Source organism: Aquitalea pelogenes, assembly GCF_001515305.1.
GTDB classification, from domain to species: domain Bacteria; phylum Pseudomonadota; class Gammaproteobacteria; order Burkholderiales; family Chromobacteriaceae; genus Aquitalea; species Aquitalea pelogenes.
Map to the genome: position 1 here is coordinate 1 of NZ_LNQV01000006.1, position 56,197 is coordinate 56,197.

Below are 56,197 nucleotides of genomic sequence, written 5' to 3' on the forward strand. Positions count from 1 at the left end.
GGGTGGGCCCGGGTTGGGCCCAGCAGCCCGTTTCGGGTGAGCGAGCCCGGGCTCGGTGACAAAAACCCGAGCAGGGCCGGGGGGAGGGCGGGTGGCTGCGGCAGCCAGTGTGAATCCTCGATCATGGCGCGCATTATGCCAAAGCCGGGCGATGCTTGTCCTGTTTGTCGCCTGTAATACGACAATACGCTTGCCTGTTTATTTCACCGCCGGGCTGCGACAGGTATGATGAAAGCCCCTGTTCTTGCCCTTTGCCGGACTTGTGTCAGCCATGTTGCCGCAAGCGGAATGACGATCATGATAGAAACCCTGTTGTGGCTGGTAGGCTACCAGCTGGCTGGAGAACTGATCAGCCGCACTTTTTCCCTGCCCTTGCCTGGCCCGGTGCTGGGCATGCTGTTGCTGTTTGCCACGCTGGCCTTGCGCAAATCCGTACCGGAAAGCATGAAGCTGAATGTGCCGCGCTTTCTGTCGCATCTGTCTCTATTGTTCATTCCGGCCGGGGCTGCGGTGCTGGCTTACCGTGATTTGCTGGCCGGTTTTGGCTGGCAGCTGATTGTGGTGCTGGTGCTGTCCACCACCCTGACCCTGCTGCTGCCCGGCCTGTTGCTCAAGCTGCTGTTGGCGCGCCATCGACACCAGGAGGGCGCATGAATACCGATGCTGCCCTCAGCGTGATCCGCACCTCTCCCTTGACCGGGGTGTTTGTCACCTTGCTGGCCTACAAGCTGGCGGTGTTGTTCAACCGCCGCTGCAAGGGGCATCCCTTGTCCAATCCGGTGCTGATCGGTGTGTTGCTGTTGCTGGCCTGGTTGCTGGCCACCGGCACCAGCTATCGCGATTACATGAAGGGCGGGGTGATGGTGCAGATGCTGCTGGGCCCGGCCACGGTGGCACTGGCCGTGCCGTTGTATGGCAATCTGTCGCGGTTGAAGCGTGCCGCCGGCCCCTGGCCATCACCATCGGGTTTGGTGGGCTGGTAGGGATTGTCAGTGCGGTAGGAGTGGGCTGGCTGCTGCAATTGCCGCAGCAGGTACTGCTGTCGCTCACCACCCGTGCCGTTACCACGCCCATTGCCATGAGCGTGTCGCAGGGCATTGGCGGCATTCCGGAGTTGTCCGCCATGTTCGTGATTTTGTCCGGCATATTCGGTGCGGTCATCGTCAAACCCTTGTTCAATCTGCTGGGCTTGCGCGATGACATGGTGCTGGGGACGGCAACCGGGATTTCCGCCCACGGCATCGGCACGGCCAGGGTGTTTCAGTTGTCGGAAACGGCGGGGGCCTTTGCTGGCCTCGCCATGGGGCTGAATGGTGTGGTGACGGCCATTCTGGTGCCCTTGCTGGCACCTTTGCTGCACTAGGCCGGGCTGGCTAGGTGTTTGTCCGACATGCAGCTGACACAAGGCTGGTGTAGGCTGCCGGTCTGCTGTCATGCTCTGGGATACAGGCATGTCGTGCGGCACCACAAGGCGGGTTTACCTTGCCGTGATGCCGCACCAACAACAATAACGGAGGTGAATGATGGATCTGATTCTATGGCGCCACGCCGAGGCAGAAGAGGGCTCGGATGATCTGGCGCGCGCACTGACGCGCCGTGGTCAGCAACAGGCCAGCCAGATGGCCGCTTGGCTGCGCGACCGTCTGCCGCGCGATTTTATCTTGCTGGCATCGGAAGCCAAACGCTCGCAGCAAACCGCAGCGCTGCTGAGCAAGCGTTACACCGTGTTGCCAGAACTGAACCCGGATGCTCGATCGAGGCGGTGATGCAGGCCGTTAACTGGCCTGAGGCAGGCAAGACCATCGTGCTGGTGGGGCATCAGCCTTATATCGGGCGCCTGTCTGCCCAGCTGCTGGGCGAGCAGCCCTTGCTGTGGAGTGTGAAGAAAGGGGCGGTGTGGTGGTTGAGCCACCGCGTACGCCACGATCTGGAGCAAGTGCGGCTGAAGGTGATGATGACGCCGGGCATGCTGACGCCCAATGAGTGAGGCAGTCACCGCCTTGTGAAAAAAACCGCCTGTATGGCGGTTTTTTCATGCTGTCGCAGATAAAAAGAGGGCTCCCGAAGGAGCCCTTGATCAGCGGGTACCAAGCGGGCCGGGGGTAGCCCTGAGAGAGAGTCTTGGTAAGCAAATACTAGAAATAGTTTTTACAAATTGCAATAGATGACGGTCAGTCTGCCGTTGCTGCCAGCTGTTGGCGCAGGTTTTTTGCCACAGCCACCATGCGTTGCAGCGCGGCTTCCACTTCCGGCCAGCTGCGGGTTTTCAAGCCGCAATCCGGGTTCACCCACAAGCGCCTGGCCGGTATCACCTGCAAGGCCTGTTCCAGCAATGCCGTCATTTCGTCGGCGCGCGGTGTGCGCGGGCTGTGGATGTCGTAAACACCGGGGCCGATCTGGTTGGGATAATGGAAACGGGCAAAGTCCTGCAACAGCGCCATGTCCGAACGCGAAGTTTCAATGGTGATCACGTCGGCATCCAGGGCGGCAATCTGCGGCAGGATGTCGCCAAAGGCCGAGTAGCACATGTGGGTGTGAATCTGCGTGCTGTCATCCAGCCGCCAGCTACATAGCCGGAAGGCTTCGCCCGCCCAGCGCAGGTAGTCTGCCTGATCGGCCTTTTTCAGCGGCAGGCCTTCCCGGATGGCTGGTTCATCAATCTGGATGATGCGGATGCCGGCATTTTCCAGTTCCAGTACTTCATCGTTCAAGGCCAGGGCAATTTGCTTGCACACCGTACTGCGCGGCAGGTCGTCCCGGACAAAGCTCCATTGCAGCAAGGTGACCGGCCCGGTAAGCATGCCTTTGACCGGGCGCTGTGTCAGGCTTTGGGCGTAGACGGCCCAGCTGACGGTCATGGCCTGCGGCCGTGCCACATCGCCCACGATGATGGGCGGCTTGACGCAGCGGCTGCCATAGCTCTGCACCCAACCCAGCCGGGTAAACACAAAGCCGTCCAGTTGTTCGCCAAAGTATTCCACCATGTCGTTACGCTGGGCCTCGCCATGCACCAGCACGTCCAGGCCCAGCGCTTCCTGACGGCGGATGGCCAGCGCGATGTCCTGCTGCATGGCCTGTTGATAGTCGCTTGCAGACAGTTCCCCGCGCTTGAAGGCGGCGCGGGCGCTGCGGATGCTGGCGGTTTGCGGAAAGGAACCGATGGTGGTGGTGGGCAGCAGGGGCAGCTGCAGCCAGTCCTGTTGCTGTGCCTCCCGGCTGGCGAAGGGGCTGCGGCGTTGGTCGGCACCGGGCGGCAATGTGGCCAGCCTGTCCTGCACTGCCGGGCGATGAGTCAGCGGGCTGTTGCGGCGCAGTGTTTGCACATGGTCGCTGGCCTGCAGTTCATGCACGATGCTGTTGCGGCCTTGTTCCAGAGCACGCTGCAGCAGCTTCAGCTCATTCAGCTTTTGTACGGCAAAAGCAAGCCAGCTGCGGATGTCGGCATCCATGGTGGTTTCGGCGGCGGCATCTACCGGGCAGTGCAGTAGCGAGCAGCTGGGGGCCAGCCATAGCCGGTCGCCCAGTTGCTCGGCCAGTGGCTCCAGCAGCGCCAGCTGGGCCGACAGATTGCTGCGCCAGATATTGCGTCCATCCACGATGCCGGCGGAAAGAATCTTGTCTGCCGGCCAATGGGCGGCGAAGGCTGCCAGCTGCTCTGGTGCGCGCACCAGGTCCAGATGCAGGCCGGCTACCGGCAGTGTGCTGAGCAGGGCGGTGTGCTCCGCCACGCTGCCAAAATAAGTGGCCAGCAGGAGGTTCAGCGGAGTGCTGCCCAATTGCTGATAGGCAGTGGCGATGGCTTGCAGCCAGTCGGCGGGCAAGTCCAGTGCCAGGATGGGTTCGTCCAGTTGTACCCAGCTCACGCCGGCAGCGGACAGCTGTTGCAGGATCTGTTCATAGCAGGCCAGCAGTGCGGGCAGCAGTTGCAGCCGGTCAAACTCGCCGCCCTTGCACTTGCCCAGCCACAACAGGCTGACCGGGCCGATCAGCACCGGCTTGGTACGGATGCCCAGTGCCCGTGCCTCGGCCAATTGGCTTAGCAAGACCGCCGGGTTGGCGGCAAAGCGGGTGTCGGCATGCCATTCCGGCACCAGGTAGTGGTAGTTGGTATCGAACCATTTGGTCATTTCCAGCGCGGGCTGTTGCTGGTTGCCACGTGCCAGCTGGAAATACTGTTCAGGACTGATGCTGGCCGCATCAAAGCCGAAGCGGGGCGGGATGGCACCCACCAGAATCTGCGCATCCAGCACGTGGTCGTACAAGGAGAAGTCGCCCAGCGGTGACAGGGTGATGCCGGCACCCTTTTGCAGCAGCCAGTGGCGCTGGCGCAGTTCGCGTGCGCCTTGCTGTAGTGCTTGCTCGTCTATCTGGCCCTGCCAGTAGTTTTCCAGCAGGAATTTCAGTTCGCGTTTGGCGCCGATGCGGGGGAAACCGGCCAGGTGCAGTGTGGTCATGCGGGGCTCCTTGTTGTCAGTGGCTCCAGCATGGTGGTTTTTGCTGTATGATTCAAACGCATAATTTTGTCGATTTGAATTAATTATTTTCATGATTGGACGGTGCGACTGTGCTGGAACTGCGTCATTTGCGAACCCTGATTGCCTTGCAGGAAACCGGCAGCGTGTCGCTGGCGGCAGAGCGGGTGTTTCTCACCCAGTCCGCCTTGTCGCATCAGCTAAAGCAGCTGGAGGCCTACTATCAGCAGCCCTTGTTCGAACGCAAGACCCAGCCGCTACGCTTTACCCTGGCGGGGGAACGCCTGCTGACGCTGGCGCATGAGCTGCTGGGCCGTGTGGCTGCGGCCGAGCGCGATGTGGCGCGCATTCGCGAAGGAGATGCCGGTGAATTGCGCGTGGCGGTGGAGTGTCACACCTGTTTTGACTGGCTGATGCCGGCCATGGACAGCTACCGCCAGCACTGGCCTGCGGTAGAGCTGGACATCGTGTCCGGCTTTCATGCCGACCCGGTCAGCCTGCTGCTGACCCAAAGGGCGGATCTGGCCATCGTGTCGGAAATGGAAGCGCAAGCCGGTGTGGTGCACCATCCTTTGTTTGCTTACGAGATGGTGGGCATCGTGGCGCGGGATCATCCACTGGCAGAAAAGAAAATCTGGCAGGCGGCGGATTTCGCCGGTGAAACGCTGATCCAGTACCCGGTGCCGGATGACATGCTGGATTTGTGGCGCAAGGTATTGTTGCCTGCCGGGGTGAACCCGCCACGGCGCAGCAGCGAGCTGACGGTGGCCATCATCCAGCTGGTGGCCAGCCGGCGCGGTGTGGCGGCCTTGCCGTACTGGGCGGTGCGGCCTTATCTGGAAAAGGGCTATGTGGTGGCGCGTACCATTGGCGATGGCGGCCTGCGCAGCGAGTTGTATGCCGCGGTGCGCAGCGAGGATGCACCGCTTGCCTTCATGCAGGATTTTCTGGCCACGGTACGGGAGCGCAGCTTCGCCACGCTCCCCGGCCTTACCGTACTGGCAGGCTGATCAGTCAGCGCCTAGACATGGTCGGCATGTTCGTCATGCCCTTCCATGCCCAGTTCCTGAATCTTGCGGGTCAGGGTGTTGCGGCCCCAGCCCAGCAGATGGGCGGCTTCCACCTTGCGGCCACCGGTGTGGGCCAGCCCGGTGCGGATGCAGCTTTCTTCAAAGCGGCGGGTCAGGTCGTCGATGATGCCCACTTCACCGGCGCGCAGCCGACGGGCCACTTCTTCGGCCAGCCCCAGCGTCCAGTCCACCACGTGCACGGCGCTGCTGACTACCGGGCTGCCATCGCTTTCCGTCGCCAGTGCAATGGCTTCCGGTTCGCGCAGTTCGGAGGGCAAGTCGCCCACTTCCACCTGCTGGCCCGGTGCCATCACGGTAATCCACTGACACAGGTTTTCCAGTTCGCGCACATTACCGGTAAAGCTGTGGAACTTGATCACTTCCATCGCCGCTTCGGTCAGGCGCTTGGGCTCAACGCCCAGACTGCTGGCGCTCTTGGCCAGGAAATGGCGGGTCAGCAGCGGGATGTCCTCGCGCCGTTCGCGCAAGGGCGGCAGACGCAGGCGGATCACATTCAGGCGGTGGAACAGGTCCTCCCGGAACAGGCCGCGTTTGACCCGGTCTTCCAGATTCTGGTGGGTGGCGGCAATCACCCGCACATTGGCCTTGATCGGCACATGGCCGCCCACGCGGTAAAAGTGTCCGTCCGACAGCACGCGCAGCAAGCGGGTTTGCAGCTCGGTGGGCATGTCGCCGATTTCATCCAGAAACAGCGTGCCGCCTTCCGCCTCTTCAAAGCGGCCGCGACGGGTGGCCAGCGCGCCGGTAAAAGCGCCTTTTTCATGGCCGAACAGTTCGGACTCCAGCAAATCCTTGGGAATGGCTGCGGTATTCAAGGCAATGAAAGGCTTGCTGGAGCGCACCGAATGGCGGTGCAGCGCTTCGGCCACCCGCTCCTTGCCGGTACCGGACTCGCCGGTAATCAGCACGGTGACATGGGATTGCGACAAGCGGCCAATGGCGCGGAATACGTCCTGCATGGCAGGGGCCTGGCCTAGCAGCACCGGCATGGCTTCCACGCCGCCGGTGGCTTCGATCTGGCTATTGCTCTCGGCCAGTGCGCGCTCGATCAGCTGCACAGCCTGGTCGACATCAAAGGGCTTGGGCAGGTATTCGAATGCACCACCCTGGAAGGCGGCCACTGCCGAATCCAGGTCGGAGTGCGCGGTCATGATGATGACCGGCAGCTGCGGATGATCGGCCTTTACCCGGGAGAGAAATTTCAAACCATCGGTGCCGGGCATGCGGATGTCGGAAATGATGACGCGCGGTGTATTGTCGTACAGGGCATTCAGCGCATCGTCGGCGCTGGAAAAGCTGTCAAAGCCGATGCCACTGCGGCCGAGTGCCTTTTCCAGGACCCAGCGGATGGCCTTGTCGTCATCAATGATCCACACCGGGTTATTCATAGCAGCCCTCGTTTCTGTAATTGGTTTCAGTCCGTGTTGCTGAAGGGCAGCATCACGGTAAAGCAGGTCTGGCCCGGGCGGGATTCAAATTCGATGCTGCCGCCGTGCTGGTGTACATAAGCCTGGGCCAGTGTCAGCCCCAGGCCGGTGCCTTCGGCGCGTCCGGTGACCAGGGGATAAAAAATGTGATCCCTGATTTCTTCCGGAATACCGGGACCGTTGTCGACAATCTGCAATTTTAATGCCAGCACGTGACGCTTCCGTGCCAGGGTGACCTGCCGGGCGACGCGCGTGCGCAAAATCACCTCGCCCTTGGCCTTCATGGCCTGCACCGCGTTCTTGACGATATTGAGCACCACCTGGATCAGCTGCTCCTTGTCCGCCACCATGTGCGGCAGGCTGGTGTCGTAGTCGCGGCGGATGACGAGGCCCTGTGGGTACTCGGCCAGCGCAATGCTGCGCACCCGTTCCAGCACTTCGTGGATATTGATTTCGCTGCGCACATGGCGGCGATGCGGGGCCAGCAGGCGGTCTACCAGCGATTGCAGGCGCAGGGCTTCTTCCTGGATGACTTCGGTGTATTCCTTCAGCTCCGGCCGGTCTGACAGTTCATGCTCCAGCAACTGGGCCGCACCGCGGATTCCCCCCAAGGGGTTCTTGATTTCATGCGCCAGGTTACGAATCAGCTCGCGATTAGCCTGTTGTTGCAGCAAAAGCCGCTCTTCGTTGGCAATTTTCAGTTGCTGATCCAGTGGCCGCAGCTCGACCAGCGCCAGCCGACCCTCCGCATCAATCGGTGTCACCGACAGGGCGATATGCAAGGGCTGCTCGCCATGCGGTGTGCGCAGTTCGAGGTCGTGCTCGATATAACTGGAGTTGTGTTGTAAGGCGGTGGCCAATGCCTGGCGCAGGGCGGGGCTGTCTTGCAGCAACTCGAACAGCGAGTGGCGCAGCAACTCTCGCCGGCCTATGGCCAGCAGGTTTTCACAGGCGGGATTGGCAAATTCGAGTTTGCCATCGGCATGCGTGATCAGGACCGGGGTGTCGAGTAAATCCAGGCCGGCAAAGCTGGGCGAGTTCATGGTGCTCCGAATCGGATGAGGCTGTGCATCTGGCTATTAGCAATAAGCACGCCAAGCCGGAGCACCGCATATGCACGAAATCGGCCTTAATTATGCACCATTATTGTGCATTGGATGCAGCTTGCCCCAGTTCGCGGCGTAATGCGTCCACATTCTTCTGGCGCTCGGTGACGGCGTCCTTCAGTTTTTGTACCCGGTCCAGGTATTTCTGGTAGTTACGGGTTTCATCGCCGTTGCGGGTAGCCGCGCCGTCGGTGTAAGCCTTTTGTGCATCAGCCAAGGCTTTTTGCTCATTGGCCAGCTCGTTTTCCAGAATCTTGCGGCGGCCTTCGTCGCGCTTGGACTGGGTACCGTTGTCCACACTGGGGTAGCCATCCGGTGTGGAGGCAGATTTGCCGCTGGCGGCCGCTTTGCCCTTGCCGCTGCCACTGCCGCCATAGGTGGACAGCGGTGCCAGGTGCATGGGCTTGGCGCCCTTGATCGGCACATTGGTGAAGGTGACATTGCCATTGGCGTCGATGTATTTGTACACCTCGGCATGGGCCAGGCCACAAGTCAGCAGCAGGCAGAAAGCAAGGGTTTTCATGGTGTCGGGCGTCTGCGGTGAAAACGGGAGGATGTGACGCTATGATAAGCAAAAGGTGGTCTCGCGTCACATCTGCATGACAACAAGGCGGCGGCCAGCATGCCGAACATCTGCGGAATGTGTCATCATGCGCCCGGGCATCACCTTGTGCCAATGGCATGGCGTGTGCCTGTATTTGATGTCCGGTCTCCATGCAGAAGGTAATGAGGAAATGTTTGCAGTCATCCGTTCAGCCCATCGTCCTGGCACTTTACAGAAAGCCGGCCCATGCTGATTCAGTTGCTTTATTCCAGCAAGGCCACCACAGCACTGTCTCCTGCCGATTTGACGGCAATCCTGGACAAGTCGGTGGCCAATAACCAGGCCCGGCAGATCACCGGCCTGTTGCTGTACCGCGATGGCTGCTTCTTGCAACTGCTGGAGGGGGAGGAGGCTGTGGTTGAGGCTGCGTTCAGCAAAATCAGCCAGGATTCGCGCCATCATCAGGTGGAGTCCCTGTTTTGCAGCGAATGCAAACAGCGTGAGTTTGGCCAGTGGTATATGGGTTTCCATGTGCCGCAGCCCGAAGCACTGGCGCGCTTCCCCCAGTTTGCCCCGGTGTTCGATCCGGCATTTGATGTCAGCCAGCTGGTTGTTGCGCCACAGGATGGCCTGGCCATGCTCAAGGCTTTTGCCGAGTTGCCGGGCTGAGTGTTCCTGGCGGTAGCCGGCAGGCATGAAAAAACCCGCACAAGCAGTGCTTGCGCGGGGTTTTCTGTATCCGGCAAGGCACCCGAAGGTGCCATCGCCCGATTACAGGGAGTAGTACATTGCAAATTCTACCGGGTGGGTAGTCATGCGGGTCAGGTTCACTTCCTGCATCTTCAGTTCGATGTAGGCGTCGATCCATTCGTTGGAGAACACACCGCCACGGGTCAGGAAGTCGCGGTCTGCGTCCAGAGCAGCCAGGGCTTCGTCCAGGCTTGCGCACACGGTCGGGATCAGCTTGTCTTCTTCCGGCGGCAGGTCGTACAGGTTCTTGTCAGCAGCATCGCCCGGGTGGATCTTGTTCTGGATACCATCCAGACCGGCCATCAGCAGAGCGGAGAAGCACAGGTACGGGTTAGCCAGCGGATCCGGGAAGCGCGCTTCGATACGGCGAGCCTTCGGGTTTGCCACGTGCGGGATACGGATGGAAGCGGAACGGTTCTTGGCGGAGTAAGCCAGTTTTACCGGAGCTTCGTAATGCGGAACCAGACGCTTGTAGGAGTTGGTACCCGGGTTGGTGATGGCGTTCAGTGCCTTGGCGTGCTTGATGATACCGCCGATGTAGTACAGGGCGGTGTCGGACAGGCCGGCATAGCCGTCGCCAGCAAACAGGTTCTTGCCGTCTTTCCAGATGGACTGGTGAACGTGCATGCCGGAACCGTTGTCACCAACGATGGGCTTGGGCATGAAGGTAGCGGTCTTGCCGTAGCTGTGTGCCACGTTCTGAACCACGTATTTCAGGATCTGGGTCCAGTCGGCACGCTGGGTCAGGGTGCTGAACTTGGTACCGATTTCCATCTGGCCGGCAGTGGCCACTTCGTGGTGGTGCACTTCAACCGGAACACCCAGTTCTTCCAGCAGCAGAACCATGGCGGAACGCAGGTCTTGTGCGGAGTCAACCGGCGGTACCGGGAAGTAGCCACCCTTCACGCCCGGACGGTGACCGGTGTTGCCACCTTCGAATTCTTCAGCGGAGGCCCAGGCAGCTTCTTCGGACTTGATCTTCACGAAGCAACCGGACATGTCGGTGCCCCAGGTGATGCTGTCGAATACGAAGAATTCCGGTTCCGGACCGAAGTAGGCGGTGTCGCCCAGGCCGGATGCCTTCAGGTACGCTTCAGCGCGCTTGGCGATGGAGCGCGGGTCGCGGTCGTAGCCCTTGCCGTCGGCCGGGTCAATCACGTCACAAGACATGAATACGGTCGGTTCGTCAAAGAAGGGGTCAATCTTGGCGGTAGCCGGGTCAGCCATCAGCAGCATGTCGGAGGCTTGAATGCCTTTCCAGCCGGCAATGGAGGAGCCATCAAAAGCGTGGCCGCGCTCGAACCACTCGTCAGCATCTTCCAGCAGCACGTGTGCCGGAATGGTAACGTGTTGTTCTTTACCACGGGTATCAGTAAAACGCAGGTCTACGAACTTGACGTCGTTTTCTTGAATCAGCTTGACTACGTCTGCAACCGCCATGAATGTTCTCCTAAAGGCAACGTGCATCGAAAGCAATATTGCTTGATAAAGATGGTACGCTTCGCTTGAAGCATGAAGCGTGCCAGGCTAAGAACGCTAATTCAATCATTGTGTCACAGGGTGTTCGGTCCTGCCAGTCGCAAGTTGTGCACCAAAATGATGCTTTGCCAAGTGCAAATGATCGATATTGGTGCATTGCCTGGTGCTGACAGCCGCTCCGCACTGGCAGGCCCTGCGCACCATAGTGTGGCACGGCCCCGTTACAAAGAAAGGTAGCCCATGGAACAAACCGTCAAGATCCTGCAAACCGCTGCAGAGCGTGCCGCCAGTCAGCAATTGTCCTATCAGGGCGCGCTGACACCGACAGAAGCCTATTGCCTCATTCAGCAAGTGGAAGGCGCCGTACTGGTGGACGTCCGCAGTGCGGCGGAATGGCAATTTGTCGGCGTGGTTCCCGGTGCATTGCGTATCGAGCTGCGCAGTTTTCCCGGCATGCAGCCCAATCCGCAGTTTCTTGCGCAATTGCAGGGCGCGGTCGACAAGCAGGCTTTGCTGCTGCTGATGTGCCGCAGCGGCGTGCGCTCGCATGAAGCGGCCGTACAGGCAGCGGCAGCCGGATATGCCCGTGTATACAACGTGATGGAGGGCTTTGAGGGCGACAAGGATGCCCATGAGCATCGCGGCGTAGTGAATGGCTGGAAAGCCCATGGCTTGCCGTGGGTGCAAGGCTGAAGCAGGCCTGAATTGTTGGGACAGGGGTATTGACCGGTTGATGTTTATGACGTTACACGGCAAAGTGCTACCTCAGCAGATGAACCGCACGATGCGGTAGCACCACAGGAATCCAAGAAAGCTGATCATGACCAACCGTTACGCCGTCATCGGTAACCCCGTTTCCCATAGCCAGTCGCCGTTCATTCACAGTGAGTTTGCCCGAGCCACCGGCGAAGCCGTGCAATATGAAAAGCTGTTTGCCGAGCTGGACAAATTCAACGAAGTGGTTGGCCAGTTTGTAAAAGAAGGTGGCCTGGGCCTGAATGTCACCCTGCCGTTCAAGGGCGATGCCTTCCGTATGGCGCAGGAAGTGACCGAGCGCGCCCGCGCAGCCGAGGCCGTCAATACCCTGACTTTCCGCGATGGCAAAGTGTATGGCGACAACACTGACGGCATCGGCCTGGTGCGCGATATCGTGGAAAACCTCGATTTCCCGATGGAAGGCAAGAGCATTCTGATTCTGGGTGCCGGTGGTGCCGTACGCGGTGTGCTGGAACCGATTCTGGAACAGAAGCCGGCCAAGGTGACCATTGCCAACCGTACCCTGATCAAGGCGGAATCCATTGCCCATCATTTCGCGCCCTGGGGTGAGGTGGTGGCCAGTGGCTACGAGGCACTGGAAGGCAAAACCTTCGACATCATCATCAACGGTACTTCCACCAGCCTGCATAATGAAATTCCGCCGCTGCCGGCCAATATCTTCACCGCCCGCACCCTGGCTTACGACATGGTGTACAGCAAGGGTCTGACGCCTTTCCTGAAACGTGCCCAAAGCGAAAATGCCGGCATGCTGGCCGATGGCCTGGGCATGCTGGTGGAGCAGGCGGCCGAGTCCTTCCATATCTGGCGAGGTGTCAAACCGGACACACGCAAGGTCACCAATATGTTGCGAGAAGTGCTGGCCTGATTTGATGCGGCTCATTTTCAAGATCATGGCGGTCCTGGTGGCCGCCATTGTGTTGTACAACCTGTGGATTTTCGGCCATATCGTCTACTGGCGCAGTCATAACCCGGCGGCTAGTGCCTTCATGAACGAGCAGTTGGCCAAATTGCAGGAAGACGACCCAGAGGCTGAGTTACGGCAGAAATGGGTGCCATATGCCCAGATTTCTCCCAACCTGAAACGGGCCCTGATTGCGGCGGAAGATGCCAAGTTTGCCGATCACGAAGGTTTTGACTGGGATGGCATCGAGGCTGCTTTCGAGAAGAATCTGAAGCAGGGGCGCATCGTGGCGGGTGGTTCCACCATCAGCCAGCAATTGGCGAAGAACCTGTTTCTGTCCAGCAAGAAGACACCATGGCGCAAGCTGGAAGAAGCGGCCATTACCGTGATGCTGGAAAAGGTGCTGGATAAACGCCGTATTTTCGAGATCTACCTCAATGTCATCGAGTGGGGGAATGGTGTGTTCGGTGCAGAAGCTGCCGCCCGCTACTACTTCCATACCAGTGCCTCCCGGCTGTCTGCCGGACAGGCTGCCAAACTGGCGGCTATGGTGCCCAATCCGCGTTATTACGATGAACATCGCAATGCCACTGGCCTGATGAAGAAAACCCGCATCATCCAGCGACGCATGGCCTTTGCCGACCTGCCTTGAGATCCCCCCCCCCCTTTGCTGGAAGGCAAAGGGGGCTTCATGTTACAATTCTGCTTCTGTTTATACGTTCTGCCGTACCGAAAAGGTGCGGTATTGCACATGGACTTACCCAATTATCCCATAGCCCCTGGCTCCCCCGTTTTTCCTTGTTGATTCCCGCCATTACGACCGTGTAGCCCCGTCTCCGTCGCCATGGCGGAAGGAGTTGTGCTTGTCGGTTATTGAAAAAAAACAAACTGCTGAACGATTGAGCGAAAGCCTGGCGGAGGTGCAAAGGCTGATCGCGCTGCATGTCGAAGAGGATGGCATTGTCCCTGCCGCCTCACCGGCACTGGACGAGCTGCAACAAAGGCTGCAAAACCTGCATCCGGCCGATATCGCCTACATTCTGGAATCCTTGCCGCTGGATGAACGTCTGCTGGTTTGGGACCGCGTCAAGGCACAGCAGGATGGTGAGATCCTGCTGGAGGTTTCCGATGCCGTTCGGGAAACCCTGATCGAATCCATGGCCCCGGCGGAGCTGCTGGCGGCTGCTCGCCAGCTGGATACCGACGAGCTGGCTGATCTTGCCGGCGACCTGCCACGGCAGGTGGTTTATGAAGTCATGGGCGAACTGGACGAGGCCGAGCGCCAGCAATTGCAATCGGCCCTGTCCTATCCGGAAGGCAGTATCGGCGCGCTGATGGATTTTGAACTGGTGAAAATCCGGGCCGATGTCAGCTGCGAGGTGGTCTTGCGCTACCTGCGCCGTTTTGACGAGCTGCCACACCAGACCGACAAGATTTTCGTACTGGATGCCAACGAGGCACTCTGTGGCGTGCTGCCCTTGCGCAGCCTGCTGGTGGCAGACCCGGAAGCCATGGTGGCCGACGTGATGGCTACCGAAGTGGTGTCCTTTCACCCGGAGGACGAAGCGCGCGATGCCGCGCTGGCCTTCGAGCGTTACGACCTGGTGTCCGCTCCGGTAGTGGATGAACGCGGAGCCTTGATCGGACGGCTGACCGTGGATGAGATGGTGGACGTGCTGCGGGAAGAGTCGGACAGTGAGGTGCTGAACCTGGCTGGTCTGAAAGAAGAAGAAGACCTGTTTGCTCCGGTTATTGATTCAGTGAAAAACCGCTGGTCCTGGCTGGCCATCAATCTGTGCACTGCCTTTGTCGCCTCGCGGGTGATTGGCGCATTCGAACACTCCATCAACCAGCTGGTGGCGCTGGCCGCCCTGATGCCCATTGTGGCTGGTATTGGCGGTAACTCCGGTAATCAGACCATCACCATGATCGTACGCGCCCTGGCCATGGGGCAGATGCAGGTGAATCAGGCCTGGCGCTTGTGGCGCAAGGAACTGGGCGTCAGCATCTTCAATGGCCTGATCTGGGGCGGCGCAATTGGCCTCATCGCCTGGATGCTGTATGGCCGCCTGTCCCTGGGACTGGTCATGCTGGCTGCCATGACGCTCAACCTGATGCTGGCCGCCACCATGGGCGTGCTGATTCCCTCGCTGATGCAAAAGCTGGGACGTGACCCGGCGCTGGGCTCCAGCGTGCTGATCACCGCATGTACCGACTCTGGTGGCTTTTTCATTTTCCTTGGCCTTGCCACCCTTTTCCTGCTTTGATGATGAATCATGCTGACACTTGAACAGGCACTGCGCTGCCATACCCTGCCACGTCTTGAAGCACGCATGCTGTTGCAGCATGTCCGCCCAGGCCTGACCCATGCCCGCATGATTGCAGACCCGGACTTGCCGCTCACGGAAGACGAAGCCGCGCGTTTCGAGCAGTTGGCACAGCGCCGCCTGCAAGGTGAGCCGATGGCCTATTTGCTGGGCGAGCGCGAATTTTATGGCCGCCCGTTTCGTGTCAGCCCTGCGGTGTTGATTCCCCGGCCGGAAACCGAGCATCTGGTAGAAGCCGCCTTGCAGCGCGTGGCCACCCTTGAACCAAAGCGTGTGCTGGACCTGGGCTGCGGCAGTGGTGCCATCGCCATCACCCTGGCGCTGGAAGCGCCGGCATGGCAGGTACAGGCGGTGGATTTGTCTCCGGCCGCGCTTGAGGTTGCCAGTGGCAATGCCCAGCAGCTGGGTGCCGAGGTCCAGTTCCACCTGGGAAGCTGGTATCAGCCATTGGCAGGGCAGGGGGAGTTTGACCTGATTGTTTCCAACCCGCCGTATATCGAGCAGCACGATCACCATCTGGATGAGGGCGATGTCCGTTTCGAACCGCGCATGGCCCTGACTGATGAGGCTGACGGGTTGATGTGCCTGCGCGCCATTATTGACGGTGCGCCGTCCCGGCTGAAGGCTGGAGCATGGATCATGCTGGAACATGGTTATGATCAGGGCCCGGCAGTGCGGGACTTGCTGCGGCAAGCAGGATTGCAGCAAGTTGAAACCCTGGCAGACCTGGCCGGTCTGGAGCGTGTCACGCTGGGGCAGATGCCTGCACCCTAAGCCGATGTCGTTCAGCGTGCATGTGCAGGAGTGCCATGACGCAGCCGGATGGACGTTTTATCCGTCATCGACATCCTTTGCCCTGTATCAAGTGACAAATGCGATTCTGACGGCATGCTGTTGCCCGTCAACCAGCAGACCGACAGTGCCGTATTCGCGCGATCGGCAAGGCCGATGGCATTGAAAATGAAACTGACGCCTCGCCAGTCCGTTACCAGACAGGGAAGCGCCAGTGTCGGTCAGGCAATACGAAACGATTGCCTGTTTATTGCTTAGTGGTGATGGCCGTGTGCACCGTGAACGTGGCCGTGGCTGAGTTCTTCAGCACTGGCGGCACGTACTTCGGTAACCTTGGCAACAAAGCGGATGGTCTGGCCGGCCAGCGGGTGGTTGGCATCCACGATGGCCTTGCCGTCGGCGATGTCGGTCACACGGAACAGCAGAACGTCGCCGGTTTCCGGGTCGTCAGCTTCAAACATCATGCCGACTTCCACGTCAGCCGGGAACACGTCCAGGTCTTCAACGCGAACCAGTTCTTCTTCCGGGTCGCCGAAAGCGTCATCCGGGCTCAGCTTGACGTCGACAGAGTCGCCAACATTCTTGCCGTGCAGGGCCTCTTCCACCAGCGGGAAAATGCCATCATAGCCACCGTGCAGGTAAGCAATCGGCTCTTCGGTCTTGTCGAGGAGGTTGTTTTCCGCGTCGAACATCTCGTAGTGGAGGGTAACGACGGTATCTTTGGCGATTTGCATCAGAAATTGTCCGGGATGAAATGAAAAATCTTGACAGGGCAGGGAGCACAGAAATTCCCTCTCCTGCAAGGAATGGTGCGGAACAGCCGCTTGAACGTATTGTAAACCATAGAAGGGCTCACAAGCCCGTGAAACTGCCATGAAACCGATGACATTACTGGGTGGCCTTACCCCAGAAGCCTTTCTCAAAGAATACTGGCAAAAAAAGCCCTTGCTGATTCGTGGTGCGCTGACTGATGTCGGTCCCCATGTCGATTTCAAATGTCTGTCCGACCTGGCGATGCAGGAGGATGTCGAGTCCCGCCTGATCGAAAACCGCAATGGCCGCTGGCATCTGGAACGCGGGCCTTTCCGTCCGGCACGCTTTCGCAAGCTGGGTGAAACCGACTGGACCATACTGGTGCAGAATGTGAATCATCATTTGCCGCATATCGACAAGATTCTGTGGCAATTCGATTTCATCCCGTTTGCCAGGCTGGATGACCTGATGATCAGTTATGCACCTCCGGGTGGAACGGTCGGTCCGCATTTCGATTCTTACGATGTATTCCTGCTGCAAGTCGGTGGCAAAAAGCGCTGGCAGATTTCCTCGCAGGCTGATGACGACTTCATCCCGGATGCCCCCATCCGCGTGTTGCAGGATTTTCGTGTCGAAGAGGAGTTCGTGCTGGAGCACGGCGACATGCTGTATTTGCCGCCCAAATGCGCGCATTACGGTGTCGCACTCGAACCGGGCATGACCTATTCAATTGGTTTTCGAGCGGCACCGGCACAGGAGCTGGCCACGCAGTTCCTGGTTTATCTGCAAGACCACATCTGCCTTGATGGGCGCTATGCCGACCCGGAGTTGAAACGCAGCCCGATCCGGCCCGCATCAGTGAAGAAATGGTGGACAAAGTCAGCCAGATGCTCAGCCAGATTGTCTGGAACAAAGACACGGTGAGCGATTTCCTGGGTCACTACCTGACTGAGCCTAAGCCACATGTCTTCTACGATTCGCCTGACGACGAGCTGGATGAGGACGAATTTGCCAATGAAGTTTCCCGGCATGGCGTCGAACTGGACCGCAAGAGCCTGATCCTGTTCCATCAGGAAATGTTCTATTGCAATGGCGAAGTTCTCGAAATCGAACCGGCTGATGTTGCGGTGTGGCAACAGTTTGCCAATCAGCGCCATTTGTCGGCAGCCGACATCAGGCCGTCGTTATTGGGTGTGCTGTACGAAGGATATCTCGATGGATATTGGCATTTGTCGCCGTCTGTAGCAAAATAACCACATCAGATGTTCAAATGTACACATGGCAAGGCATCCAAGCGGCAAGCATCGGCGTTCAAACGCTCATTTTGCCGTGAATGTTGCACTGCGGAAGGTTGCCGGGCGATTGGTGGCATTTTTGCTACTCTCCCCCCCTACACAGCAATTTTTTTCGTGATACAATTTGCGCACTGAAAGATTTTCAGTCGCCCAGTCATTTCCAAATACAGCTTGGGCGATTAAATTGACGTCTTGTTAACTTATCTTTAAAGGTCAAGAAAAAATGAAACAGTCGCTCCTCGTTGCTGCCCTGCTGGCCGTTGCTCTGTCCGCTTGCGGTAAGAAGGCTGATGCTCCGGCTGAAGCTTCCGCTCCTGCTGTTGAAGCTTCCGCTCCGGCTGCTGACGCTTCCGCTCCGGCTGCTGATGCTTCCGCTCCGGCTGCTGACGCTTCTGCTGCTGCTGCTTCCGCTCCGGCTGCTTCCGCTGCTCAGTAATTCAGCGCGAAAGCACCAAAAAACCGGCTTCGGCCGGTTTTTTTATGTCCGTCATTTGCTGTTGTATGGCAGATGTGAGGCATGAAATGAAAAAAGCCCGCGGAAGCGGGCTTTTTTTTGCTGCGGCAGCAGTTGCTTACTGCAACTCGGTCTGCAATTTGGACAGGACGGATTTGGCAAAGCTGTCGGAAAGAACCTGACCTTGCTTGTTCTGTACCACCAGGGAGCTGGTACCGTTGCCTTCTTCCTTGACCACCACGCGATATTCCGGCGCGCCGGAATTTGCTTTCTGATCGGCGTCCTTGCTCTTCCAGAAGGTGAGGCCGGACCAGAAACCACCGCTGGACGATTCTTCCTTGTCCAGTTCGCCCTTGGCGGGTTTCACGAAGTAAATACCTTGTGAACGGTCGCGATCATTGACCACCAGACCAATACGATCCAGCGCCAGGCCTACACGACGCCAGGCACGGTCAAAACCGTCGTTGATGTTGAGTTTGCCATCAACAATGCTGTCTTTCGGCTTGTCGGCAACCACCTGGGTTTTCTTGATGGCTTCCTTGGCTTTCTCTTCGTTGATACCCATGCGGATCATGAAGCGGCCCAGCAGCTCGGCTTCCAGATTGGGATCAACCGGACGCGGCTGCCACATGGTGTCCGATTTGCCTTCGTTGATGAAGGTTTCGTACATGCCGCGATGCGAGAAGTAGATCTCGGTGCCGTTGGCGGTCTTTTCCAGGCGGATGCGGAATTTGTCGCGCTCCGGTGTGGACATTGCACCACCCAGGCCAACCGTTTCCATCAGCTTGCGAATACCATCGGACGGCAGCTTGGCGCGGTTTTCCGCCCAGTCGGTTTCCATGATGCCAAGGTCAGGCTCTTCGGTCTTGATGACAAAACCGTTTTCCTGCCAGAAAGCTTTCAATACCGGCCACAGTTCTGCCGGCGATTTGCCCTTCACCTCAAGCCAGCGCTGAGTGCCGGCACGTTCCATGGTGATGTTGTCGATACTGTTGACGGCAACAGTATTGCCAGTCACGGCAGCCTGAACGGCGGCGGCTTGCTGGGTGGCTGCCACGGCATTGCTGCTGGCCAGGGCAGAAGCACTGCCAGTGGCCGGAATGACATATTTGTTCTGGATTTGCGGCGCGGTCAGGTCCGGCGGCACTTCCAGGGTGTTGCCCGCTTTGGGCGGTTCAGCGGACTTGTAGTCCAGTTTCTTTTCCAGCGGGTTGGAGGTGCTGCAACCAGCGAGAATGCCGGTTGCAAGCAGAATCGCGGCGGGCGCGCTTCGTTTCATGCGGACTCCCTTGTCGTCAGGGGGTTTAAATGAGTTCAGCCTGCTTCATGGCGGCCGTCAGCTGCGGGCGCAGGCTTTCCGACATCACATGAAGGGGAAGGCGGATGCCTGCAGGAATCATGCCCAGCTCTTGCAGTACCCATTTGGCCGGAATCGGGTTGGGTTCGGCAAACAGCTGCTTGTGCAGACCTTGCAACTTGTCGTTCAGTTCGCGTGCCAAGGCCGCGTTACCGGCAATGGCGGCGTCACACATCTGGCTCATCAGCTTCGGTGCAACGTTGGAGGTGACGGAGATGACGCCATTACCACCACACAGCATGAATGCCATGCCAGTTGCATCATCGCCGGAGTACAGCGCGAAGTTTTTCGGGACACGGCTGATCAGGTCGCAAGCGCGGCCGATATCGCCTGTTGCATCCTTCAGCCCGATGATGCCGGGCACTTCGGTGAGGCGCAGTACGGTGTCATTGTTCATGTCGGCAACGGTACGACCCGGTACGTTGTACAGGATTACCGGAATGTCGACACTTTCAGCAATTGCGCGGAAATGGCGGTACATGCCTTCCTGCGTCGGCTTGTTGTAGTAGGGCACCACGGAAAGGGTCATGTCGGCACCGGCCTGCTTGGCATGGGCAGCCAGTTCGATGGCTTCGGCGGTGGAGTTTGCCCCGGTACCGGCGATAACCTTGACGCGGCCCTTGGCCTGTTTGATGACGGCTTCGACGACGGCGATGTGTTCATCAACAGCAAGGGTGGCGGATTCACCAGTGGTACCAACGGCAACGATGCCGCTGGTGCCGTTGTCGATGTGGAAATCGACCAGGCGGGAAAGGGATTCGAAGTCGACCCGACCATCTGCGGACATCGGGGTGACCAGGGCAACCAAGCTACCGGTAAGCATAGTTCTGCCTATATCTAGGGATGAGGATTCAAAGTCTTCGATTGTAGCGGAATTCCCCTACGGGTCAAAAGCATGTCATTGCATTTGGTGCCAAGCGCCGGAATGTCGTGCTGATGTGTTAGAATCCACGGTTTTTCCGATACTTACGGCTGGATTGGCTGAAGGATCCCAAGCGTGATTACGACAAGCAACATTACCATGCAGTTTGGCGTGAAGCCTTTGTTTGAAAAGGTTTCCGTCAAGTTTGGCGAAGGCAACCGTTATGGCCTGATTGGTGCCAACGGTTCCGGCAAATCGACTTTCATGAAGATTCTGGGTGGCGACCTGGAGCAGACCAGCGGTGAAGTGGCCATTGAAAACGGCCTGCGTCTGGGTAAGCTGCGTCAGGACCAGTTTGCTTACGAAGACCAGCGCGTCATCGATGTGGTGATGATGGGCCATACCGAGATGTGGGCGGCAATGAGCGAGCGTGACGCCATTTATGCCAATCTCGAAGCGACCGAAGAAGACTACATGCACGCGGCCGAGCTGGAGGCCAAGTTTGCCGAATATGACGGCTACACTGCCGAAGCACGTGCCGGCGAACTGCTGATGGGTGTGGGCATTCCGGTGGAGCAGCACTTTGGTCCGATGAGTGAAGTGGCGCCTGGCTGGAAGCTGCGTGTGCTGCTGGCGCAGGCGCTGTTCTCCAACCCGGACATCCTGTTGCTGGACGAACCGACCAACAACCTGGACATCAACACCATTCGCTGGCTGGAGCATGTGCTGAACGAGCGCAACTCCACCATGATCATCATTTCCCACGACCGCCACTTCCTGAATTCCGTGTGTACCCACATGGCGGACCTGGACTACAACACCATCCGTATCTATCCGGGTAATTATGATGACTACATGATTGCCTCGGCCCAGGCTCGCGAACGTCAGCTGTCCTCCAACAGCAAGGCCAAGGAACGTATCCAGGAACTGCAGGAATTCGTGGCCCGTTTCTCGGCCAACAAGTCCAAGGCGCGTCAGGCTACTTCCCGTCTGAAGCAGGTGGACAAGTTGAAGTCGGAAATGGTGGAGGTGAAGCCTTCCAGCCGCCAAAACCCGTTCATCCGTTTCGAGACCGACGACAAGTTCAAGCTGCATCGTCAGGCCGTTGAAGTGGAAAACCTGAGCAAGGCCTACGACAACAAGGTGTTGTTCAAGGACATGAGCTTCATCCTGGAAGCCGGTGCCCGCCTGGCTGTGATCGGCCCTAACGGCGCGGGTAAAACCTCGCTGGTCAAGCTGCTGGCTGGTGCGTTCGAACCCGCTTTTGCCGAAGGACTGACTGCGGACTACGGCAATATCAAATGGGCGGAAAAAGCCCAGATCGGCTATTTCGCGCAGGATCACGAAGCCGACTTCGACACCGACATGAACCTGACCGAGTGGATGCGCGAGTGGGGTCAGGAGGGGGACGACGAGCAGGTCATCCGTGGCACGCTCGGCCGTCTGCTGTTCGGCGGTGACGAAGTGACCAAGCCGGTACGTGTTCTCTCCGGTGGTGAAAAGGGTCGCATGCTGTATGGCAAGCTGATCCTGCAAAAGCCGAACGTGATGATCATGGACGAACCGACCAACCACATGGACATGGAGTCGATCGAATCCCTGAACATGGCGCTGGAAAAGTACAAGGGCACGCTGATTTTCGTCTCGCACGACCGTCAGTTCGTCAGCTCGCTGGCTACCCATGTGCTGGAGCTGGATGGCAAGGGTGGTTATGACTACTACACCGGCAATTACGAAGACTACCTGGCCAGCAAGGGTCTGGAATAAGCCGGAAATCGCTCTTTATTCAATGCCTTTGTCCTGTTGACAGGCGGGCTAGAGCGATTGCTTTACCGACGGGAGCAGGTGCGCTATATTGCAGTGCGACATCGTGTTGCGCTGCAAAATAGCACACGATGCTCCCGTTTTTTGTAGCAAAAACATAATAACGACAAGACCAAACAGGAACCCGATCTTGAATGGGTCGATGGTGGAGCCCGAAAGTCGACCGACACCGGGTTGCCTGCAACCTCAAGTTAATGAAGGAAGAACCATGCGATTGAAAGGGAAAGTCTCCATCATCACTGGCGCTGCCAGCGGTATCGGTAAGGCGACTGCAGAGAAGTTTGTCAAGGAAGGTGCCATTGTTGCCGTCTGTGACCTGAACATCGATGCCGTCAATGTTGTGGTGGAAGAACTCAAGGCTCTGGGCGGGGAAGCTGTCGGCTACCAGGTCAATGTAACGGACAAGGCGCAGATTGCCGATATGGTTGGCGATCTGAAAAACCGTTTTGGCCGCATCGACGTGCTGGTCAACAATGCTGGTATCGTGATGGATGCCCAGCTGATCAAGATGACCGACGACCAGTTCGACAAGGTGATCGACATCAACCTGAAGGGCGTTTACAACTGCGCCCGCGCCGTGGTGGATACCATGGTTGAACAGGGTGGCGGTGTGATCCTGAACGCCTCCTCCGTTGTTGGCGTATATGGCAACTTTGGCCAGACCAACTACGCAGCCACCAAGTTTGGCGTGATCGGCTTTGTCAAAACCTGGGCCAAGGAATTGGGCAAGAAAGGCATCCGTGCCAACGCCGTATGCCCGGGCTTTGTGGCAACGCCCATTCTGAAATCCATGCCGGAAAAAGTCATCCAGGCCATGGAAGACAAGGTGCCGATGAAGCGTATGGCGGACCCGAGCGAAATCGCCAACGTCTATGCCTTCCTGGCATCGGACGAAGCCAGCTATATCAATGGTGCCGCCATTGAAGTAACCGGCGGCCTGACTCTGTAAGCAGCAGCAGGTCGACGCAGCAAAAACGCCCCGGCATGCCGGGGCGTTTGCTTGTCGGAGCGTTGAGCCTGCTGTGTGCAGTGGCTAATAAAATAGTACTGCGCCCCTGAAGCAGGAAGGCACAACGCTGGAATGGAGGGGTGTTTCGGGTCTTAGTCGTCCAGATCGCTGTCATGGGCAAGCAGGGCTGCTTCCACTTCGCGGCGGTGCAGATGCGGCGCAAACAGTTCGACAAAGGTATAGGCAAAGCCGCGCAGGTAGGCGTCCTTGCGAATGCCGATCTTGGTAGTGGACGGCTCGAACAGATGTCCTGCGTCGATAATGCGCAAGCCGGCATCACGATTGGGCTCGAATGCCATGCTGGCGATGATGCCGATGCCCAGGCCCAGGGCAACATAGGTCTTGATCACATCAGTATCGATGGCGGTCAGCACGACATTGGGGCTGAGGCCCTGGTCGGCAAAGGCTTTGTTGATCTTGGAACGGCCGGCAAAGGCAAAGTCGTAGGTGACAATCGGATAGCTGGCGATGTCAGCCAGGGTGAGTGGACGATCCAGCTGCAACAAGGGGTGATCTTGCGGGACAACCACCGAGCGGTTCCACTCGTAGCAAGGCAGCATGGCCAGCTCTTTATAAAGAGCGATGCCCTCGGTGGCGACAGCCAGGTCTGCCTCGCCAGAAACAACCATCTCGCAAATCTGGGTGGGGCTGCCTTGCTTGATCGACAGCTTGACCTTGGGATAGCGTTGCACGAAAGCGGCAATGGTGGGAGGCAGGGCGTAGCGTGCCTGGGTGTGGGTGGTGGCAATGGTGAGCGCACCTTCCGATTCGCGCGAGAATTCATCCCCGACGCGCTTCAGGTTCTGCGCTTCGCGCAGGATGCGCTCGGAAATGCGCAACACTTCCTTGCCCGGTTCGGATACCGAAACCACGCGCTTGCCATTGCGGATGAACACCTGGATGCCCAGCTCGTCTTCCAGCAAGCGGATTTGTTTGGAAATGCCCGGTTGCGAAGTGTGCAGTTTCTCTGCCGCTTCGGACACGTTCAGACCCTGTTTGGCCACTTCGACCAGATAGCGCAGCTGTTGCAGTTTCATAAGACGGGCATATTCCATAAAACCTGTAGGCATTAAATACTAACACAATATTCTTTTAGGTTTATATAGGGCTTGGGTAGGATGATGCCCTAGCCAGACTTTACCTATTCGTGGAGCGCTCGATGAGCCTGGATGTAAAACTTGCAGCAACTCAAGCCCTGTTGACCGAAATTGCCGCCAAACACCCTGACGCAGTGCTGGCCAACAGCTATGGTGCCGAAGACATGGTGCTGACCGACCTGATCGCCCGCCTGTCCCTGCCGCTGCAGGTGTTCAGCCTGGACACCGGTCGCCTGCCTGCCGAAACCTATACCCTGATGCAGCAGGTTGCCGAGCGTTATCCTGCGGTAGCGGTCAAGGTTTACTTCCCGGAAACCGCTGCAACCGAAAGTTATGTCAACACGCATGGCATCAACGGTTTCTATCAAAGCGTTGAATTGCGCAAGTCCTGTTGCCAGATCCGCAAGATCGAGCCGCTGAAGCGCGCCCTGGCAGGCAAGTCGGCATGGATTACCGGCCTGCGACGCGAACAGTCGCCCACCCGGCAAGACCTGGGTAATCAGGAGTTTGACGCAGACAACGGCTTGATGAAATTCAATCCGCTGATCGAGTGGACCGAGGCCGAAGTATGGGAGTACATCCGCCGCAACGATGTACCGTACAACGCCCTGCATGATCAGCGATATCCTTCCATCGGCTGCGCTCCTTGCACTCGCGCCATCACCGTTGGCGAAGATGTGCGAGCCGGACGCTGGTGGTGGGAAAACCCGGAATCGAAAGAGTGCGGACTGCACATCAAATCCAGTCCTCTCAAGCGCCCAGCATAAGGCTGGCCGTTCCTACCAGGCCAACCTTACCCAAGGACAAGCAACCATGTACCGTTATGATGAAGTCGACCATCGCATTGTGCGCGAGAGAGTTGAACAGTTTCGCGATCAGACCCAGCGCTTTCTGAGCGGCGCGCTGACTGAAGATGAATTCCGCCCACTGCGCCTGATGAATGGCCTGTATGTGCAGCGCCATGCGCCCATGCTGCGTGTGGCCATTCCCTATGGTCACCTGTCCAGCCGTCAGCTGCGCAAGCTAGCGCACATTGCCCGCACCTACGACAGGAACTACGCACACTTCACCACGCGTCAGAACATCCAGTTCAACTGGCCGGAACTGGCGCGCGTGCCTGATATTCTGGCCGAACTGGCCGAAGTGGAAATGCATGCCATCCAGACTTCCGGCAACTGCGTGCGCAATACCACCACGGATGCCTTTGCCGGCGTCGCCCAGGACGAATTGCTCGATCCGCGTGCCTACTGCGAAATCATCCGCCAGTGGAGCACTCTGCACCCGGAATTTGCCTTCCTGCCGCGCAAGTTCAAGATTGCCGTATCCGGCAGCGTGGAAGACCGTGCCGCAACGCAAGTTCACGACATTGGCCTGCATGTCGTGCGCAATGAGGCAGGTGAAGTCGGCTTCAAGGTGATTGTCGGCGGTGGTCTGGGGCGTACCCCGATTGTTGGCGAGGTGGTGAAGGAATTCCTGCCCACCCGCCATCTGCTGACCTATCTGGATGCGGTGCTGCGCGTTTATAACCGTTTTGGTCGCCGTGACAACAAGTACAAGGCGCGGATCAAGATTCTGGTCAAAGCCATGACTGTTGAGGGCTTTGCTGCCAAGGTCGAAGACGAATGGCTGCATCTGAAAGATGGCCCATCCACCCTGCGCGATGTGGATGTGGCCCATTACGCCAGTTACTTCACCGATCCGGCCTATGAGGTGCTGCAGTCCAATCCGCCAGAACTGACAGAAAAACTGGCTGCAGAGCCTGCATTTGCCCGTTGGCTGGAGCGCAACACCCGTCCTCACAAACAGGCCGGTTATCGTTCTGTCGTACTGTCATTGAAGAAGACCGGCGTACCGCCGGGCGATATCACCGCAGAACAGATGGACGCCGCTGCCGACTGGGCTGACCGCTTTGGTTATGGTGAGCTTCGTGTGGCGCATGAGCAGAACCTGATCCTGCCGGATGTACGCGAACGGGACTTGTATGAAGTATGGCAACTGGCCAAGAGCCAGGGTTTTGCCACCCCCAATATCGGCTTGCTCACCGACATCATCTGCTGCCCTGGCGGTGACTTCTGCAGCCTGGCCAATGCGCGTTCCATTCCGGTTGCCGAAGCCATCCAGACCTGCTTTGAGGATCTGGATTACCTGTTCGACCTCGGCGAGATCGATTGCAATTTCTCCGGCTGCATGAACGCTTGCGGTCACCATCACATCGGTAATATCGGTATTCTTGGTGTGGATAAGAATGGTGAGGAGTGGTATCAGATCACGCTGGGCGGCAGTCAGGGAAGTCATACCACCATCGGCAAGGTAATCGGCCCCTCCTTTGCCCAGGCGGATGTGCCACTGGCTTTTGAAAAAATCATGACGGTCTATCTGGAGCAGCGCACAAACGGAGAGCGCTTTATTGAAACCGTACGCCGTATCGGCCTCGACCCCTTCAAGGAGCGCGTGTATGCGAAGCATCATTAAGGATGGACAAATTACGCAGGACAGCTGGCAGGTATTGCGTGCTGATGAGCAAGGCCAATACCCGCAAGTGGCTGCGGATGTCGATGTGATCGTTCCCCTTGCATTGTGGCTGGCGGACAAGTCTGCCTGGCAGGGCCGGGTTGGCAAAACGGCAGTGTGGCTGGCTCCGGATGCCGATCCGGCCTTGTTGGCCGCTGATTTGCCGGACTTGCCTCTGGTTGCGGTCGATTTCCCGGCCTTTACGGATGGTCGCGGTTACAGTCTCGGTCGCTTGTTGCGGGAGCGCTACAGCTATGCCGGTGAGCTAAGAGCGCTCGGCGACGTATGGGTGGATTTGCTGCACTATCTGTGGCAAGTCGGCTTCAATGCCTTCGAAATCAAGGATGGCAAGGACACTGATGGTGCGCTGGCCGGATATGACACCTTCACAGAACGTTACCAATCGACACACAGGGAACCTGTTCCGCTGTTTCGTCGGCGTGTAACATCTCAGTGATAGTGTCGTGTGAATGAGACAGAATGACGGCCTGGCTGCAGATTTATGATGCTTTTCTGCAACAATTCCGCGGCTTTTGCCGTCGTGCTGTGTTGACACCGGATAGACGCATTTCTATAGTGCCCGTTAACTGCATAAACACAGTTTGGCGCTTACCCTGTTGTTTGCAGTAGAATTGTCCGCGTGGTGTTTGCGTCAACCGCATCAATACCGATTCATAGATAAAAGAGGGAATAATATGACTAAACAGCTGAAACTGAGCGCCTTGGTTGCTGCTCTGCTGGTTTCCGCTAGCGCGTTCGCAGCTAAGCCGGGCTACACCGTTGATCAATCCACCGATGCCGTTTCCCGTAACAACTACGGCGAATGCTGGCATACCGCTTACTTCGACAAGGCCAAGGAAGGCCTGGTTGAGTGTGGTGATCGCGAAGCTGCCAAACCGGCTGCTCCGGTAGCTGAAGCTCCGAAGGCTGCCCCGGTTTCCGTGAAGGAACATGTAACCCTGTCCGCCAAGGTACTGTTCAACTTCGACAAGGCTACCCTGCGTCCGGATGCCAAGAGCGAACTGGATCCGCTGGTTGCCAAGCTGAAGGCTCACGCTGGTGAAGGTCATCTGAACGGTGTTGAAATCGACGGTTACACCGACTTCATGGGTTCCGACAAGCTGAACAACGCTCTGTCCCAGAAGCGTGCTGATGCTGTTAAGGCTTACTTCGTTGACGCTGGTGTACCGGCTGAGAAGGTTACTGCCGTAGGCAAGGGCAAGGCTGATGCCAAGATGACCGACGAGTGCAAGGCCAAGTTCCCGAAATACGCCAAGAACAAGAAGCAGAATGCTGAAATCAAGGCCTGCATCGAGCCGGATCGTCGTGTTGATGTTGTAATCGACGCCGTTAAAGTTACCACCAAGTAATTTGCGCTGGTAAACACCGAAAAGCCCCACAAACGTGGGGCTTTTTTGTTTTGTCACTTCTGATTACATGGCTGGACGCTACTGCTTGCCGGCGGCTACAATCATAAGTTTTCAGGATGCTAGGCGTCAGATGCAGGTATTTCTAGGAGATCCACGACGTTTCGGGCTCGCTGGCTGTGCATTGACCATTGGGAACTTTGATGGTGTGCATCTTGGCCATCAGCACATGCTGCGGCGTCTCAAGGACGAGGCTACCGCGCGCGCCTTGCCCACAGCCTTGCTGACATTCGAGCCGCATCCTCGTGAGTTCTTTACCCGAAGTAATCCTCCCGCCCGCTTGTCCACCTTGCGCGACAAGCTGAATGTCCTGCAAGCCTCTGGCTTGCTGGATTATGTGTTTGTCTTTCGCTTCAATCAGCGTTTTGCGAGCATGACTGCGCAGGATTTTATCCAGGATGTTCTGGTTCGGGACCTGAAAACGCGCTATCTGCTGATCGGCGATGACTTTCAGTTTGGTGCTGCGCGCCAGGGCAATTTTCAACTGTTGTCCGCCTGTCCGCATTTTGTGACTGAAGCGATGCCATCGGTTCTGGTACAGGGAGAACGCGCATCCAGCACGCTGGTGCGCGAACGACTAGCCTTGGGAGACCTGGACGCAGCCAATGCATTGCTGGGACGGCGCTACCAGATCTCCGGCAAGGTCATGCATGGGCAGAAGCTGGGGCGCACCATTGGTTTCCCCACGGTCAATGTGCATTTGCCACACCTGAAACCCGCTTTGCAAGGTGTGTTTGTGGTAGAAGTAGATACCCCGTTCGGACGCAAGGGCGGGGTGGCCAGTCTGGGGCTCAACCCTACGGTCAGCAATAGCAGTGATTACAAACTGGAAGCGCACCTGTTTGATTTTGCCGGCGATCTCTATGGCCAGCGTGTCACGGTGCATTTCCTGAAGAAGTTGCGCGATGAAGAGCGCTACGACAATTTACCGGCATTGGTAGCGCAGATAGAACGAGACGCTGCCAGTGCCCATACTTATTTGACCAGTTTGCAGCGAGAGCAGGCATGAGCATCGATTACCGTAAAACCGTCAACCTGCTGGATACCCCGTTCGCCATGCGAGGGGATCTGGCCAAACGCGAACCTGCCTGGGTCAAGCGTTGGCAGGAACAGAAGCGCTATGACAAAGTGCGCAAATTGTCTGCCGGTCGCCCGAAATTCATCCTGCATGATGGCCCGCCGTATGCCAACGGCGACATTCATATCGGTCATGCGGTCAATAAGGTATTGAAAGACATCATTGTCCGCTCCAAGACGCTGGCAGGTTTTGATGCCCCGTATGTGCCGGGCTGGGACTGCCATGGTCTGCCGATCGAGTTGATGGTGGAGAAGCTGCATGGCAAATCCATTCCTGCCGCCAAGTTTCGCGAGCTGTGCCGCGAATATGCCAAGGAGCAGATTGCCCGTCAGAAGAAGGACTTCATTCGCCTGGGCGTACTGGGTGACTGGGAGAATCCCTACCTGACCATGGATTTCAAGACCGAGGCTGACATCGTGCGCACGCTGGGCACGATTTACAGCAACGGTTATTTGTTCAAGGGCGAAAAGCCCGTGCACTGGTGCATCGAGTGCGGCTCCGCACTGGCTGAAGCCGAGGTTGAGTACGAAGACAAGAACTCCCCGGCAATCGATGTTGGTTTCCGTGTGCTGGATCAGGACAAGCTGGCGGCTGCATTCGGCCTGACTGCCGAGCAGGTGGCCGGTGCCATGGCCGTTATCTGGACCACCACACCGTGGACACTGCCGGCCAACCAGGCGGTGGCAGTCAGTGCTGCGCTGACTTACCAGTTGATTGATACCCCCAAGGGCAAGCTGATTCTGGTCAAGGAACTGGCCGAGTCTGCACTGCAGCGCTACGGTTTTGCTGATGCCAAGGTGCTGGCAGAGACTACCGGCGACAAGCTCGAAATGCTGCAATTGCAGCATCCGTTCTATGGCCGCAGCGTGCCTGTCATCTGTGGTGACCACGTCACTACCGATGCCGGTACCGGCCTGGTGCATACCGCCCCTGCACATGGCCTGGAAGACTTCCAGGTCGGTCAGCAATACGGCCTGCCGATTGATAACCCGGTTGCCGATGATGGCCGCTACAAGTCCACTACCGAACTGTTTGCCGGTCTGTCGGTATGGGAAGCCAATCCCAAAGTCATCGAAACGCTGGAACAATATGGCACCCTGATTCATCAGGCCCGTTTGCTGCATAGCTACCCGCATTGCTGGCGTCACAAGACACCCATCATCTTCCGTGCGACGGCCCAGTGGTTCATCGGCATGGACAAGCAGGGCAAGGATGGCGTGGCACTGCGCGAGCGTGCCAAGAGCGCGGTCGATGCAACCGAATTCTTCCCGGCATGGGGGCGTGCGCGCCTGGAAGCCATGATTGGTAACCGTCCGGACTGGTGTGTATCGCGCCAGCGTAACTGGGGCGTGCCGATGACCTTCTTCGTGCACAAGGAAACGGGCGAGCTGCATCCGCGTTCACTGGCCTTGCTGGAAGAAGTGGCACTGCGCATTGAACAGCAGGGTATCGAAGCCTGGTTCAGCCTGGATGCACAGGAGCTGCTGGGTAGCGAAGCCGCCGAGTATCGCAAACTGTCCGATACCCTGGACGTGTGGTTCGACTCAGGTTCCACCCACTTTGCCGTGCTCAAGCAGCGCCCGGAACTGGCTTGGCCTGCCGACCTGTATTTGGAAGGTAGTGACCAGCACCGCGGCTGGTTCCAGTCCTCCCTGCTGACAGGTTGCGCCACCATTGGTCGCGCACCGTACAAGCAATTGCTGACCCATGGTTTCGTAGTGGATGGCAAGGGCCTGAAGATGTCCAAGTCCAAAGGTAATGTCGTAGCGCCGCAAAAGGTGAATGACAGCCTGGGTGCCGACATTCTGCGTCTGTGGGTGGCCTCCACCGATTACTCCGGTGAACTGGCGATTTCCGATGAAATCCTCAAGCGGGTGACCGAAAGCTACCGCCGCCTGCGTAATACCCTGCGCTTCCTGCTGGCCAACCTGTCGGATTTCGATCCGCTGGAAAATGCCGTGCCGTTTGGTGAAATGCTGGAGCTGGATCAATACGCCCTGCTGATGTCGCGTCAGGTTCAGGAAAAAGTGGCGGGCGAACTGTACACCCGTTATGCCTTCCACCATGCCATGCAGGAAGTGGTGAATTACTGCTCGGAAGACCTGGGTGCTTTCTATCTGGACATCATCAAGGACCGTCTGTACACCACCAAGGCGGACAGTCATGCCCGCCGCAGCGCCCAGACAGCGCTCTATCATCTGAGCCGCAGCTTGCTGTTGTTGATTGCACCGGTATTGTGCTTCACCGCAGATGAAGCCTGGGAAGTCCTCACCAAGAGTGATGAAGAGTCCACCCTGTACCACACCTGGCATGAGTTTCCTGCACTCACCGCGGCCAGCGAGCAAGCCTTGCAGCAGAAGTGGCAAGCCATTCGCAGTCTGCGCGCCCAGGTCAACAAGCAGATTGAAGAGCTGCGCAGTGCCGACCAGCTGGGTTCCTCCTTGCAAGCCGAGCTGGATATCGAGGCCGCCGGTGATTTGTACCAGCAACTGGCCAGCCTGGGTGACGACCTCAAGTTTGTGCTCATCGTATCGGCCGCGCGCGTCCGTGAGGCCGAAGAGACTCGTATCACCGTGACACCTTCTGCACACCAGAAATGTGATCGCTGCTGGCACTATCGGGCCGATGTAGGGTCTCATGCCGGTCATGGCACAGTATGTGGACGTTGCGTCGATAATATCGATGGCAAGGGTGAAGTCAGAGCGCACGCCTGATTGTTCCCGAGCATCCCCCGGACAGGTTCCGGGGGATAGACCGGTAAGGAAGTCATCAAATGGAATCTGTCATGCAGGTGCCTCACGCCAGAGTCTGGAGCAAATGGATGGGGCTGGCATTGCTGGTCATCGTTCTGGACCAGCTCTCCAAGATTTATTTCAATACGCAGTACCAGTTTGGTGAAATGCGGGATGTCATTCCTGGCTATTTCAGCTTCACCCTGATTTACAACCCGGGCGCTGCATTCAGTTTCCTGCGTGATGCAGGTGGCTGGCAGAAGTATTTGTTCACCCTGCTGGCGCTTGGTGTTTCAGCCTATCTGGGCTGGAACATCATCAGGGGGCGCTTTGGCCGTCTGATGAATATTGCTGCCAGCTTCATCATGGGCGGTGCCATCGGGAATGTGATAGATCGGCTGGCCTATGGTCATGTGGTCGATTTCATCCTCGTGCATTACCAGCACAGCTGGTATTACCCTGCTTTTAATCTGGCAGATTCCTTCATTTGTGTCGGTGCCGTGCTGATGGTGCTCGACAGCCTGAAGCAACCCAGAGCGCATTGAACCTGTTTTTGCCACCCATCGTGTGGTGGCGTTTTGCAAGGACTACAGATGACGAAGACCATTATGCTGGCCAACCCGCGTGGCTTTTGTGCCGGGGTGGATCGGGCCATCGCCATCGTCGAGCGTGCCATCGAGAAGTTTGGCGCTCCCATTTATGTCAGGCATGAAGTGGTGCACAACCGCTTTGTCGTGGAAAACCTGCGTGCCAAAGGTGCCATTTTCATCGAAGAGCTGAAAGACGTACCCGCCGGCAGCACACTGGTGTATTCCGCTCATGGTGTGCCGCTGGCTGTACGTGCCGAAGCCGAGGCCCTCGGCTTGCAAGTGTTTGACGCAACCTGTCCGCTAGTGACCAAGGTGCATGTCGAAGTGAAGCGCATGCACAAGGCCGCGATGGAAATCATCATGATTGGTCATGCCGGCCATCCTGAAGTCGAAGGAACCATGGGGCAGGTGGATAGCGGCATGTATCTGGTGGAAAGTGTTGAAGATGTTGCCCGCCTTGAAGTGCGCAATCCTTCGGCGCTGTCTTATGTCAGCCAGACCACGCTTTCCGTCGACGAGACACGGGACATCATCACAGCACTCAAGCAGCGCTTTCCCGCCATTACCAGCCCGAAAAAGGACGATATCTGCTATGCCACGCAGAATCGTCAGGATGCGGTCAAGGTACTGTCCGACCAGTGCGACATCATCGTGGTAGTTGGCTCGCCCAATAGCTCCAACTCCAATCGCCTGCGCGAAGTTGCTGCATTGCGAGGCGTGGACGCGTATATGGTGGACAATGCTTCTTTGCTCAAGCCAGAGTGGTTTGACGGCAAGCAGCGGGTTGGTGTCACTGCGGGGGCTAGCGCTCCGGAAGTGCTGGTCCAGGCGGTTATCGAACAGATTCGCAGCTATGGTGCTGAAAGTGTGTCTGAACTCAGTGGTGTGGAAGAGTCCACCGTGTTTGCCCTGCCACCGGGTTTGCGAGATCCGCAATAGTTTTGGTTCATCCAGTCAAAGAAAAGGCTCTGCATTGGCAGAGCCTTTTTTATTTGGCGGCGGCAATCAGCTGGGCTTTCTTGCTTTTCCGCCATACAAACGGGTGATTTCGCCAGCAGCCCGCATCACCAGAGAGCCCAGGTGGGTGATGCGCTCATCTGGAATGCGCGATGCAGGTCCGGAAACCGAGATAGCGGCAAACGCATTGCCAGATTCATCGTAAATGCAACTGGCAACACAGCGCAGGCCAACTGCATGCTCACCGTCATCAACAGCAAATCCCTGTTTATGGATTTGTGCCATCTCCTCTTTCAGCCTTGCCGCGGTCGTGATGGTATTCCCGGTAAACAGAGGCAGACCGGTCTTCTGCAAGATGCGGCCAATGTGCGCTTCATCCTGCGCTGCGAGAAATGCCTTGCCTGCTCCTGATGCATGCAGGGGAAGTCGTCCGCCTATCGGTGCGAGCATGCGCATCAGCTCGCGGCATTGCACTTGTCCCACCACGACGCTTTGCCAGGCGTCAGTGTCGAAAACCACCAGATTGCTGGTTTCACCCGCCGCCTCCATCACTTGTCGCAAGATCGGCATTGCCAGCGTGGACAAGTCGCGGCTGCTCAGAAAGCCACTCCCGACGGTAAAGGCGCGGACGCCTATGCTCCACAGCCCCAGCTCTCCAGTCTGTTGAACAAAACCCATTTGCTGCATGGTGGTCAGCAAGCGATGTGTCGTGGAGTTTGGCAGCCCAACCTGCATCGAAAGATCGGTCAGCATGATACCAGCCGGTGCTTCTGCAATGCGCTCAAGCAAAACCAGCCCCCGGGTTAGCGATTGCACTTGGCCTGTGTTGGCCACCTGGCCATCGGTACGCTTGCGTGTATTGCCACGGGCGGGAAGTGTATCGGCTTTGCTCATAAATCCTCGTTGTTGATTGTGGATTGGGCGCTGTGTGCTGTGCAATTTTACGCCTTAGGTACAGCTGAGTGTAATAACTGCCTGGATAGGAGGTTTTCAAGTTTGAAAAGTAATGAATTGGTCTGTTTTACCATAAATGAAAATTCACTAACTTGATGAAAATAAACGATATTTCATGTAATTTTCCAAAAATGGAAACCACTTCCATTTGCCATTGACTGAAAATTGTTGCGCAGGATAGTCTCCAAACAAATAGGCTGCAACCAGTGTGGTGAGGCCTGCTTAACCTAGGAGCTATCCAATGGCCAAAATGCGAGCAATCGAGGCTGCAGTACACGTGCTGATCAAGGAAGGGGTGACCACTGCCTTTGGTGTACCCGGTGCTGCGATCAATCCCATGTATGCCGCCATGAAGAAGATAGGTGGCATACGCCATTTTCTGGCACGCCATGTTGAAGGTGCATCGCACATGGCAGAAGGTTTTACGCGGGCACGGGCTGGCAACATCGGTGTCTGCATTGGTACCTCAGGTCCGGCAGGGACCGACATGATTACCGGCTTGTACTCGGCAGCAGCGGACTCCATTCCCATCCTGTGCATAACCGGGCAGGCACCACGCTCACGCTTGCACAAGGAAGATTTCCAGGCAGTGGATATCAAGGAAATTGCACGTCCGGTGTCCAAATGGGCGACTACCGTGATGGAAGCTGCGCAACTGCCAGGCGCATTGCAACAGGCATTTCATTTTATGCGTTCAGGGCGCCCTGGTCCGGTATTGCTGGACCTGCCTTTTGATGTGCAAATGACTGAAATTGAATTCGATCCGGAAACCTACCAACCGATGCCGGCATTCAAGCCACGTGCCACGCGTGCACAGGTTGAAAAGGCACTCGCAATGCTGTTGGACGCCGAGCGTCCGGTAATTGTCGCCGGTGGTGGCGTGATCAATGCCAATGCCTCCGCAATGCTGACCGAGTTTGCCGAAATTGTTCAGATTCCGGTGATTCCTACCCTGATGGGATGGGGCTGCATTCCTGATGACCATCCGCTGATGGCCGGTATGGTGGGACTGCAAACCTCACATCGCTATGGCAATGCCACTCTTCTGGCTGCTGATTTTGTCTTTGGTATCGGAAACCGCTGGGCCAACAGGCATACCGGCTCGGTCGAGGTCTATACCCAGGGCCGCAAATTCGTTCACATCGACATTGAACCCACCCAGATCGGACGGGTATTCGCCCCCGATTTTGGTATCACCTCTGATGCTGCCATGGCATTGGAACTAATGATTGAAGTGGCACGTGAATGGCGTTCCCAAGGGCGCTTGACCATTCGGCATGACTGGCTGCAGGCGTGCCAGCAGCGAAAGGCCAGCATGTTGCGACGTTCGGATCACGCCGACACGCCAATCAAACCGATGCGCGTGTATGAAGAGATGAATCGCCATTTTGGGCGCGATGTCCGCTATGTCAGCACCATCGGTCTGTCGCAGATTGCTGCGGCCCAGTTCCTGCATGTTTATCAGCCTCGCAACTGGATCAACTGCGGCCAGGCTGGACCACTGGGCTGGACCATTCCCGCGGCACTTGGTGCCAAGGTGGCGGATTCCACACGCGAAGTGGTCGCCATCTCCGGGGATTATGACTTCCAGTTCATGGTGGAAGAGCTCGCCGTCGGCGCGCAGTTCCGCATCCCATACATTCATGTGTTGGTTAACAACAGCTATCTGGGGCTTATTCGCCAGGCACAACGTCAGTTCGATATCGACTACTGCGTACAACTGAGTTTCGAGAACATCAACGCTCCAGAGCTTGGTAGCTATGGTGTTGATCACGTCAAGGTAGTGGAAGGGTTGGGCTGTAAAGCGGTACGAGTGACTGACCCGGAACAGCTGGCAACAGGCTTTGCCGAGGCACGCCGCTTGATGGAAGCATTTTCTGTACCGGTTGTGGTCGAGGTCATCCTTGAACGGGTCACCAATATTGCCATGGGTACTGAAATCAATGCCATCAACGAATTTGAAGATATTGTCGATTTGACCGTGTAAGTCGGCAATAACCATGTGGCCGGCAAACTTGACCGGCCGACATCCTGTGGGAGAGTCCTATGCCAAGATTTGCCGCCAACCTCACCATGCTGTTTAACGAAGTGGATTTTCTGTCACGTTTTCAAGCCGCAGCCAAAGCCGGATTTCGGGGAGTTGAGTACCTTTTTCCCTATGGTTACGACAAACAGCAACTGGCTGAGCTATTGGATAAGCACCAGCTAGAACAAGTACTACACAACCTTCCGGCAGGTAATTGGGCGGCTGGTGAGCGTGGAATCGCTTGTCTGCCTGACCGTAAAGCAGAATTTCAGGATGGCGTTGGCGAAGCAATCAGCTATGCAAAAGCGCTTGGATGCCGTCAATTAAACGTTCTGGCAGGTATACGCCCCCAAAATGCAGACCCCGATGTCGTACTGGAAACCCTGCACAACAACCTGCGATTTGCTGCAAAAGCCTTGAAAGATGAGGGGATCAAACTATTAGTCGAGCCTATCAATACATTCGATATTCCCGGTTTTGTGGTGTCCCGAACCCGACAGGTACTCGCCATGATACGGGAACTTGGCTGCGACAATCTGTATGTCCAGTACGACATTTATCACATGCAACGTATGGAAGGAGAGCTGGCCCAGACACTGCAGCTACAACTACCGCATATCGCACATATCCAGCTGGCAGATAATCCGGGCCGGCACGAGCCTGGCACGGGCGAAATCAATTATTCCTTCTTGTTCAGTTTCTTGGATCGAATTGGATATCAAGGGTGGATTGGTTGCGAATACAAACCTAAAAGTACTACCGTCGCTGGCCTGGGCTGGATGAAGCAGTACCAGTAAGTTTGATTAAAACGAGGAGACATAGATGAAAAAAATTGGATTTATCGGACTGGGCATCATGGGTGCTCCTATGGCCAAACACTTGCTAGAAGCTGGCCATTCACTATTCGTCAATTCACGCAGCGGCGTACCTCAGTCTTTGACAAGTTATCAGCTTACTGTTTGTGACAGTGCGAAACAGGTAGCGGAGCTAGCCAACATCATTATTCTGATGCTGCCAGATACCCCAGATGTGGGAGCCGTATTGTTTGGGGCCAATGGCGTGGCTGAAGCAAATCTTAGCGGCAAGGTAGTCGTGGATATGTCATCCATTTCCCCGATTGAAACCAAGAAATTTGCCAGTCGGATAGAGCAATTGGGTGGGCATTATCTAGATGCTCCAGTCTCTGGGGGGGAGGTGGGAGCACGTGCAGCCAGCTTATCTATCATGGTAGGAGGGCTACAGCCTGTCTTCGAACAAATGCTACCCGTATTGCAATTGATGGGGAAAAATATCACCAGGGTTGGTGGCAATGGAGATGGCCAAACTGCCAAGGTAGCCAATCAAATAGTAGTTGCATTGACTATCGAGGCGGTGGGTGAGGCACTACTGTTTGCCTCGCGTGCAGGAGCTAACCCTGAAAAGGTAAGGCAGGCGCTACTAGGAGGCTTTGCTTCTTCCAAAATACTGGAAGTGCATGGTGAACGTATGGTAAAGCGGACATTTGATCCAGGATTCCGAATTACATTGCATCAAAAAGACCTCAATCTGGCGCTAAGCAGCGCCCAGCAAATGGCATTGGCTTTACCTGCAACGGCACTGGCGCAACAGTTGTTTAATAGTTGTGTTGCTCAAGGTGGTGGGTCTTGGGATCATAGTGCGATGGTACGTGCGCTGGAGAAACTATCTGATTATTCTATTTCAGCACAGTAGTTTTGAAATAGCGATTTGTTGATAGTGTATTACGATCGGGGTGGATTTATCCACCCCATTTTATATTGCAAGATTGAGTGAATTTTAAATGCACTTCAATCCTGATTTATGGAAAATAGTTGAAAATAAAAAAGGTGAAACTGATAAAAGTCTCACCTGAATGAAGGAGTGCCTGTTCTTTATGGTAGCCACTGGGAAATCTGCAGTCGCTCCTCGTCACTCATTTTTGTTAGATTGGCCAAGGGCATGTATTTACTGGCTACTACTTGTTTGATTTTGGTGTGATGTCTTTGGATATCCTGATCATTATCAAGTAGTATGCCTGCCGGCGCGGCACTAAATCCGACTTGCGTGGGCCTTGCTGAATGGCACGAAACGCAGCGCTCTTGCAGGATGCGACTGACCATATGGATATTATTGCTTGTAGCAGGCAAGGATTTATTGTCATTGCTATTGCTACTCCTTGTTTCTGTCGGGACTGTTTTGATGTCAGTGGGTGCCGCTATCATTCCAATGACAAACAAGAGAATTCCACTGGCCGCTGGTAAAGTCAGCATATTCTGACCTTGGTGGCGTAGCACAAAATACTGTCTGATTAGTGCCCCGGACAGAATGAATAGCGTCATGATGAACCACGATGCCTCATTACTGTAAGCAAAGGCATAGTGGTTGCTGATCATCAGAAAAACCACAGGTAGTGTAAAGTAGGTATTGTGTACAGACCGTTGTTTTCCTCGCTTACCATCTAGTGGGTTGGGTTGTTCTCCGGAGTTAAGTGCTTTTACCATTCTTCGCTGACCTGGAATGATCCAGAAGAATACATTTGCAGACATACATGTTGCCATGACTGCTCCTGTCAGAAGGAATGCAGCACGCCCTTGAAATACATGACTGCTGAAGTACGCGACTCCTGACATCAGAATTGCAACAGCGATGCTCAAGAGACCATCTCTTTGCATTTCTGGACTTATTCGGCGGCATAACTCGTCGTAAAGCAGCCATCCAACAATAAGTAATGCAAGTGCAGCTACACCGGCTTCTCCTGGGGTCAATACTGCTGCCCAAGCCCAGGGGCTTGCCGGATTAACCAGATAGACAGAAGCATTGCTCAGGTATAACAAGCAGAACAAGGCAAAGCCTGAAAGCCAAGTAGTGTAAGACTTCCAGAATGACCAGTGTAGCTTTTCATCTAAAGGGAAAGGAGGGTGGGTCAGATATTTCTGATTGTGGTAGAAACCACCACCGTGTACCGATGACATTTCACCAATCAAATCATAGCGTGAATCCTTTTCTTCATTTGGCTTTGTCAGGCTGTTGTCTAGCATGACGAAGTAAATTGATTCACCGATCCAGGCAATGGCGGCAATGACATGCAACCAGCGTAGCAGCAGGTTGCCAAACTCCGTGAGATAGCTTTCCATAAGTTTTTTCCTGATAGAAAGAATGGTAGTCAGCTGCCGCGGTAAGTTGAGTACGTCCATGGTGTGACAATTAGTGGGACATGATAATTTTGACTGGTGTCGGCAATACCAAAGCGCAGTATTACACGGTCTATAAAACTGGGCTGAGTCAGTTTTACGCCTTGCGCAATAAAGTAATCACCTGCATAAAAGATCAGTTCGTAGATGCCGACTTTCATCTCATCACTGTTCAATAAAGCCTTGCTGCTCCGACCATTCTCATCGGTATGCTGCTGACACAGCAGGCTCCGTTTTTCTTCTGTTACACGGTATAGCTCGAAGTACATCCCCTTTGCGGCCCGACCATGCATGGTGTCCAAAACATGTGTGGAAATATGTCCCATTATTGTCTCCTGGGTAAGAAAGTCCTGTCTTTTAGTTCAGCTTGAATTCATTTTTTAGGATTGTTGTAAAGCATGAATCTGGCGATATTGTTTTGTTTTTGTGGTAATTGTCAATATTTGAATGAAGGTGCATGCCATGTTGTAGCAATTGGAAAAGTGAAACACCATCCTTTTTGATGAGTAAGTAAATTCTTCCCTTCAATGGCACTATCTCTTATCCGGTTTGGCGTAAATGCCGATAGGCTATGAGCAGCGCGCTTATCCTTGAAAGCTTGTGATGGTGTGATTTTATTCTGTGAGTTGGTCTGAAGCTGTACTTTCAGACATGTTTATCCCGTTGGGAGCTACGGTACGCTTGGGATTGATGAATCGAAACCGAGTAGATGATCAATTTGCTACATTCGGTGCGAAATCCATGCGGAGAATGCAGGGGGGAGGTCGTGGATGTGTTGACAGTGGTGTTGATAAATACGAAGTGCGTCAGCGTATCAATACTTATAGGTAGTTATAGCAACTGGTGTGGATTAATGTATTCAGAATCGGGATGATTGGATGTAAATGTTAGTATCGCGTTTGAGTGTGTCGATCCTTTTTGTTTTGTCGAGGATGTCAGTGTATGCCAAGGCGAAGGAGTTCATAGCATGAAGAGAGATTATCCACGCGATATGGTCGGCTATGGGAAACAGCGCCCACCGGTGTGTTGGCCAGGCCAGGCCAGAGTGGCAGTTCAATTTGTTCTCAATTATGAGGAAGGTGGAGAAAGTAATGTTCTTCATGGCGATGCCGTTTCAGAGCAGTTTTTATCAGAAATTGTAGGAGCTGCTGCATATGCGGCACGTCATATGTCGATGGAAAGCTTATACGAATATGGGTCACGTGTTGGAGTATGGCGTATTTTGCGTGAATTCGAGCGGCGTGAATTGCCATTGACAGTTTTTGCTGTTGGTATGGCGCTAGAGCGTAATCCGGAAGCTGCAGCTGCATTTGTGGAGCAAGGTCATGAACTGGCATGTCATGGTTATCGCTGGTTACATTACCAAGATATAGATGTAGGACTGGAGCGAGAGCATATGCAACGTTGTGTTGAAATCGTGCAGCAATATACCGGTGAGCATCCTGCAGGCTGGTATACGGGAAGAGATAGCCCCAATACGCGACGCTTGGTGGTTGAAGAGGGAGGATTTCTATACGACGCGGATAATTATGGTGACGAATTACCCTTTTGGACCGAAGTGCGTTTGCACAATGGGGAATGCAAACCTCATCTGGTGCTGCCATATACGCTGGATGCTAACGATATGCGCTTTGTTTCCCCGCAAGGGTTCAATACAAGCAAGCACTTTTATCAGTACCTCAAAGACAGTTTTGATGTGCTGTATGCCGAAGGTGAATCATCCCCGGCAATGCTGTCGATTGGTTTGCACTGCCGCTTGATCGGGCGGCCTGGTCGCTTCGCTGCGCTACAAAAATTTCTTGATTACGTTCAACAGCATCAATGGGTATGGATATGCCGCCGCGTTGATATTGCCCGCCACTGGGTACGCCATCATCCTTATTCTGCGCGGGAGGTATGCCCATGAAACCTCGCATGACACTAGAGTTATTGAACCAACTGCCGTTTGATGATTTTGTTGATGCACTTGGTGGGGTATTCGAACACTCTCCCTGGGTGGCCGAACGTACTGCTGCTTTGCGTCCGTTTCATTCGGTGATGGAACTGGCTGCAGTAATGAGCGCCGAAGTGGAAAAGGCAGGCTACGGCCCGCAGATCGCGTTGATCAGAGCACACCCGGAGTTGGCAGGCAAAGCTGCAGTTCGTGGTGAATTGACCCGGGAGTCCTCGGAAGAGCAGGTGGGAGCTGGGCTGGATCAATGTTCACCCGAAGAGTTCGCCCGGCTGCATCATCTTAATCAGGCTTATCAGGCTAAATTCGGGTTTCCTTTCATTCTTGCCGTTCGTGGATATGACCGAATGGGAATTCTCCGTGAGTTTGAACGACGTTTGGGATCTGAAGTTGAAGAAGAACGTCGTGAGTGCTTGAAGCAAATATACCGCATTGCACGTTTACGCTTGGAGGCCATGTTTCCTGAGGATGTTGCTCGATGACTGCTGAGATGTTGGTCTTGTACCTGTTAGCCATTACGGTAGTGATTGCTGTGCCGGGCCCCTTGTCTCTTTTCATGGTCGGTAACGCAGTTCAATACGGTGTATGGCGGAGTTGGCCAGGTTTTGTTGGAGGAGTTCTGGCCTCGGTCAGTTTGTTACTGTTGTCTGCACTAGGGATTGGCTCCCTGTTATTGACATCTCCTTCTATGTTTTTGCTATTGCAGCTGTTTGGGGCTTGCTATTTGTTATATCTGGGGTTGCGAACATGGCAAGGAAGAATGAAATCTATTCAGGTGGAAATGAGTGGCCCGCCGATTGGCACTGAGCTCTTTTCCAAAGCCTTTCTGCTTGGTATCAGTAATCCAAAAGATATTGTGTTTTTTTTGGCACTTTTGCCACAGTTTTTGGTATCAACGCAACCACTGTTTCCTCAACTTGTATGGATGATTGTTGGGTGGATGGTTGTGGATTTTTTTTGCAAGTTTGGCTATGGATTGTTGGCTAATTACTTGCTGTCCAAGATGGCTGGTCTTCGTAAGTTCTTTCTCGCTGTTTCAGCTTTATGTTTTTTCTCTATTGGTGTAGTCCTGCTCGTACAAACCGTAGCACATACTGTTCATTAAAATAGTTTTTTTAATATTGATAATAAAGGAGAGACATCATGAGCATTAATTCCCAGCATGAATTTACTGTGCTACATGCCGCGACTGTAGAGTTGCCCGATTATGCCCGTCACTATGTGAATCTGGCAGATGCTGATTTTGGAGCCAAGGTTGTACACTGTTCTGATGAATGGTTTGCCCCAGCTGAGCGTATGTTGCAGTCAGCATCACCTGTGTTTTTGGTAGGCAAGTTTGACGATCATGGGAAATGGATGGATGGCTGGGAGACGCAGCGTCGCCGTAATGGAGGACATGACCATGCTGTCATTCAATTGGGTTTGCCAGGCGTAATCAAAGGGATTGATATTGATACCAGTCATTTTACTGGTAATTTCCCACCCGCATCAGTGCTGGAAGCCTGCTATTCCGATGGAGTGCCCGACGAAAATACGCAATGGACAACGCTTATTCCCGCAGTATCTATACGCGGTAATGCGCACCATTTTTTTGCCATTGATGAAGCCCGTGTCTGGACTCATGTTCGTTTGAATATTTATCCTGATGGTGGTGTGGCACGACTACGTGTTTATGGAGAGGTTCATATCGACTGGAGCAGTAAGGATAAAAGTGCTTTATATGAAGTATCTGCTCTGCAACAGGGTGGGCGTGTTCTTGCATATAACGATGCTCATTTTGGTGTGCCATTTAGATTGATTATGCCGGGCAGAGGAGTAAATATGGGGGATGGGTGGGAAACCCGGCGTCGGCGAGAACCCGGAAATGACTGGTGTATTGTAAAGCTTGGACATGCGGCAGTGATCGAACGTATTGAAGTTGATACCGCTCATTTCAAGGGTAACTATCCCGATAGTGTTTCCATTCAGGCTGCATTGGTTAGACAGGGGACAGAGCAGTCTATTGTGACCCAGGCAATGTTTTGGGAAACTTTACTGCCAGAACAAAAAATGACCATGGATGCCCAGCACTTTTTTGATCGAGAATATATCCGTTCTTTAGGCCCAGTCAATCATGTACGCTTGAATATTTTTCCTGATGGAGGAGTCAGTCGTTTACGTATTTTTGGTCGTTTGGCAAGTGAGTAAAGTCAATAAAATATGAGTGAGGAGAGTTATTATGGCTTTGCTTAATTTGGAAATGCTGACCAAAGAAGCATTTGCACCATTCGGTAATGTAATTGAAATAACGGGTAGTGATTGGTTTCCTATCAATAATGGTAGTACGCGTCGTTATCACAAGCTTGGTCTGGTCGATATTTGCGGGGAGGATGGTTTGCCTGCCATCAGTATGGCACGAGGTGTCGCATTTGATTTTCCGCTTAGTATAAGTATGCTGGAGCGGCATCCTTTAGGTAGCCAGTCATTCATTCCTTGTAATGGCGTTTCATTTGTCGTGGTAGTTGCTCCCAGCTTGCCTGATGGAATGCCAGACGAGCGTGGTTTGCGTGCCTTTCATGCCAAATCCGATCAGGGTGTTAACTATTTTCGGAATTGTTGGCACCACCCATTGATCAGCTTGCAGCAAGAAGGCGATTTCATTGTGGTTGACCGTGTAGGCAGTGGTCACAACTGTGATGAAGTGATGCTCTCACAACAATACCGAATCGAAGCTTCCCTCTAATTTATTTGCCTGATTTTGCTATTTTCCTTGTTGCCGAGGCAACTGGGCGGCCCGGTCATGCTCGTATTTTGCTGGTTTCATCGGTGGACTACACAAGTCATACGGCATGAGCGATGCACAGGAGAGATCTGATGAGCGTAATAAAACCCATTCATCCGGTGGATGAAAAGCTGCCATTTCTACAGTTATTTACTCTTGGACTACAACATGTTTTGGTGATGTATGCTGGAGCAGTGGCTGTCCCGCTGATTGTTGGAGGTGCTGTCGGTCTACCCAAGGAGCAAGTCGCATTCTTGGTGAGTGCCGATTTGTTCTGTTGTGGCTTGGTTACCTTGTTGCAATGTCTGGGTATCAAGGGTTTCGGTATACGCATGCCTGTCATTATGGCAGTTACATTTGCCACGGTTGGGCCAATGATTGCGATCGGACAGAACCCTGAGTTAGGTCTTCCCGGAATTTTCGGGGCAACCATGGCCGCAGGTTTGATATCGCTGTTGCTGGTTCCACTGATCGGCCGTCTGATTCGTTTCTTTCCACCATTGGTCACCGGGGTAGTAATTACTTCAATTGGTCTTTCTATTATTGGCGTCGGTATCAATTGGTCGGCAGGTGGGCTCGGTTCTCCTGATTACGGTAGTCCCTTATATCTGGGAATTTCGTTGACCGTCCTCGTCTTCATCCTGTTGATCATCCGGTTTGCTTCGGGCTTTCTTGCCAATATTTCCATTCTGCTTGGCTTGGTACTTGGCTTTGTCATTGCTTTGTTACTGGGAAAAGTTGATTTTAATGGACTGCAGGATGCCAATTGGTTTGCCATGATTCTGCCTTTCAAGTTTGGTGCCCCAAGATTTGAACTATGGTCCATCGTCACATTGACAGTGGTGATGCTGATTGTCTTCATCGAATCCATGGGCATGTTTCTGGCACTGGGTGAAATCGTAAATCGCCCTGTCAAGCGTCAGGATCTGGTACGTGGTTTGCGTGTCGATGCTGTGGGCACCCTGTTTGGTGGCATGTTCAATACGTTCCCGCATACTTCGTTTTCGCAGAATATCGGACTGGTCAGCATTACCGGTGTGAGTAGCCGCTGGGTGTGCGTGATGTCGGGTTTTATCCTGATTGCTTTCGGGCTGGTACCTAAGATGTCCATTGTTGTTGCCTCCATTCCTCCCTTCGTACTGGGTGGTGCTGGCATCGTGATGTTTGGCATGGTGCTGGCCACTGGCATCAAGGTGTTATCACGTGTGGACTTCCATAATCGTTACAACCTCTACATTGTTGCCATCAGTCTGGGTATGGGCATGATTCCAACGGTTGCCAAGGATTTTTTTGGGCAGATGCCCGCAGGTATGGCACCGCTGTTACATAGCGGTATCTTGTTGGCAAGCTTGACTGCGGTAATCTTGAATGCCTTTTTCAATGGACTTGGGAGTAGCGATCTGACGGAAGCCAGCTCGACGGAGGTCATGTCTGTACCTGGACACTAAGTGCTTGATATGGCTCCCAGCACGATGCAGGTGGTGTTGTGTGGAGCAGGCCCTGTCGGTCGGGCGGTGATTCGTTTGCTGGGCGAACTGCCTTGCACCGTATATTGGCTGGATCATCGCCCGTCAATTTTTCCCGAGGAGTTGGCTTGCAATATTCACCCTGTGGCAGGCGGCGTCGAGCAGATGTGCAATTTGCCTGCCAATGCTTGCTGGCTGGTGATGACTGATGACGATTTGCTTGATTTCGACTGGGTCGAGCAGATTTTGCTGCGCGGAGATGCACGCTTTATCGGCTTGCTGGGATGTCGTGGCAAACTGGCCAGTTTCAATTTGCGCCTGATCAATCGAGTACCCCTTGGGTGTATCGCCAGTGTTCACTGCCCTTTGGGAATAGAAGGGATCAACAGTCAACAACCAGCGATAATGGCAATTTCCATCGTGGCGCAGCTTATGCAGCGACTGAAGCCGGACTGATTCGATATCTTGCTGCGTGAGCGTTGCCTGTCCACACAGACAATCCTGACCATTGCTGTGTTGAGGGTATTGAAATCGGCTGGCTTGTCCCTATCTGTCTGCTCACTGTTACCCAACCACTGATGAATAGAGACCATGAGCGCACAGAAAGAAACCCTGGGCTTTCAGACCGAAGTCAAACAACTGCTTCACCTGATGATCCACTCCTTGTATTCCAACAAGGAAATCTTCCTGCGAGAGCTGATCTCCAATGCATCGGATGCTGCCGACAAATTGCGTTTTGAAGGTCTGGCCAAGCCCGAGTTGTTTGAGAATGATGCCGAGCTGAAGATTACCGTCAGCTTTGACAAGGAAGCCCGCACCATCACCATTTCTGACAATGGTATCGGCATGAGTCGCGACGAGGTGATTACCAATATCGGTACCATCGCCAAGTCTGGCACCAAGGCATTCTTCGAACAACTGTCTGGTGACTCCAAGAAGGATGCCAATCTGATTGGCCAGTTTGGTGTTGGTTTTTACTCGGCCTTCATTGTTGCTGACAAGGTGAGCCTGACTACCCGTCGTGCCGGTGCTGCCGCCAGCGAAGGCGTCCGCTGGGAATCCCAGGGCGAAGGGGAGTACACGCTGGAACAGGTGGAAAAGGCTGGTCGTGGTACCGACATCGTCCTGCACCTGAAGGAAGGTGAAGACGAGTTGTTGGCCGATTGGGCACTCAAGCGCATTGTGCGTACCTACTCCGACCATATTTCCATCCCGATTCTGATGAAGAAGGGCAATAGCTACGGCGAAAATGGCGAAGTAATTGAAAGCGACGAGCTTGAAGCCGTCAATGCCGCTTCGGCCTTGTGGACCCGCAGCAAGAGCGAAATCAGCGACGAGCAGTACATCGAGTTTTACAAACATGTGGCACATGACTTCACCGACCCGCTGGCCTGGAGCCATGCCCGCGTCGAAGGTCGTCAGGAATACACCGAACTGCTATATATCCCGTCCCGCGCACCGTTCGACATGTGGGACCGCGAGCGCAAGCAGGGCATCAAGCTGTATGTACGCCGCGTGTTCATCATGGAAGACAGCGACAAGCTGATGCCGCAATACCTGCGTTTTGTGCGTGGCGTAATCGACAGCAATGATCTGCCGTTGAATGTTTCACGTGAGATCCTGCAGGAAAGCAAGGATATCGACGCGATTCGCGCCGGTTGCGTCAAGAAGGTGCTGGGCTTGCTGGAAGATCTGGCCAGCAATCAGCCGGAAAAATACGCCGCATTCTGGAAAGAGTTCGGCCAGGTGCTGAAAGAAGGCGTGGGCGAAGACCATGCCAACAAGGAGCGTATCGCCAAGCTGTTGCGTTTTGCTTCCAGCACTGTTGAAAGCGATGAACCGACTGTCAGCCTGAGCGACTATATCGGCCGTATGAAAGAAGGTCAGGACAAGATCTACTACATCACCGCCGATACGCTGGCCGCGGCGCGTAACAGCCCACATCTGGAGGTGTTCAAGAAGAAGGGCGTGGAGGTGCTGTTGCTGACCGACCGTGTGGATGAGTGGGTGGTTGGTTCGCTGTTCGAGTTCGATGGCAAGTCGCTGCAGTCGGTAGCCAAGGGCGAACTGGACCTGGGCGGGCTGGAAGACGAAGCCGACAAGGAAGCACAGAAGCAGGCTGAAGAAGCAGCGAAACCGCTGGTGGAAAAAGTGCAGAATGCTCTGGGCGACAAGGTGAAGGAAGTGCGTGCTACCGTGCGTCTGACCGACAGCCCGGCCTGCCTGGTTGCGGGTGAACACGATATGAGTGCCCACCTGGAACGTATGCTGAAGGCGCCCGGCCAAAAAGTGGAAGCGAGCAAGCCTACCTTGGAAATCAATCCGGAACACGTGCTGGTGAAACGTCTGGCTGAAGAGTCGGACGCCGGACGTGCTGCCGATCTGGCTCAGGTGCTGTACGACCAGGCCTTGTTGGCCGAGGGTGGCAAACTGGAAGACCCTGCCACCTTCGTCAAGCGTATCAACAAGCTTTTGCTGGAGTTGTCGGTCTGAGTTTGCCTCGTTGACCGCAGTACAAGACAAAACCGCCCTTCGGGGCGGTTTTGTCTTATGGACGCTACCAGTCAGGGGGCGCTGCTGTGCTTACTCAAAGGGAGTGGCCACAAAGGCTGGCAGGGCCTCGGCTTGTGTGCTCCATTGTTGCAGCAGCGGGAAGTCCATCCAGTTCAGTTGCTGTGGCAGTAGCTCTCGACTGAAGCGCCAGGCAACGGCAATACTGATACCGGCCTGATCCATGTTGTTAATATCTGGCGGTAGTGTTGCCATCGCCTGTTCCAGCGCGCTGTATGCCGCAGTCAATTGGCTTGTGACGCGTTCCTGCCAGGGCAAATGCCGTTTGTCCTCGGGGCGTAGCTGTTGCTCGTAAATCAGTTGCACACTTTTTTCCATGGCGGCTAGCGCCAGCCCCAGCAGGTACAGGCAGTGCTGACGTTGTGGCAGGGTCTTGGGCATCAGGCTGCGCTCTGGATACAGGGTGTCCAGATAATCCAGAATCAGGGTGGAGTCCATCAGCGTATTGCCATCATCCAGCATCAGGGTCGGGGCCTTCACCACCGGATTGATGGATTGGAATTCAGCCAGATGGCGAAATACCGATACGGCGCGATGGGTAAACGGAATCCCCATCAAGCGCATGCTGATGGCAACACGGCGTACATAAGGGGAGTCCAGCATGCCAATCAGTTGCATGATCTGCCTTCCTGTTCAAGCGGTTTGAAAATGGCTGGCAATGCTTAGCCAGCTGCATTGAGGGGTATTGGTGGCGGGGCGCATTTCCAGCTGGCCATGTCCTTCCAGCAGCAGCTTGCCGGCAGGGAGCTGTACCGAGTCTCCACCTTGCAGGCAGATGTCCTGGCCGTCAATTGTCAGCCAGTGTGCACCGCTAGCGGCAACGATCAGGCAGGGTCGGGATAGTTGTACTACCAGCAGTTCACCTTTTGCCAGTTCCAGCCTTAATGAGTGGGACATGGTCATCTCCTTTCGTGGGGGTGAGTTCACTATAAGTTGTGCGGTTGCCGCTGAAAATTGATATTTATTTGGAATTCATGTTAGTTTTTCTTACATGAGACCTTTACCACCCCTATCTGCACTACGCAGTTTCGAAGCACTCGCCCGACTGGGTAGTGTTACGCAGGCAGCCAGCGAGCTGCATGTGACGCATTCGGCCATCAGCCAGCAAATACGCCAGCTTGAGGAGATGCTGGGTGTGGTGTTGTTTGTCCGGGAAGGCCGGGGACTGCGCCTGACCGAGGATGGGAGACTGTATGCACTGCAAGTGCGTATCGGGCTGACCGAGTTAACCGAAGCTACACGATTGATTCAGGCGCGCCCGCGGGATGGCGAACTGGTGGTCGCCGTGCTGCCGTCCTTTGGCGCGCACTGGCTGTTGCCACGCTTACCGCGTTTTCAGGCACGTTTCCCGCAATACCGCATCAGTTTGCGTGCCAGTCTGGATATTCAGGATTTGCGCCAGGGGCTGGTGGATATCGGTGTGCGCATGGGGCAGGGCGGCTGGGAGGGTTTGCAGCAGCAACATTTGTTTGATGATGAGTTGGTGGTCGTGGCCTCACCTGGTTTCCGGCAGGGCAAACTGCCACGGACTCCAGCCGAGATTGTTGCCGGGCCGGTGGTTCGCACCGTGGAAAGCTGGATGGGCTGGTGTCAGGCCGCCGGAGTGGAAGAACCGTCACAAGCTGGGCTGTGGATTAATGATTCCAATCTGGTATTGCAGGCCGTGCAGCAGGGCATGGGAGTAGCGCTGGAGCGGCGTAGCCTGGTGGATGCTGGTCTTAAGTCCGGCATGCTGGTGCAACTGAGTGATATCGTGGTGCCTTATCCCTATCCGCACTGGCTGGTATGGCCACAGCGCGAAAGCTCCTTGCTCAAGCAGCGTGAATTTGCCAGCTGGATGGCCGAGGAGGTAGCCGTGTATCAGCAGGAACTGGCGCAGGCTGCCCGCTGATATTGGCATCCACGGCGGCGAAATGCAGTGAAGGAACGGTAGTGGAATTATTGAAATTATTGCTCTTGTTTGGCCTGACGGCATTGGCCGAGATTACCGGCTGCTATCTGCCCTGGCTGTGGCTGAAACAGCAGGGTTCAATCTATTTATTAGTTCCAGCCGCGCTTTCACTGCTGCTGTTTGTCTGGCTGCTGACCTTGCATCCGGCGGCGGCCGGGCGTGTCTATGCCGCTTACGGCGGTGTCTATGTGGTGGTGGCCTTGTTATGGCTGTGGGGGGTTGATGGCGTGCGGCCCGGCTTGTGGGATGTGCTGGGGGCTACACTGGCCTTGGCTGGAATGGCCATCATCATGCTGGCACCACGGCCGACATGAGCGCGTTGGTGTGGAAAATGAAAAAAACCGGGATTGCCCCGGTTTTTGTATGTCTTGTTTACGCTGCCGGTGGCCGGGTATCGATGAATGATTGGCGAGCGGACAACCGTTCCAGCAGGCTTGCCAGATTGGGGTGGCGTTCGCGCCAGTCAATGGCCGGGAAACGGAAATCCAGGTAGCCCAGGCAGCAGCCGACGGCAATGTCAGCCAGGCTATAACTTTCGCCATTACACCATTGCCGTTCAGCCAGATCGGCGGCCATGACTGCCAGCCCACGATCTATCTTGTCCTGTTGCCGTGCGATCCATTCCGGCATCTGCTTGTCTGCTGGCCTGCGCTGTTCCAGCACAATGGCGACGGCGGCATCGGTAATGCCATCGGCCAGTGCTTCCCAGCGACGGGTATTGATCAGGCGACGGTTTTCCTGTGGCAGCAGGCGTGCAACTGGCGAGATATTGTCCAGATATTCCACGATGACCCGCGAATCGAACAGGGTGCTGCCGTCATCCAGCTCCAGCACCGGGACTTTGCCCAGCGGGTTGTAATGCGGGACCTGGCTATCCGGATTCCACGGCATGTCCTCTTCCAGCGGGCAATCAATCTTCTTGTCGGCCAGTACGATGCGTACCTTGCGGGCATACGGACTGGTGTAGGAGGCAATCAGTTTCATGGTGGTAGAGTGCTCGGCGGGTCGTAAAAGCGGGCTGATGTATTCAGCCCGTTGTGTTGCTTACTGTAGCGCAAGGTTGCGGTGGCATAAAGGGCTAGTTGAGCTCAATCTTGCCATTGATGGTGAGTTGCAACTGGCTTTGGCCTGGTTGCCAGTCTGGCTGTGCCACATCGGCTTCCTTGGCCATGGGCGCTGCGGCAGCGCGCATCAGCATGGGGGGGCGGAAGGCCGGGGCTGCATTGCCAAACTCCAGCTCCTTGATGGTAATACGGCTTTTGCCGAGGGTTTGCGCCGTGATATTGGCTTGTGCCTGCATTTCGGCCAATGCAGCTGGAATCATGGCTTTTTCCGCAGCGCGACGGGCAGCATCGGATACGGTGAACTGCACGCCTTCCAGCAGCATGGTTTTCTGTAGCTGTGCTACCAGTTCTGCTGCCTGGGTCATGTCCCGGCTTTTCAGGCGGATTTCCGCGCGGCCTTGCCAGCCTTGAATCTTGCCGTTCTTGTCGTAGCTGGGCCAGCTGTTATAGCTGCCACTGCTGACGTCCACTTGAGGATATTTCTTGCCAAGTGCCATGCCCTGGGCAATGCCCTTGTTCAGGCGGTTGGCCAGCGTGGCGGGCTGATCGCTTTTTTCCTGCAGGTAAAGCGTGGCTTGTAGCTGGTCGTTGGCGACTTCTTGCTGGGCAGAGCCTGACAGACGCAGTTCGATGCCATCAGCTGCCTTGGCTAGGGCCGGTGTGATGAGCAGGCTGGCTGCCATCAGGGAGGGAATTAGCGTGGATTTCATGCGGACTCCTGCAAAAATTGGCGAACAGGCGTTTGAGCCGGGTTGATGCAGAAGGTTCGCATATCTGGCCAGCAATTGGCCACTGAGCGTGGCAGGCCCGTGCCGGCTGCGGTGCAGCAACCGGCACGAAGGTAGAACTCAGCCCAGCAACAACGCGTCGTCGTCCAGCTTTTCACCGCGCGTCTGCTCGAACATGGCCAACAGATCGGGCACATCCATGCGGCTGCGGCTGTCGCCGCTGACATCCAGTACCACGCGGCCTTGGTGCAGCATGACGGTGCGATGGCCATGGTCCAGTGCCTGACGCATGGAGTGAGTCACCATCAGGGCGGTCAGCTTGTTCTCGGTCACGATGCGGTCAGTCAGCTCCAGCACGAAGGCAGCCGTTTTGGGGTCGAGCGCGGCGGTGTGTTCATCCAGCAGCAGCAGGCGGGAAGGCTGCAAGGATGCCATCAGCAGGCTGACGGCCTGGCGCTGACCACCGGACAGCAGGCCCATGCGGTCTCCCAGGCGGTTTTCCAGACCCAGCTTGAGTGTGGACAGCTTGTCGCGGAAGGCTTCGCGATAGCTGGCCTTGACGGCGCGCGACAGGCCGCGTCCCTGGCCGCGCTGCATGGCCAGTGCCAGGTTTTCTTCGATAGTGAGCCCTTCACAGGTACCGGCCAGCGGGTCCTGGAACACGCGGGCCACCAGTGCTGCACGCTGCCAGGCGGACTGGCGGGTGACATCCTGCCCGTCGATGAACAGGCTGCCGGTGTCTGGACTGATGTCTCCGCTGATTGCATTCAGGAAGGTGGATTTGCCAGCACCATTGCTACCGATCACAGTGACGAACTGACCGGACTCGATGGTGAGCGACAGGCCGCGCAGCACCGGGTTTTCCAGTGGAGTGCCGGGGTTGAATGTCTTGAACAGATTGTCGGCGCGCATCATGCGGATTTCCCTCCTTGCTTGTTGCGCAGCTTGCCCTTGATTTTGGGCAGTACCAGCGCCAGGCCCACCAGCACGGCGGTAATCAGGTTCAGGTCTTGGGCTTGCAGGCCGATGAAGTCGGCATTCAGCGCCAGGGCGATCAGCAGGCGGTAGAGCAGTGCGCCCAGCACGGTGGCCAGTGTCACCAGCCATAGTGTGCGTGGCGGCAGCAGGGTTTCTCCGATGATGACGGCGGCGAGGCCCACCACAATGGTGCCGATGCCCATGGAGATGTCGGCACCACCCTGGGTTTGCACGTATAGGGCACCTGCCAGTGCAATCAGTGCATTGGACAGGGCCATGCCGGCCAGGGTCATGCGGTCGGTGGAAATGCCCTGTGCCCGTGCCATGCGCGGGTTGGCACCGGTGGCGCGCAGCGCGAGGCCGGTTTCCGAGGCGAAGAAGGCGTCCAGCAACAGCTTGGCGATGACCACAATGACCGCCAGCACAGCAGGCTGAATCAGCCAGGCGTTGTCATTCACCGTGCTGATGAAGGGGGTGAATACGGTGGGCAGGCCGATCAGCGCGATATTGGGTGCGCCCATGATGCGCAGGTTGATGGAATAGAGCGCAATCATCACCAGAATGCTGGCCAGCAATTGCAGGATGCCCAGACGCACATTGAGCCAGGCGGTCAGCCAACCGGCAGCCGCACCGGCAATGGCAGCCAGGCCGCAAGCCAGCCACGGGTCGTGGCCACCGGCAATCAGCACGGCAGCGACGGCACCGCCCAGCGGGAAACTGCCGTCAGCGGTAAGGTCGGGAAAGTTGAGCAGGCGGAAGGAAATCAGCACGCCCAGTGCGACGAGGGCAAAGATAAGGCCGATTTCCAGCGCGCCCATCAGTGAAATCAGGGACATGAACACCTCTGCGACATGCCGGCCTGTCAGGGGTGTAGCCGGCAAGCCTGACCTGGGTGAGGTCGGGCTGTTGAGACGGAAAAAGCCCGGATGGCGGTGAAACCATCCGGGCAGTCAGGCTGCTAACCGCTTACTTGACGGTGTTCTGCGCTTCTTTCAGCAGGGCGGCGGACAGCGGCGCACCTTGCTTCATGGCGGCAGACGGATTTACGGTCAGGCTCAGCTTGCTGCCTACTTCCGGAGCGATGGCACCCGGCTTTTCACCCTTCAGGATGCGAACTACGATCTTGCCGGTCTGACGGCCCATATCGTAGTAGTTCATGCCCAGGGCTGCGATGGCACCACGCTTCACCGAGTCGGTATCCGAGGCAATCAGCGGCAGTTTGGCCTGATTGGCGACGGCCACCAGCGATTCGTAAGTGGACACCACATTGTTGTCGGTGCTGGTATAGATGGCATCAACCTTGCCGATCAGGCTCTTGGCCGCCGGGGCCACATCCACGGTACGCGGTGCCGGGGCTTCCACCAGGCTCATGCCGCGCTTGGCCAGTTCTTCTTTCAGTTCCTTCACCACTATGGTGGAGTTGACCTCACCCGGGCTGAACACCATACCGACGCGTTTGGCGCCCGGTTTTACCTTCAGGATCAGGTCTACTTGCGGGCCCAGCGGCAGCATGTCGGAAACGCCGGTTACATTGCTGCCACTGGGTTTCCAGCTGCTGACCAGCTTGGCAGCCACCGGGTCGGTGACAGCAGTGAATACGATGGGCAGGGTTTTGCTGGCGGCAACCAGTGCCTGGGCGGACGGTGTGGCAATGGCCACGGCGACATCCGGCTTGTCGCCGACAAACTTGCGGGCGATCTGGCCGGCAGTAGCCGGGTTACCCTGCGCGCTTTGATACTGCACCTTGACCTTGTCCTCACCAAAACCCTCGGCTTTCAGTTGGTCAGTCACCCCTTTGCGGGCGGCATCCAGCGCCGGGTGATCGACAATGGCCGTGATGGCAACCGACTTGAGCTCGGCAGCGGAAGCAGACAGGGAGAGCACGGCTGCAGCGGCAGCCAGCAGTTGGCGATGGCGTAGGGACATGGCAATTCCTTGTGAGTCAGGATAGATTTTTTTGGAAAATGAATATTTCGCGCAATTTTATTCCAATACCAAAGATTTTTCTTGTTGCGTTGCGCAATAAAATGGCTGAGATTGGATATTGGAGACAGGAAGTTGCCCGATCGTCGGGCAGGCGAAAAAAAAGCGCCCGGATCACGGGCCGCATGAGTGTAAGCTGGCAAATTGCCAACCATTGGATCGATCGTTTAGTCGATGTAGTCGTAACCCGGCAGGGTGAGGAATTCGACAAAGTCATCCGAGGTGGTCAGATGGTCGAACATGCGGGCTGCGTCTTCGTACTGCTTGGTCCAGCGATTGCCGTATTCCGCCTTGAGCTTGGCTACTTCAGCAGCTTGCAGTTCGCGGAACAGTTCCACCGTCACCTTGCGGCCATCTTCCAGCATGCCCTTGGGGCTGCGGATCCATTGCCAGATCTGCGAGCGGGAGATTTCTGCGGTGGCGGCATCTTCCATCAGGTTGTGGATGGGCACGCAGCCGTTGCCGGAAATCCAGGAACCCAGATACTGGATGCCCACATTGATGTTCATGGACAGGCCGGCTTCGGTGATCGGCGCTTCCGGCTGGAAGTTCAGCAGGTCAGCGGCGGTGACATTCACATCCGGACGCTGCTTGGCAATCTGGTTGGGGGCATCACCCAGCACGCGGCTGAAGGCTTCGTTGGCAATCGGTACCAGGCCCGGGTGAGCCACCCAGCCGCCATCGTAGCCGTCGGTGGCATCGCGGTCCTTGTCGGCTTTCACGCCACCCAGTGCCTTGTCATTGGCCACCGGGTCGTTCTTGATCGGAATCAGTGCGGCCATGCCACCGATGGCCGGCGCGTTGCGCTGGTGGCAGGTTTTCAGCAGCAGCAGGGCATAGGCACGCATGAAGGGTACGGTCATGGTGATCTGTGCACGGTTGGCCAGGCAGAAGTCGCGATTCTGCTTGAACTTCTTGATGCAGCTGAAGATGTAGTCCCAGCGACCGGCGTTCAGGCCGGAGC

General features: G+C 55.9%; 56 protein-coding genes and 1 pseudogene (1 of these 57 cut by a window edge). 37 read left to right on the plus strand and 20 right to left on the minus strand.

Translation table 11 applies throughout. From position 1 onward, the window contains the following. The first annotated feature begins 297 nt into the window (after positions 1-297). The 4 genes and pseudogenes from AWT75_RS03635 (at position 298) to AWT75_RS22600 (ending at position 1,987) form a co-directional block, all read left to right on the plus strand. Positions 298-654, plus strand: a complete 357-nt coding sequence (locus AWT75_RS03635; RefSeq protein ID WP_045847635.1) for a CidA/LrgA family protein — start codon at positions 298-300, stop codon at positions 652-654. Continuing rightward, positions 651-1,363 (plus strand): annotated as a pseudogene (locus tag AWT75_RS03640) (LrgB family protein). Before AWT75_RS03635 ends, AWT75_RS03640 begins: the two are co-directional and overlap by 4 nt. A 157-nt stretch (positions 1,364-1,520) precedes the next feature. Then, positions 1,521-1,766, plus strand: a complete 246-nt coding sequence (locus AWT75_RS22595; RefSeq protein ID WP_239689451.1) for a SixA phosphatase family protein — start codon at positions 1,521-1,523, stop codon at positions 1,764-1,766. Continuing rightward, positions 1,766-1,987, plus strand: a complete 222-nt coding sequence (locus AWT75_RS22600) for a hypothetical protein (protein ID WP_239689452.1) — start codon at positions 1,766-1,768, stop codon at positions 1,985-1,987. The genes AWT75_RS22595 and AWT75_RS22600 overlap by 1 nt, the downstream gene beginning before the upstream one ends. A gap of 184 nt (positions 1,988-2,171) precedes the next feature. Here AWT75_RS22600 and metE read toward each other — a convergent pair whose 3' ends face one another. Continuing rightward, on the minus strand, positions 2,172-4,454 hold the full coding sequence (metE, locus tag AWT75_RS03650; RefSeq protein ID WP_062787425.1) for a 5-methyltetrahydropteroyltriglutamate--homocysteine S-methyltransferase: 2,283 nt from the start codon (positions 4,452-4,454) through the stop codon (positions 2,172-2,174). Positions 4,455-4,564: 110 nt separating this feature from the next. On the opposite strand from metE, the gene AWT75_RS03655 reads away from it, so the two are divergent. Continuing rightward, entirely contained in the window at positions 4,565-5,482 is a 918-nt protein-coding gene (locus AWT75_RS03655; protein WP_193394062.1) for a LysR family transcriptional regulator, read from the plus strand. Between the two features lie 11 nt (positions 5,483-5,493). Here AWT75_RS03655 and ntrC read toward each other — a convergent pair whose 3' ends face one another. From ntrC to AWT75_RS03670, 3 genes are all read right to left on the minus strand, one after another. After that, positions 5,494-6,951, minus strand: a complete 1,458-nt coding sequence (gene ntrC, locus AWT75_RS03660) for a nitrogen regulation protein NR(I) (RefSeq protein ID WP_062787431.1) — start codon at positions 6,949-6,951, stop codon at positions 5,494-5,496. A 26-nt stretch (positions 6,952-6,977) separates the two neighbouring features. After that, positions 6,978-8,033 (minus strand): nitrogen regulation protein NR(II), encoded by a 1,056-nt coding sequence (gene glnL, locus AWT75_RS03665; RefSeq protein WP_045847617.1) that lies wholly within the window; start codon positions 8,031-8,033, stop codon positions 6,978-6,980. A gap of 100 nt (positions 8,034-8,133) precedes the next feature. Continuing rightward, a complete protein-coding gene (locus tag AWT75_RS03670; RefSeq protein ID WP_062787434.1) occupies positions 8,134-8,619 on the minus strand; it encodes a DUF4124 domain-containing protein in 486 nt (161 codons plus the stop codon). A 267-nt stretch (positions 8,620-8,886) separates the two neighbouring features. Between AWT75_RS03670 and AWT75_RS03675 the strand changes: the two genes are divergently transcribed. Further along, entirely contained in the window at positions 8,887-9,309 is a 423-nt protein-coding gene (locus AWT75_RS03675) for a BLUF domain-containing protein (RefSeq protein WP_052694156.1), read from the plus strand. 102 nt (positions 9,310-9,411) lie between these two features. Here AWT75_RS03675 and glnA read toward each other — a convergent pair whose 3' ends face one another. Next, complete coding sequence (gene glnA, locus AWT75_RS03680; RefSeq protein WP_045847615.1) at positions 9,412-10,830, minus strand: type I glutamate--ammonia ligase; 1,419 nt, start codon at positions 10,828-10,830, stop codon at positions 9,412-9,414. Positions 10,831-11,109: 279 nt separating this feature from the next. Here glnA and AWT75_RS03685 point away from each other — a divergent pair, with 279 nt between their 5' ends. From AWT75_RS03685 to prmC, 5 genes are all read left to right on the plus strand, one after another. Further along, a complete protein-coding gene (locus AWT75_RS03685) occupies positions 11,110-11,562 on the plus strand; it encodes a rhodanese-like domain-containing protein (RefSeq protein WP_062787437.1) in 453 nt (150 codons plus the stop codon). A 127-nt stretch (positions 11,563-11,689) separates the two neighbouring features. Continuing rightward, a complete protein-coding gene (gene aroE / locus AWT75_RS03690; protein ID WP_062787440.1) occupies positions 11,690-12,511 on the plus strand; it encodes a shikimate dehydrogenase in 822 nt (273 codons plus the stop codon). A 4-nt stretch (positions 12,512-12,515) separates the two neighbouring features. Then, positions 12,516-13,199 carry a monofunctional biosynthetic peptidoglycan transglycosylase gene (gene mtgA / locus AWT75_RS03695; protein WP_062787444.1) on the plus strand — a complete coding sequence of 228 codons (684 nt, stop codon included), beginning with the start codon at positions 12,516-12,518 and terminating at the stop codon, positions 13,197-13,199. 277 nt (positions 13,200-13,476) lie between these two features. Further along, positions 13,477-14,814 (plus strand): magnesium transporter, encoded by a 1,338-nt coding sequence (mgtE, locus tag AWT75_RS03700; protein WP_420835416.1) that lies wholly within the window; start codon positions 13,477-13,479, stop codon positions 14,812-14,814. 12 nt (positions 14,815-14,826) lie between these two features. Next, the gene (prmC, locus tag AWT75_RS03705) at positions 14,827-15,648 is read left to right on the plus strand and encodes a peptide chain release factor N(5)-glutamine methyltransferase (protein ID WP_062787641.1); all 822 of its coding nucleotides are present in this window, start codon (positions 14,827-14,829) and stop codon (positions 15,646-15,648) included. A gap of 272 nt (positions 15,649-15,920) precedes the next feature. On the opposite strand, the gene AWT75_RS03715 is transcribed toward prmC, so the two are convergent. Beyond that, positions 15,921-16,400 (minus strand): FKBP-type peptidyl-prolyl cis-trans isomerase, encoded by a 480-nt coding sequence (locus tag AWT75_RS03715; protein WP_045847609.1) that lies wholly within the window; start codon positions 16,398-16,400, stop codon positions 15,921-15,923. 139 nt (positions 16,401-16,539) lie between these two features. Between AWT75_RS03715 and AWT75_RS03720 the strand changes: the two genes are divergently transcribed. From AWT75_RS03720 to AWT75_RS21975, 3 genes are all read left to right on the plus strand, one after another. Next, the gene (locus AWT75_RS03720) at positions 16,540-17,343 is read left to right on the plus strand and encodes a cupin domain-containing protein (protein WP_338021287.1); all 804 of its coding nucleotides are present in this window, start codon (positions 16,540-16,542) and stop codon (positions 17,341-17,343) included. Beyond that, positions 17,307-17,672: a winged helix domain-containing protein gene (locus AWT75_RS23660; protein WP_338021288.1), complete on the plus strand. Its 366-nt coding sequence runs from the start codon at positions 17,307-17,309 to the stop codon at positions 17,670-17,672. Before AWT75_RS03720 ends, AWT75_RS23660 begins: the two co-directional genes overlap by 37 nt. 332 nt (positions 17,673-18,004) lie before the next feature. Continuing rightward, positions 18,005-18,235: a hypothetical protein gene (locus AWT75_RS21975; RefSeq protein ID WP_062787452.1), complete on the plus strand. Its 231-nt coding sequence runs from the start codon at positions 18,005-18,007 to the stop codon at positions 18,233-18,235. Between the two features lie 51 nt (positions 18,236-18,286). Here AWT75_RS21975 and bamC read toward each other — a convergent pair whose 3' ends face one another. Then, a complete protein-coding gene (bamC, locus tag AWT75_RS03730; RefSeq protein WP_062787457.1) occupies positions 18,287-19,447 on the minus strand; it encodes an outer membrane protein assembly factor BamC in 1,161 nt (386 codons plus the stop codon). 25 nt (positions 19,448-19,472) lie between these two features. Beyond that, positions 19,473-20,348 carry a 4-hydroxy-tetrahydrodipicolinate synthase gene (dapA, locus tag AWT75_RS03735; protein WP_062787460.1) on the minus strand — a complete coding sequence of 292 codons (876 nt, stop codon included), beginning with the start codon at positions 20,346-20,348 and terminating at the stop codon, positions 19,473-19,475. Positions 20,349-20,522: 174 nt separating this feature from the next. Between dapA and AWT75_RS03740 the strand changes: the two genes are divergently transcribed. Next, positions 20,523-22,154 (plus strand): ABC-F family ATPase, encoded by a 1,632-nt coding sequence (locus AWT75_RS03740; protein ID WP_045847604.1) that lies wholly within the window; start codon positions 20,523-20,525, stop codon positions 22,152-22,154. Between the two features lie 265 nt (positions 22,155-22,419). After that, complete coding sequence (gene fabG / locus AWT75_RS03745) at positions 22,420-23,160, plus strand: 3-oxoacyl-ACP reductase FabG (protein ID WP_045847603.1); 741 nt, start codon at positions 22,420-22,422, stop codon at positions 23,158-23,160. 152 nt (positions 23,161-23,312) lie between these two features. On the opposite strand, the gene cysB is transcribed toward fabG, so the two are convergent. After that, positions 23,313-24,257 carry an HTH-type transcriptional regulator CysB gene (gene cysB / locus AWT75_RS03750; RefSeq protein ID WP_062787463.1) on the minus strand — a complete coding sequence of 315 codons (945 nt, stop codon included), beginning with the start codon at positions 24,255-24,257 and terminating at the stop codon, positions 23,313-23,315. A 122-nt stretch (positions 24,258-24,379) separates the two neighbouring features. On the opposite strand from cysB, the gene AWT75_RS03755 reads away from it, so the two are divergent. The 8 genes from AWT75_RS03755 to ispH all read left to right on the plus strand — a co-directional run bounded on the left by AWT75_RS03755 (position 24,380) and on the right by ispH (position 33,594). After that, positions 24,380-25,084 (plus strand): phosphoadenylyl-sulfate reductase, encoded by a 705-nt coding sequence (locus AWT75_RS03755; protein WP_062787466.1) that lies wholly within the window; start codon positions 24,380-24,382, stop codon positions 25,082-25,084. Positions 25,085-25,130: 46 nt separating this feature from the next. Continuing rightward, positions 25,131-26,789, plus strand: coding sequence for a nitrite/sulfite reductase (locus tag AWT75_RS03760; RefSeq protein ID WP_062787469.1), 1,659 nt, complete (start codon positions 25,131-25,133; stop codon positions 26,787-26,789). Continuing rightward, entirely contained in the window at positions 26,773-27,285 is a 513-nt protein-coding gene (locus tag AWT75_RS03765) for a DUF934 domain-containing protein (RefSeq protein ID WP_045847599.1), read from the plus strand. Before AWT75_RS03760 ends, AWT75_RS03765 begins: the two co-directional genes overlap by 17 nt. A gap of 238 nt (positions 27,286-27,523) precedes the next feature. Continuing rightward, positions 27,524-28,198, plus strand: a complete 675-nt coding sequence (locus AWT75_RS03770; RefSeq protein WP_062787473.1) for an OmpA family protein — start codon at positions 27,524-27,526, stop codon at positions 28,196-28,198. A 130-nt stretch (positions 28,199-28,328) separates the two neighbouring features. Then, positions 28,329-29,264 carry a bifunctional riboflavin kinase/FAD synthetase gene (locus AWT75_RS03775; RefSeq protein WP_062787476.1) on the plus strand — a complete coding sequence of 312 codons (936 nt, stop codon included), beginning with the start codon at positions 28,329-28,331 and terminating at the stop codon, positions 29,262-29,264. After that, a complete protein-coding gene (gene ileS / locus AWT75_RS03780; protein ID WP_062787480.1) occupies positions 29,261-32,047 on the plus strand; it encodes an isoleucine--tRNA ligase in 2,787 nt (928 codons plus the stop codon). The genes AWT75_RS03775 and ileS overlap by 4 nt, the downstream gene beginning before the upstream one ends. A 71-nt stretch (positions 32,048-32,118) precedes the next feature. Then, positions 32,119-32,610 (plus strand): signal peptidase II, encoded by a 492-nt coding sequence (gene lspA / locus AWT75_RS03785; protein WP_239689453.1) that lies wholly within the window; start codon positions 32,119-32,121, stop codon positions 32,608-32,610. Between the two features lie 48 nt (positions 32,611-32,658). Further along, a complete protein-coding gene (gene ispH / locus AWT75_RS03790; RefSeq protein WP_045847594.1) occupies positions 32,659-33,594 on the plus strand; it encodes a 4-hydroxy-3-methylbut-2-enyl diphosphate reductase in 936 nt (311 codons plus the stop codon). Positions 33,595-33,660: 66 nt separating this feature from the next. Here ispH and iclR read toward each other — a convergent pair whose 3' ends face one another. After that, positions 33,661-34,506, minus strand: coding sequence for a glyoxylate bypass operon transcriptional repressor IclR (gene iclR / locus AWT75_RS03795; RefSeq protein ID WP_062787486.1), 846 nt, complete (start codon positions 34,504-34,506; stop codon positions 33,661-33,663). Positions 34,507-34,807: 301 nt separating this feature from the next. Between iclR and gcl the strand changes: the two genes are divergently transcribed. From gcl to AWT75_RS03810, 3 genes are read left to right on the plus strand one after another with little or no spacing between them, the layout of a single operon-like run. Next, positions 34,808-36,553 (plus strand): glyoxylate carboligase, encoded by a 1,746-nt coding sequence (gcl, locus tag AWT75_RS03800; protein WP_062787489.1) that lies wholly within the window; start codon positions 34,808-34,810, stop codon positions 36,551-36,553. A 59-nt stretch (positions 36,554-36,612) separates the two neighbouring features. Next, on the plus strand, positions 36,613-37,389 hold the full coding sequence (gene hyi, locus AWT75_RS03805) for a hydroxypyruvate isomerase (protein WP_062787492.1): 777 nt from the start codon (positions 36,613-36,615) through the stop codon (positions 37,387-37,389). A gap of 25 nt (positions 37,390-37,414) precedes the next feature. After that, positions 37,415-38,302: a 2-hydroxy-3-oxopropionate reductase gene (locus tag AWT75_RS03810; RefSeq protein WP_062787495.1), complete on the plus strand. Its 888-nt coding sequence runs from the start codon at positions 37,415-37,417 to the stop codon at positions 38,300-38,302. A gap of 179 nt (positions 38,303-38,481) precedes the next feature. Here the strand turns inward: AWT75_RS03810 and AWT75_RS03815 are convergent, their stop codons facing one another. Continuing rightward, entirely contained in the window at positions 38,482-39,723 is a 1,242-nt protein-coding gene (locus tag AWT75_RS03815) for a urate hydroxylase PuuD (protein ID WP_062787498.1), read from the minus strand. 29 nt (positions 39,724-39,752) lie between these two features. After that, complete coding sequence (gene uraH, locus AWT75_RS03820) at positions 39,753-40,106, minus strand: hydroxyisourate hydrolase (protein WP_062787501.1); 354 nt, start codon at positions 40,104-40,106, stop codon at positions 39,753-39,755. A gap of 641 nt (positions 40,107-40,747) precedes the next feature. On the opposite strand from uraH, the gene puuE reads away from it, so the two are divergent. From puuE to htpG, 8 genes are all read left to right on the plus strand, one after another. Beyond that, complete coding sequence (gene puuE, locus AWT75_RS20735) at positions 40,748-41,686, plus strand: allantoinase PuuE (protein ID WP_082695931.1); 939 nt, start codon at positions 40,748-40,750, stop codon at positions 41,684-41,686. Then, complete coding sequence (gene uraD / locus AWT75_RS03835; RefSeq protein ID WP_062787511.1) at positions 41,683-42,213, plus strand: 2-oxo-4-hydroxy-4-carboxy-5-ureidoimidazoline decarboxylase; 531 nt, start codon at positions 41,683-41,685, stop codon at positions 42,211-42,213. The genes puuE and uraD overlap by 4 nt, the downstream gene beginning before the upstream one ends. Then, positions 42,210-42,836 (plus strand): LysE family translocator, encoded by a 627-nt coding sequence (locus AWT75_RS03840; RefSeq protein ID WP_062787514.1) that lies wholly within the window; start codon positions 42,210-42,212, stop codon positions 42,834-42,836. The genes uraD and AWT75_RS03840 overlap by 4 nt, the downstream gene beginning before the upstream one ends. Before the next feature lie 38 nt (positions 42,837-42,874). Further along, complete coding sequence (gene alc / locus AWT75_RS20740; protein ID WP_082695932.1) at positions 42,875-43,918, plus strand: allantoicase; 1,044 nt, start codon at positions 42,875-42,877, stop codon at positions 43,916-43,918. A 31-nt stretch (positions 43,919-43,949) separates the two neighbouring features. After that, positions 43,950-44,453: an ureidoglycolate lyase gene (locus tag AWT75_RS20745; protein WP_082695933.1), complete on the plus strand. Its 504-nt coding sequence runs from the start codon at positions 43,950-43,952 to the stop codon at positions 44,451-44,453. Positions 44,454-44,584: 131 nt separating this feature from the next. After that, positions 44,585-45,940, plus strand: coding sequence for a nucleobase:cation symporter-2 family protein (locus AWT75_RS03850; RefSeq protein ID WP_062787523.1), 1,356 nt, complete (start codon positions 44,585-44,587; stop codon positions 45,938-45,940). 9 nt (positions 45,941-45,949) lie between these two features. After that, on the plus strand, positions 45,950-46,414 hold the full coding sequence (locus tag AWT75_RS03855; protein WP_239689455.1) for an XdhC family protein: 465 nt from the start codon (positions 45,950-45,952) through the stop codon (positions 46,412-46,414). A gap of 135 nt (positions 46,415-46,549) precedes the next feature. Then, complete coding sequence (gene htpG / locus AWT75_RS03860) at positions 46,550-48,451, plus strand: molecular chaperone HtpG (RefSeq protein WP_062787528.1); 1,902 nt, start codon at positions 46,550-46,552, stop codon at positions 48,449-48,451. A gap of 90 nt (positions 48,452-48,541) precedes the next feature. Here the strand turns inward: htpG and AWT75_RS03865 are convergent, their stop codons facing one another. Both AWT75_RS03865 and AWT75_RS03870 read right to left on the minus strand, forming a co-directional pair. Then, positions 48,542-49,147, minus strand: coding sequence for a glutathione S-transferase family protein (locus tag AWT75_RS03865; protein WP_062787530.1), 606 nt, complete (start codon positions 49,145-49,147; stop codon positions 48,542-48,544). 15 nt (positions 49,148-49,162) lie between these two features. Further along, complete coding sequence (locus AWT75_RS03870; RefSeq protein ID WP_062787532.1) at positions 49,163-49,426, minus strand: DUF2917 domain-containing protein; 264 nt, start codon at positions 49,424-49,426, stop codon at positions 49,163-49,165. A gap of 94 nt (positions 49,427-49,520) precedes the next feature. Between AWT75_RS03870 and AWT75_RS03875 the strand changes: the two genes are divergently transcribed. Next, positions 49,521-50,420, plus strand: coding sequence for a LysR substrate-binding domain-containing protein (locus AWT75_RS03875; RefSeq protein WP_062787534.1), 900 nt, complete (start codon positions 49,521-49,523; stop codon positions 50,418-50,420). A gap of 50 nt (positions 50,421-50,470) precedes the next feature. Continuing rightward, a complete protein-coding gene (locus AWT75_RS03880) occupies positions 50,471-50,794 on the plus strand; it encodes a YnfA family protein (protein WP_476726745.1) in 324 nt (107 codons plus the stop codon). A 58-nt stretch (positions 50,795-50,852) separates the two neighbouring features. On the opposite strand, the gene AWT75_RS03885 is transcribed toward AWT75_RS03880, so the two are convergent. From AWT75_RS03885 to aceB, 6 genes are all read right to left on the minus strand, one after another. Next, positions 50,853-51,464: a glutathione S-transferase gene (locus tag AWT75_RS03885; protein ID WP_062787540.1), complete on the minus strand. Its 612-nt coding sequence runs from the start codon at positions 51,462-51,464 to the stop codon at positions 50,853-50,855. A 94-nt stretch (positions 51,465-51,558) separates the two neighbouring features. Further along, on the minus strand, positions 51,559-52,254 hold the full coding sequence (locus tag AWT75_RS03890) for an SIMPL domain-containing protein (protein ID WP_045847578.1): 696 nt from the start codon (positions 52,252-52,254) through the stop codon (positions 51,559-51,561). 138 nt (positions 52,255-52,392) lie between these two features. Continuing rightward, positions 52,393-53,187 carry an ABC transporter ATP-binding protein gene (locus AWT75_RS03895; RefSeq protein WP_062787542.1) on the minus strand — a complete coding sequence of 265 codons (795 nt, stop codon included), beginning with the start codon at positions 53,185-53,187 and terminating at the stop codon, positions 52,393-52,395. After that, positions 53,184-54,086: an ABC transporter permease gene (locus AWT75_RS03900; protein WP_045847576.1), complete on the minus strand. Its 903-nt coding sequence runs from the start codon at positions 54,084-54,086 to the stop codon at positions 53,184-53,186. The genes AWT75_RS03895 and AWT75_RS03900 overlap by 4 nt, the downstream gene beginning before the upstream one ends. A 130-nt stretch (positions 54,087-54,216) precedes the next feature. Further along, entirely contained in the window at positions 54,217-55,176 is a 960-nt protein-coding gene (locus AWT75_RS03905; protein WP_045847575.1) for an ABC transporter substrate-binding protein, read from the minus strand. A gap of 224 nt (positions 55,177-55,400) precedes the next feature. After that, on the minus strand, positions 55,401-56,197 hold the end of the coding sequence (gene aceB / locus AWT75_RS03910) for a malate synthase A (protein WP_062787545.1). 799 nt of this gene lie beyond the right edge of the window; only the last 797 of its 1,596 coding nucleotides appear in the window; its start codon lies off the right edge, out of view — the gene reads right to left on this strand; it ends in the stop codon at positions 55,401-55,403.

Excerpts from the sequence above, each read along its gene's own strand:
- mtgA (WP_062787444.1), top strand. The coding sequence starts at position 12,516 with ATGCGGCTCATTTTCAAGATCATGGCGGTCCTGGTGGCCGCCATTGTG.
- ispH (WP_045847594.1), top strand. The coding sequence starts at position 32,659 with ATGACGAAGACCATTATGCTGGCCAACCCGCGTGGCTTTTGTGCCGGG.
- AWT75_RS03855 (WP_239689455.1), top strand. The coding sequence starts at position 45,950 with ATGGCTCCCAGCACGATGCAGGTGGTGTTGTGTGGAGCAGGCCCTGTC.
- AWT75_RS03905 (WP_045847575.1), bottom strand. The coding sequence starts at position 55,176 with ATGTCCCTACGCCATCGCCAACTGCTGGCTGCCGCTGCAGCCGTGCTC.
- alc (WP_082695932.1), top strand. The coding sequence starts at position 42,875 with ATGAGCATTAATTCCCAGCATGAATTTACTGTGCTACATGCCGCGACT.
- puuE (WP_082695931.1), top strand. The coding sequence starts at position 40,748 with ATGAAGAGAGATTATCCACGCGATATGGTCGGCTATGGGAAACAGCGC.
- uraH (WP_062787501.1), bottom strand. The coding sequence starts at position 40,106 with ATGGGACATATTTCCACACATGTTTTGGACACCATGCATGGTCGGGCC.
- AWT75_RS03675 (WP_052694156.1), top strand. The coding sequence starts at position 8,887 with ATGCTGATTCAGTTGCTTTATTCCAGCAAGGCCACCACAGCACTGTCT.
- glnA (WP_045847615.1), bottom strand. The coding sequence starts at position 10,830 with ATGGCGGTTGCAGACGTAGTCAAGCTGATTCAAGAAAACGACGTCAAG.
- lspA (WP_239689453.1), top strand. The coding sequence starts at position 32,119 with ATGCAGGTGCCTCACGCCAGAGTCTGGAGCAAATGGATGGGGCTGGCA.
- AWT75_RS03895 (WP_062787542.1), bottom strand. The coding sequence starts at position 53,187 with ATGATGCGCGCCGACAATCTGTTCAAGACATTCAACCCCGGCACTCCA.
- AWT75_RS20745 (WP_082695933.1), top strand. The coding sequence starts at position 43,950 with ATGGCTTTGCTTAATTTGGAAATGCTGACCAAAGAAGCATTTGCACCA.
- AWT75_RS03685 (WP_062787437.1), top strand. The coding sequence starts at position 11,110 with ATGGAACAAACCGTCAAGATCCTGCAAACCGCTGCAGAGCGTGCCGCC.
- AWT75_RS03720 (WP_338021287.1), top strand. The coding sequence starts at position 16,540 with ATGAAACCGATGACATTACTGGGTGGCCTTACCCCAGAAGCCTTTCTC.
- aroE (WP_062787440.1), top strand. The coding sequence starts at position 11,690 with ATGACCAACCGTTACGCCGTCATCGGTAACCCCGTTTCCCATAGCCAG.
- AWT75_RS03815 (WP_062787498.1), bottom strand. The coding sequence starts at position 39,723 with ATGGAAAGCTATCTCACGGAGTTTGGCAACCTGCTGCTACGCTGGTTG.
- AWT75_RS03850 (WP_062787523.1), top strand. The coding sequence starts at position 44,585 with ATGAGCGTAATAAAACCCATTCATCCGGTGGATGAAAAGCTGCCATTT.
- AWT75_RS03755 (WP_062787466.1), top strand. The coding sequence starts at position 24,380 with ATGAGCCTGGATGTAAAACTTGCAGCAACTCAAGCCCTGTTGACCGAA.
- AWT75_RS03765 (WP_045847599.1), top strand. The coding sequence starts at position 26,773 with ATGCGAAGCATCATTAAGGATGGACAAATTACGCAGGACAGCTGGCAG.
- dapA (WP_062787460.1), bottom strand. The coding sequence starts at position 20,348 with ATGCTTACCGGTAGCTTGGTTGCCCTGGTCACCCCGATGTCCGCAGAT.
- AWT75_RS03875 (WP_062787534.1), top strand. The coding sequence starts at position 49,521 with ATGAGACCTTTACCACCCCTATCTGCACTACGCAGTTTCGAAGCACTC.
- AWT75_RS03810 (WP_062787495.1), top strand. The coding sequence starts at position 37,415 with ATGAAAAAAATTGGATTTATCGGACTGGGCATCATGGGTGCTCCTATG.
- AWT75_RS03885 (WP_062787540.1), bottom strand. The coding sequence starts at position 51,464 with ATGAAACTGATTGCCTCCTACACCAGTCCGTATGCCCGCAAGGTACGC.
- AWT75_RS03870 (WP_062787532.1), bottom strand. The coding sequence starts at position 49,426 with ATGTCCCACTCATTAAGGCTGGAACTGGCAAAAGGTGAACTGCTGGTA.
- AWT75_RS23660 (WP_338021288.1), top strand. The coding sequence starts at position 17,307 with ATGCTCAGCCAGATTGTCTGGAACAAAGACACGGTGAGCGATTTCCTG.
- AWT75_RS03715 (WP_045847609.1), bottom strand. The coding sequence starts at position 16,400 with ATGCAAATCGCCAAAGATACCGTCGTTACCCTCCACTACGAGATGTTC.
- AWT75_RS22600 (WP_239689452.1), top strand. The coding sequence starts at position 1,766 with ATGCAGGCCGTTAACTGGCCTGAGGCAGGCAAGACCATCGTGCTGGTG.
- htpG (WP_062787528.1), top strand. The coding sequence starts at position 46,550 with ATGAGCGCACAGAAAGAAACCCTGGGCTTTCAGACCGAAGTCAAACAA.
- glnL (WP_045847617.1), bottom strand. The coding sequence starts at position 8,033 with ATGAACTCGCCCAGCTTTGCCGGCCTGGATTTACTCGACACCCCGGTC.
- uraD (WP_062787511.1), top strand. The coding sequence starts at position 41,683 with ATGAAACCTCGCATGACACTAGAGTTATTGAACCAACTGCCGTTTGAT.
- AWT75_RS03635 (WP_045847635.1), top strand. The coding sequence starts at position 298 with ATGATAGAAACCCTGTTGTGGCTGGTAGGCTACCAGCTGGCTGGAGAA.
- metE (WP_062787425.1), bottom strand. The coding sequence starts at position 4,454 with ATGACCACACTGCACCTGGCCGGTTTCCCCCGCATCGGCGCCAAACGC.
- AWT75_RS03670 (WP_062787434.1), bottom strand. The coding sequence starts at position 8,619 with ATGAAAACCCTTGCTTTCTGCCTGCTGCTGACTTGTGGCCTGGCCCAT.
- AWT75_RS03760 (WP_062787469.1), top strand. The coding sequence starts at position 25,131 with ATGTACCGTTATGATGAAGTCGACCATCGCATTGTGCGCGAGAGAGTT.
- hyi (WP_062787492.1), top strand. The coding sequence starts at position 36,613 with ATGCCAAGATTTGCCGCCAACCTCACCATGCTGTTTAACGAAGTGGAT.
- AWT75_RS03900 (WP_045847576.1), bottom strand. The coding sequence starts at position 54,086 with ATGTCCCTGATTTCACTGATGGGCGCGCTGGAAATCGGCCTTATCTTT.
- cysB (WP_062787463.1), bottom strand. The coding sequence starts at position 24,257 with ATGAAACTGCAACAGCTGCGCTATCTGGTCGAAGTGGCCAAACAGGGT.
- AWT75_RS03775 (WP_062787476.1), top strand. The coding sequence starts at position 28,329 with ATGCAGGTATTTCTAGGAGATCCACGACGTTTCGGGCTCGCTGGCTGT.
- AWT75_RS21975 (WP_062787452.1), top strand. The coding sequence starts at position 18,005 with ATGCTCCGGCTGAAGCTTCCGCTCCTGCTGTTGAAGCTTCCGCTCCGG.
- iclR (WP_062787486.1), bottom strand. The coding sequence starts at position 34,506 with ATGAGCAAAGCCGATACACTTCCCGCCCGTGGCAATACACGCAAGCGT.
- fabG (WP_045847603.1), top strand. The coding sequence starts at position 22,420 with ATGCGATTGAAAGGGAAAGTCTCCATCATCACTGGCGCTGCCAGCGGT.
- AWT75_RS03770 (WP_062787473.1), top strand. The coding sequence starts at position 27,524 with ATGACTAAACAGCTGAAACTGAGCGCCTTGGTTGCTGCTCTGCTGGTT.
- AWT75_RS03865 (WP_062787530.1), bottom strand. The coding sequence starts at position 49,147 with ATGCAACTGATTGGCATGCTGGACTCCCCTTATGTACGCCGTGTTGCC.
- bamC (WP_062787457.1), bottom strand. The coding sequence starts at position 19,447 with ATGAAACGAAGCGCGCCCGCCGCGATTCTGCTTGCAACCGGCATTCTC.
- AWT75_RS22595 (WP_239689451.1), top strand. The coding sequence starts at position 1,521 with ATGATGGATCTGATTCTATGGCGCCACGCCGAGGCAGAAGAGGGCTCG.
- gcl (WP_062787489.1), top strand. The coding sequence starts at position 34,808 with ATGGCCAAAATGCGAGCAATCGAGGCTGCAGTACACGTGCTGATCAAG.
- ntrC (WP_062787431.1), bottom strand. The coding sequence starts at position 6,951 with ATGAATAACCCGGTGTGGATCATTGATGACGACAAGGCCATCCGCTGG.
- AWT75_RS03840 (WP_062787514.1), top strand. The coding sequence starts at position 42,210 with ATGACTGCTGAGATGTTGGTCTTGTACCTGTTAGCCATTACGGTAGTG.
- ileS (WP_062787480.1), top strand. The coding sequence starts at position 29,261 with ATGAGCATCGATTACCGTAAAACCGTCAACCTGCTGGATACCCCGTTC.
- AWT75_RS03890 (WP_045847578.1), bottom strand. The coding sequence starts at position 52,254 with ATGAAATCCACGCTAATTCCCTCCCTGATGGCAGCCAGCCTGCTCATC.